We start from the raw sequence: 55,947 nt of genomic DNA on the forward strand, positions 1-55,947 counted from the left end.
TCTCCTGCATAGACTTGCGGCAGACCGGAAAGGCGCCGAGCGACAGGTTGCTGAAATCCTCGAGCGCGTGACGTTGCCGCAAGCCTGCCTCGATCGCAATCCGCATGAGCTTTCCGGCGGCCAGCGCCAACGCATCGGCATCGCGCGGGCGGCCTTGTTGAAGCCGGATTTCGTGCTTGCCGACGAGATCGTTTCCGGCCTCGACGTGTCGACACAGGCGCAGGTGCTCAATCTGCTGAAGGAACTTTCGCGCGACCTCGGCCTTTCCATGGCCTTCATCAGCCATGATCTCTCGGTCATCCGCGCCGTTTGCGACCGCGTCTACGTCATGCGCCTTGGCCGTGTCGAAGAAGAAGGCGATTGCGAGCGCGTCTTCACCGCACCCGCCTCCGCCTATACGCGCATGCTGCTGGACGCTATTCCCCTGCCGGAAATCGACCCGAAATGGCTTGGGCGCGATGCGGGACAGGAGCACGCAGCCTGAAAAGGCATTTCCGCTATTTGAGGCGGAAACGCTGTATCTTGCCCGATTCCGTCTTCGGCAAAGCCTCGACGAAGATGATGGAGCGCGGATATTTGTAGGGCGCGATCACGGCTTTGACGTGATCCTGCAGCGCCTTGACCAACAGCTCCGAGCCGGAAACGCCCGGCGCCAGCACCACGTGGGCCTGAACGATATGGCCCCGCTCTTCATCCGGCTTGCCGACGACGGCGCATTCCAGCACGTCGGCATGCGAGAGAAGCGCAGCTTCCACTTCCGGCCCGGCAATATTGTAACCGGCGGAAAGGATGATGTCGTCGGAGCGTGCGGCGAAATGAAAATAGCCTTCTGCATCCTGAATGAAGCTGTCGCCCGTCAGGTTCCAGCCGTCACGCACATAATCGGCCTGCCTGTGGTCTGCGAGATAACGGCAGCCGATCGGCCCGCGAACGACAAGCTTGCCGATCGTGCCGCGCGGAACCTCGTTCATCTCGTCATCGACGACGCGGGCCTCATAGCCCGTCAGCGGCTTGCCAGTGCTCTTCGGCTTGGCATCGGAGAGCCGGTTGGAGATAAAGATATGCAGCATCTCGGTCGAGCCGATGCCGTCGAGGATCGGCTTGCCGGTCTTGCGCGTCCACTCCTCGAATATCGGGCCGGGCAGCGTCTCGCCGGCGGAAACCGCAATGCGCAGGGACGAAAGATCCGCCCCCTCCTCCATCGCCGCCAGCATGGCGCGATAGGCCGTCGGCGCGGTGAAGCTGATCGTCGCGCCGTATTCCTGGATGATCTCGACCATGTTCTTCGGCGACGCATTTTCAAGCAGGGCCGTCGATGCGCCGAAGCGCAGGGGGAAGATAACCAGGCCGCCGAGGCCGAAGGTGAAGGCGATCGGCGGCGAGCCGATGAAGACATCATCGGGCGTCACCTGCAGCACTTCCTTGGCATAGGCATCGGCGATGATCAGGATATCACGATGGAAATGCATGGTGGCCTTGGGCACGCCCGTCGAGCCCGATGTGAAGCCGAGCAGCGCTACGTCATCCCGGCCGGTTTTGACCGCTTCGAAACGAACGGGCTTGTTGAGCGCGACGCGATCGAGTTCGGCATCGTGGTTGGCGGTGCCGTCGAAGCCGATGACCTGCTTGAGGAAGCGGCTGTCCTTGGCTGCCGTGACAAGCTCCTCCAGCAGCCGTGTATCGCAGAGCGCGAAGGAGATTTCCGCCTTGTCGATGACCTTGGAAAGTTCGCCTGCCCGCAGCATTGGCATGGTATTGACCGCCACGGCACCGGCCTTCGTCACTGCCAGCCAGCAAGCAATCATCGCCGGATTATTACCGGAGCGGATGAGAACGCGATTGCCGGGTTTAACGCCGAAGTCTTCGACAAGCGCATGGGCAATACGGTTGGTCCAGTCCGCCAGCTCCTTATAGGTGCGGCGACGGCCATTCCCGATCAGGGCCACATGGTCGCCGAAGCCCTTCTCGACCATTCGGTCGCTGAGCTCGAAGCCGGCATTCAGCCATTCCGGATAATCGAAACCATCCATCAACAGCTCGGGCCATTCACCCAAAGGCGGCAGATTGTCTCGTGTGAATGTATCGATGTGACCGGTCGGTCCCAGCATTGCCTCGCTCCCACATGCTTCTCGATCAATCGCCATCATCGCCGCCTCCCCAGGGCGGTATGTGTGACGTCGCTAAAAAGATCGCACCGCCGAATGAAATGTTCAAGCAAGAAATTTTAAGCCTAAAATATTTTTGCCTATCATTTGATTTAAAAGGACTTTTCGAAATTTTCGCGGTATCGTGCAAACGCTCGGCCCCAAGATTCCGGAACGAAATCTCTTGACGAATGCCAGCAGCGAGATATTTTAAACTTAAATGATTTTTCGGAACCAACCTCGGTTTCACAGGAGGGAAAAGCGATGCGCATCGTCTGTATCGGCGGCGGCCCCGCAGGGCTCTACTTCTCGCTTCTGATGAAGAAGCTCCATCCCGAGCATTCGATCCGCGTCGTCGAGCGCAACCGCCCTTATGATACCTTCGGCTGGGGCGTCGTCTTCTCCGATGCCACCATGGTTTCGATGCGCGAATGGGATCCGGAAAGTGCTGCCGAAATCGAGGACGCGTTCAACCATTGGGACGATATCGAAGTCCTATTCAAGGGCACGCGCCAGCGCACATCGGGCCACGGCTTCGTCGGCATCGGCCGCAAGAAGCTTTTGAATATCCTGCAGAAGCGTTGCGAAGAGCTCGACGTCGAGCTGATCTTCGAAACGGACGTCAATTCCGATCTCGATTACCCCGACGCAGATCTGGTCATCGGGTCGGACGGCCTCAATTCCAGGGTCCGCAATCATTATCCGGAAATTTTCCAGCCTGATATGATCACCCGGCCGAACCGCTATATCTGGCTCGGCACGAACAAGCTTTTCGACGCCTTCACCTTCGATTTCCGCCGCACCGACCACGGCTGGTTCCAGTCGCATATCTACAAGTTCGACGACAAGACCTCGACCTTCATTGTCGAGACGACGGAAGAAGCCTATCTGGCCCACGGCCTCGACAAGATGGACCAGGACGGCTCCATCGCCTTCTGCGAAAACCTGTTTTCCGAAGTGCTCGACGGCGCTTCGTTGATGACCAATGCCCACCATATCCGTGGCTCGGCCTGGCTGAACTTCAACCGCCTGATCTGCGGCAAGTGGAGCCATTTCAACGGCAATTCCCATGTCGTGCTGATGGGCGATGCCGCTCACACCGCGCATTTCGCCATCGGTTCCGGCACCAAGCTTGCCATCGATGACGCCATCGAGCTAACCCGCCAGTTCCAGATCCACGGGCACGAGAAAGACAAGATTCCGGCCGTTCTGGAGACCTACGAGGAAATCCGCCGCGTCGACGTCGCCCGCATCCAGAATGCCGCCCGCAATGCGATGGAATGGTTCGAAGTCGTCGGCCGCCGCTATGCCGACACGCTCGAGCCGCCGCAGTTCATGTATTCGATGCTGACGCGCTCGCAGCGCATCAGCCACGAAAATCTAAGGCTCCGCGACAAGACCTGGCTTGAAGGCTATGAGCGCTGGTTTGCCGAGAAATCCGGCCTCACCGTCGGCAACGATCGGTGCCTGCCACCGATGTTCACACCCTACCGGCTGCGCGATGTCCAGCTCGTCAACCGCATCGTCATGTCGCCGATGGCGATGTATTCGGCTCAGGATGGCGTGATGAATGATTTCCACATCATCCATCTCGGCTCGCGCGCTCTTGGCGGCGCCGGACTGATCTTCGCGGAGATGACCTGCGTGACCCCGGACGCGCGCATCACCCCTGGCTGCCTCGGCCTCTGGAACGAGGAGCAGGCTGCGCAGTGGAGGCGGCTCGTCGACTTCGTTCATGCGAGCAGCGCCGCCAAGGTTGGTATCCAGATCGGCCATGCCGGACGCAAGGGTGCGACGAAACTCGCCTGGGAAGGGATCGACCAGCCGCTTATCGAAGGCGACTGGCCGCTGATCTCGGCATCATCAGTCCCCTACCTCAAACACAGCCAGGTGCCGAAGGCCATGGATCGCGCCGACATGGACCGCGTCAATGCCGATTTCATCCGCTCGACCAAGCTAGCAATCGAGACAGGTGCCGACTGGCTGGAATTGCACTGCGCCCACGGCTATCTGCTGTCGAGCTTCCTGTCGCCGCTGACCAATCTGCGCGACGACGAGTATGGCGGCAGCCACGAAAACCGCGCCCGGTATCCTCTTGAGGTCTTCAAGGCGATACGGGCGATCTGGCCGGCAGACAAGCCGATCTCGATCCGCCTCTCCTGCCATGACTGGACCGATGGCGGTAACACGCCGGAAGATGCCGCGATCTTCGCCGCCATGTTCAAGGAAGCCGGCGCCGACCTGATCGATTGCTCTTCGGGCCAGGTCTCCAAGCAGGAAAAGCCAGTTTACGGCCGCCTGTTCCAGACGCCTTTCTCCGACAAGATCCGCAACGAAATCGGCATTCCCACGATCGCCGTCGGTGCGATCTCGGAGGCCGACCACGCCAATTCGATTATTGCCGCCGGGCGAGCCGATCTCTGCGCCGTCGCCCGCCCGCATCTGGCGGATCCAGCCTGGGCGCTGCATGAAGCCGCCAAGATTGGGCTGACTTCTATTCCCTGGCCGAAGCAATATCTCTCGGGCAAGATCCAGTACGAAACCAACCTCGCCCGCGCGGCCACCGCCGCACCGGCGAAATGAGGATGAAATGACGACTTCGGGCAAACTCGCTGGCCGTCACGCCCTCGTCACCGGCGCCGGCAGCGGCATCGGTGCCGCGATCGCCAGGGCGCTCGTCGTCGAAGGAGCGCATGTCAGCCTGGCCGGCCGCCGCAAAGAGCCGCTTGAAGCGGTTGCCGCCGAAATCGGTGCGCATGCGTTCGTGGTCGATGGTTTCGATGTCACGAGCCCCGACGCCGTAGCCCGGGGCCTCGCTAACGCGCGCGAAAAATTCGGCCCGGTCGATATCCTCGTCAACAATGCTGGCGAAGCGCCGAGTGCTCCCTTCGAGAAGACAAGCCTGGAAGCCTGGAACCATGTCCTCTCGGTCGACCTGACGGGCGTTTTCGTGGTGACGCAGGCAGCCCTTCCCGACCTGAAAGCTCGTGGTCCCGGCGCGCGCATCATCAATATCGCCTCGACAGCCGGCTTGAAGGGATACGGCTACGTCTCGGCTTACGTCGCCGCCAAGCACGGCGTCGTCGGCCTGACCCGCTCGTTGGCGCTCGAACTTGCCAAGACCGGCATCACGGTCAATGCCGTCTGCCCAGGCTTTACCGATACGCCGATCATCCAGCGGTCGATCGAGACGATCGTCGCCAAGACCGGGCGCACGCCCGAACAGGCGCTTGGCGAGTTCACGAAATCCAATCCGCAGGGACGGCTGATCAAGCCGGAAGAGGTTGCCGACACCGTGCTATGGCTGGCATCGCCTGCAGCGGCATCGATCAATGGACAGGCAATTGCGGTTGCCGGTGGGGAGATTTAAGGGCGATGAGCGATCGGGACATGACGATGAAGGGACACCTGAAGCCCTTCAAGGATTACAGGCCGCAGCATTTCCTCTGGGATGTCAGCGAAGACGGACGCGTCGCAACCATCCGCCTGAACCGCCCGGAACGTAAGAATCCGCTGACCTTCGACAGCTATGCCGAGCTGCGCGATCTCTTCCGCGATCTCGCCTATGCATCCGATATCCGCGCCATCGTGCTGACAGGCGCCGGCGGCAATTTCTCCTCCGGCGGCGACGTCTTCGAGATCATCGAACCGCTGACCCGCATGGCGATGCCCGAGCTCCTGGCTTTCACGCGCATGACCGGCGATCTCGTCAAGGCGATGCGCAAATGCCCGCAGCCCATCATCACGGCGGTCGACGGCATCTGCGCCGGTGCCGGCGCCATCCTTGCCATGGCCTCCGATCTGAGGCTCGCGACGCCCGAAGCCAAGACGGCATTCCTCTTTACCCGCGTCGGCCTTGCCGGTGCCGATATGGGCGCATGCGGTATCCTGCCCCGCATCATCGGCCAGGGCCGCGCCGCAGAACTTCTCTATACCGGCCGCTCGATGACGGCGGCGGAAGGACACGCGTGGGGCTTCTACAACGGCCTGCACAACAATGCCGATCTGGAAAGCGAAGCGGTCAAACTCGCTCGTTCGCTGGCAGATGGCCCCTGGTTCGCCCACGGCATGACCAAGACCATGCTGAATCAGGAATGGGCGATGGGTATCGAGGAAATGATCGAATCCGAAGCGCAGGCGCAGGCGATCTGCATGGCGACGCAGGATTTCCGCCGCGCCTTCGAAGCCTTCGCGGCCAAGCGCCGGCCGGAATTCCAGGGGGATTGAGCTGATGTCCACGGCACGCAGCCTCCCCGGCCCGACACGCGATCACCTGGATTGGCCCTTCTTCGAGGAGCGTCATCACCGCTACACCGCGGAGCTCGACGCCTTCGGCAAATCCGCCGCCATGGCCTCGATCGACCATGCCGATGTCGATGGTGCTTGCCGCAAGCTGGTCAAGTCGCTCGGCGACGCCGGGCTTCTGGCCGCTGCGACGGGCACATCCCATGACGATCCCCTGATCGATTCCCGTATGGTCTGCCTCGCTCGCGAAACGCTGGCCTGGCATGACGGCCTAGCCGATTTCGCCTTTGCCATGCAGGGGCTCGGCACCGGGGCCATCGGCCTTTCCGGTTCGCCGGCATTGCGCACCGCTGTGTTGCCCAAGGTACGCTCCGGCGACTGGCTTGCCGCCTTTGCGCTTTCCGAAAAAGACGCTGGCTCCGACGTGGCTGCCATGAGCTGCGCCGCCCGTCTCGAAGGCGATCACTATGTTCTCGACGGCGAGAAGACCTGGATTTCGAACGGCGGCATTGCCGACGTCTACACCGTGTTCGCACGCACGGGCGAAGCACCGGGGACCCGCGGCATCTCCGCATTCGTCATCTTTGCCGATGACCCCGGCTTCTCGATCGCCGAACGCATCGAGGTGATCGCGCCGCATCCCTTGGCAACGATCCGCTTCGAGAATTGCCGCATTCCCGCGTCGCGCCGCCTCGGCGCACCGGGCGAAGGCTTCAAGATCGCCATGCGCACACTCGACATCTTCCGCGCCTCGGTCGCAGCAGCAAGCCTTGGCTTTGCCCGCCGCGCGCTGGATGAATCGCTCGCCCACGTTCGCGCACGCCCCATGTTCGGCGCCACGCTCGGCGACCTTCAACTGACGCAAGCTGCCCTCGGCGACATGGCGACCGGCATCGACGCGGCAGCATTGCTGACCTATCGCGCCGCCTGGCGTCGCGACGTGCAGCGCCTACCGACAACGCGTGAAGCGGCCATGGCCAAGATGACGGCGACAGAAACCGCGCAGAGCGTCATCGACCGCGCCGTCCAGCTCTTTGGCGGGCGCGGCGTGAGGTCGGGCGAGATAACGGAAAGACTTTATCGGGAGATCCGCGCGCTTCGCATCTATGAAGGTGCGACGGAAGTTCAAAAACTCATCGTTGCGCGCGAACTTCTGAAGACCTAGAGCAGTTCCAGGAGAATTGCATAGCAATTTTCCATCCGGAATTGCGTGAACAAGGAAATTGAGCGGTTCAGGGCTTACGAAAACGCCGAACCGCACCAATGGGAGATAAGAGCATGAGCCGCGAGATTTTCGACTGGGCCGACCCGTTCCGGCTTACGGAGCAGCTGAACGACGACGAACGTATGGTGCTTGAAACAGCGCATTCCTATGCGCAGGAGAAGCTTAGCCCCCGCGTCCTCGAAGCCTTCCGCAATGAAAAGACCGATCCGGCGATCTTCCGCGAAATGGGCGAACTCGGCCTGCTCGGCCCGACGATTGCGCCGGAGTACGGCGGCGCCGGCCTCAGCTATGTCGCCTATGGCTTGATTGCCCGCGAAGTCGAACGCGTCGACAGCGGCTATCGCTCGATGATGAGCGTTCAGTCCTCGCTCGTCATGGTGCCGATCGATGCTTTCGGCTCGGAAGCGCAGAAGCAGAAGTATCTGCCGAAGCTCGCAACCGGCGAGTGGATCGGCTGCTTTGGTCTCACGGAGCCGAACCATGGCTCCGACCCGGGCTCGATGGTCACACGCGCAAAGAAGGTCGACGGCGGCTACAGCCTGACGGGCGCCAAGACCTGGATCTCCAATGCGCCGATCGCCAATGTCTTCGTCGTCTGGGCCAAGACCGAAGATGGCCTCATCCGCGGCTTCATCCTCGAAAAGGGCTGGAAGGGTCTGTCGGCACCGGCTATCCACGGCAAGGTGGGTCTGCGCGCCTCTATCACCGGCGAAGTCGTGATGGAGAATGTCTTCGTACCCGAGGAAAATTTCCTGCCGAACGTTTCCGGCCTCAAGGGTCCCTTCACCTGCCTCAACTCGGCGCGCTTCGGCATTGCCTGGGGTGCGCTCGGTGCGGCCGAGGATTGCTATGCCAAGGCGCGGCAATATGTGCTCGACCGCAAGCAGTTCGGCCGGCCGCTCGCCGCCAACCAGCTCATCCAGAAGAAGCTCGCCGACATGGTGACCGAAATTACGCTCGGCCTGCAGGGCTGCCTGCGTCTCGGCCGCATGAAGGAAGAGGGACATCCGCCGGTCGAGCTGACCTCCATCCTCAAGCGCAACAGCTGCGGCAAGGCGCTGGATATCGCCCGCGCCGCCCGCGACATGCTGGGCGGCAACGGCATTTCGGACGAATTCGGCATCGCACGCCATCTCGTCAACCTCGAAGTGGTCAACACCTATGAGGGCACGCACGATATCCACGCCCTCATTCTCGGCCGCGCCATCACCGGCATCGCCGCCTTTTCGAACTGAGGCCCGCCTTGGCGTTTAAAACCACCAGACCCCTGCGTTTCGGAGATTGCGACCCCTCTGGGATCGCATATTTCCCCTCCTATCTGAACATCCTCGTGGGGGTGCTGGAAGACTACTTTGCCTCGCTCGGCTTCCCCTGGAGGCGATTGATCGATGACCGCCGTATCGGTGTGCCCACCGTGCGGCTCGATCTGACCTTCATGAAGCCGGGCCTGCAGGGCGACGATCTCGAATTCGTGCTTGTCGTCCGCGGTATCGGCCGCTCCTCGCTCGATCTGGAACATCAGGTCTCGGCGAACGGCCATGTGCTGTGGACGGCCAAACACCGCGTCGTCGCCACCTCGCTCGATAACAATCAATCGCACGCATGGCCGGATGATATCCGCGCCGCGCTGACCTCTCATCTGGAGAAGACCGATGCACACCATCCTGCAACCTGAAGGCTGGGCCAAGCCGATCGGCTATGCCAATGGCATGGCGGCAACAGGCCGTATGGTGTTTGTCGGTGGCCAGGTCGGCTGGAATGCCGCCTGCGAATTCGAAAGCGACGATTTCGTCGAGCAGGTGCGCCAGACGTTGAAGAACGTCGTCGCCATCCTCGCCGAGGGCGGTGCCGAACCGAAGCACATCACCTCCATGACCTGGTATTTCACCGACAAGGCTGAATATCTCAGCAACCTCAAGGGCATCGGCCAGGCCTATCGCGAAACCATCGGCCGCCATTTCCCAGCCATGGCCGCCGTGCAAGTCGTCGCTCTCGTTGAGGATCGCGCCAAGATCGAGATCCAGGCAACCGCGATCATCCCCGAATAATATCGCACAGGCGGTCAGGATCATGTCGGCATTGCGCTTTTCGGACACCATCTCGGCGGCGCTCGCCGATGGCGTCCTCGTCGTCACCATAGACAACGCGCCCGTCAACGCGCTCTCAGCCGATGTGAGAGCCGGCCTGATGGCCGCGCTCAACCATGCAGAGAAAGACGGCGCGGTTGCGGGCGTCGTCCTCACCGGCGCAGGCAGTACCTTCATCGGCGGCGCCGACATCAAGGAATTTGGCAAGCCGCCGGTCGAGCCGCTGCTGCCCGATGTCATCTCACGCCTCGAAGCCTTTGCAAAACCCATTGCCGCAGCAATCAATGGCGCGGCGCTCGGCGGCGGCCTGGAAGTAGCTCTTGCCTGCCACCGCCGCCACGCTGCTCCATCAGCCAAGCTCGGACTGCCGGAAGTCAAACTCGGCATCGTTCCCGGCGCCGGCGGCACGCAACGCCTGCCCCGCCTGACCGGCATCGCCGCCGCCATCGACCTCATCGCCAGCGGGCGCATGATCCCTGCCGCTGAAGCCCTCAAGCTCGGCATTGTCGATAGCCTATCCAGCGGTGCTCCGGTCACGGATGCCGTTGCGGACATCAAGGCAACCGACATCTCCGCCCTTCGCCGCACCGGCCTGCTACCCGTCCCTTCGGAAGCAGCAGACACCATCGACAAAGCGGCAGCCGATGCATTGCGCAAGGCGCGCGGTCAACGCGCCCCGTCCGAAGCCGTCCGCCTCGTCCACCTGACAGCAACCTCCTCTCTCTCAGAGGGACTGGCGGAAGAACGCCGCACCTTCGTCGAGCTGCGTGACAGCGAAGAGGCAGCCGCCTTGCGTCATGTTTTCTTCGCGGAACGGTCCGCCGGCAAGGTCGAGGGGCTGGAGGCAGTCGCTCCACGCAAGATCGAAACGGTCGGCATCGTCGGCACGGGCCTGATGGGCTCGGGCATTGCCGTCTCGGCCCTCAACGGTGGCTACCGCATCATCGGCGTCGAGCAGAACGCTGAAGCGGCGGAGAAAGGCCGCGAACGTATCATCGGCCTGCTCGACAAGGCAGTGCAATCCGGCCGCCTCGATGCGGCTGGCCGTGAGGACCGCGTTGACCGGTTGGCGGTAACGGCCGACATGCAGCAGCTGACGCAGGCCGACATCGTCATCGAAGCCGTCTTCGACGATCTCACCGTTAAGACGGACCTGTTCCAGCGCCTCGATACGATCGTCCGGGCCGAGACAATTCTCGCGACCAATACGAGCTATCTCGACCCGGACGTTATCGCCGCCGCCACAGCATGGCCAGAGCGCGTCGTCGGGCTGCATTTCTTCTCGCCGGCGCATATCATGCGACTGCTTGAAGTGGTGAACTGCAAGCAGACGGCACCCGACGTGCTGGCATCAGCCCTTGCCCTGGCAAAGCGGCTGGGTAAACTGCCCATCGTCTCCGGCGTCACCGAAGGCTTCATCGGCAACAGCATCTTTTCCGCCTACCGCCGCGAAGCCGAATACATGCTCGAGGATGGCGCCTCGCCGCAGGAAATCGACGCAGCTCTGGAAGCCTTTGGCTTTCCGATGGGCCCGTTTGCCGTCTTCGACATGGCAGGCCTGGAAATTGCCTGGGCACGCCGCAAGCGGCAGGCCGCGACACGCGATCCTTCGGAACGCTATGTCGTCATCCCTGACCGGCTCTGCGAAGCCGGACGCTTCGGCCAGAAGACCGGGCGCGGCTGGTACGCCTATCCCGACGGCAAGAAGACGATCGATCCCGACGTAGCGGCCATGATCGACGCCGCCCGCGCCGAAAAAGGCATCGTGCCGAAAAAGTTCACCGCAGAAGAGATCGTCGCCCGGCTGCTTAAGGCCATGACCGACGAAGGCAACGCCCTGCTTTCGCGGGGAATCGCCGCCCGCGCCAGCGACATCGATCTCGTGATGATCAACGGATACGGGTTCCCGTCGAGCAAGGGCGGGCCGATGTTCGCCGCCGGCCGCCGCTAAACCGGTTCCGAATAGTCAGGCGGCCGAAGATAGCAGCGTGAATAGTTCCTGCGGCCGGTTGACGCCACGCAGCGCATAACGGCCGACGGAGACAAGATCGTTGCCCCGATTGGTCGACAGCGCCTCGACGAAATTCGACGACATCAGAATGTTGCGATCGGCCGAACGGCACATCGAGGCGATACGGCTGACCTCGTTGACGGCCGGCCCGATGACTGTGAAGTCCAGCCGGTCCATACTGCCGATATTGCCGTAGAAGACATCGCCGATATGCAGGCCGAGATAGACCTCCGTTACAGGCCTTCCTTCGATCTGCCGCTGCGAGTTGAGGTCGCGCAGTCGCTGGCGCAGCAGCGATTCCGCCATCAGCGCGGCAGCACAGGCATCTGCGGAATTCCTGGCCTTGAAAATCGCCAGCGTGCCGTCCCCGATCAGCTTCAGCACATTGCCGCCCGCCTCGTGGATCGAGGAGATGACCGCATCGGCATAGGCATTCAGCATCGGGATGATTTCGTCCGGCTCGGCGGTATCCGAGATGCGCGTGTAATTCGCGAGATCGGAGAACCAGAGCGCCGCCGAAATCCGCTCCGTCTTACCGCGGGTGATCTTGCCTTCAAGGACATGCCGCGCGGCATCCTCGCCGAGATAGACCTCGGCAATGGTGCGGGCGATGCGGCTCATGCCGGTGCACTTGACTGCGAGCGCAAGCGCCGGCGTCAGCTTGCGCAGCACGCGCAAATCCTCTTCCGGAAAACCCACTTCGGCTGCTGTAGCAAAGTTGGAATAGAAGCAGTCCATTTCGCCGATCGTGCCGCCTTCTTCGAAGCGGTGCACCATAGCGATGTAATCGGTATGACCATCGGCCAATAGCGTATCAAGCCCGAAGAAATCGGCAGGCTCGCCAAAACCGATGCGCCGGCGCACCTCGTCCCCGCCCGTCGCCAACAAGTGATAAAAGGCGGAACGCTGCCAATTCTCGGAGGCGATCCCCTGATGCGACGGGCCATATTCGAATTCGCGCTCGATCACCTGGTTGCCATCCCAGCGGAAGGCGCGGCCTTCATATACTGGATGCAACGTATCCATCAGCGCCATGGCCCGATCGAGGTTGAGGCCATGCTGACGGCACTGCTCGCAAAAGCCAGAGAGGATATCGACTTCCGTCATACCCTTGAGACCAGCCTGCATGAGCCAGCTGGCAATTTCGCCGATGTCCTTCGCGTCCATGGATATCTCCCGACCCTCTGAAGGATTCGCTTTAGTACGAAAATCCAAGGCTTGGAATGCCGTACTGCACAAAATAGTTTCGACGAACGTAAGTCATCGCCGCTCCTGTGGCACAGAAGCGGCGATTTGACAGGCTGGAAGGGCGGCGGCGAAGCCTTAGCCCCGGATATGAGGCTTCAGCAGATCTTCCAGACCGATGCGCCGGAAGAGCTCTGCGCGCACCCGATCAGCAACACCATTGACGATTTCCGCACCATCCTCAGAGGGATCTATGTGGGTACGGAAGGGCCGCGTTCCAAACGGCATATCGACGACATCGACGATTGCAGTCGCCACCGAAGCAGCATCGGCGTCCGCGGGCTCCAGCGAAGCAAGCCCCTTCAACGCCTGATCGGGAACGCCGGCATAGGGGCCATTGTCATATTCGGCGGCACGGGCTTTGTCTGCCGGCGAACCGGAATGGGCAAAATGATTGGTGCCTTTGGTGAAGGCGCCGGGCACGATAATGGCGGTCTCGATACCCCAGCGAGTTAGCTCCGAAGCGTAGGAGACGGCAAGCGAATCCATCGCCGCCTTGGCTGCAAAATAGGGAGAAAGATAGGGCGGCGTGCCACCGCGGGTGCTGGACGAGGATACCCAGACGACGAGCCCTTTCCCCTCTTTACGCATGTGCGGCAGCATGGCGCGATTGACGCGCTGGGTGCTGAGCACGTTGATGTCGTAAAGCTCCGCAAACTGCTTGGGCGTGAAAGCCTCAGCCGGACCGAAAGACATGTGGCCGGCATTGTGGATGATGGTGTCGATGTGGCCCTGCTCGGCGATGACAGCCGCAATGCCGGCTTCGACGGAGGCATCCGAAGCGACATCAAGTTCGACGCTTCTGAGATCGACGCCATTCTCCTTGGCAAATGCTTCAGCGGCAGCGACCTGCGCCGCATTGCGCCCTTGGGTTTCGCGGATGCCGGCATAGACCGTGTGGCCTGCCTTCGCGAGAGCCCGCGCCGTTAGAGCGCCGAAGCCGCTCGATGCGCCAGTGATAACGATGACTTGCTTGCTCATGGTCCTGTTCCTTTACTGGATTGGCTGTCGTTGACGATTGATGGGGGAAGATCGGCGGCGGGCATTATCCTGCCGCCTGGTTGGCTCAGATCATGCCGCCATTGGCGCGCAGCGTCTGGCCGTTGACCCAGCCGCCGTCCAGGCCGACGAGGAAGGAAACGGCAGCGGCAATGTCCTGCGGCGTACCCAAGCGCTCCAGCGGGTTCATCTTGGCCATGCGGTCGATGAGTTCATCGCTCTTGCCGTTGAGGAAGAGGTCCGTCGCCGTCGGGCCGGGAGCGACGGCATTGACGGTGATCGACCGGCCGCGCAGTTCCTTCGCCATGATGCCGGTCAGCAGCTCGACGCCGGCCTTCGTCGCGGCATAGACGCCGTAGGTTTCCAGCTTGAGGCCAACGATACTGGTCGAGAAGTTGACGATACGGCCGCCGTCGCGCAGGCGCTTGCCGGCTTCACGCAGCGTATTGAACGTACCCTTGAGGTTGATGGCGATATGGCGGTCGAAATGCGCATCGTCAGCATCGGCGATCTTGGCGAGCTGCATAATGCCGGCATTGTTGATCAGAACATCGACACCGCCGAAGGCAGCCTCGGCTGCATCGAACATGCGGCGCACGGCCTCGACATCGGAAACATCGGCTTTCGCGGTCAGCGCCTTGCCGCCCTTTTCTTCGATCTTGCGAGCGAGTTCCTCGGCGGCGGCCTCGCTGCCGGAATAGTTGACGACGACGGTGAAGCCATCCTCGGCCAAACGCTCCGCAATGGCGGCGCCGATACCCCTGGATGCGCCGGTGACGATCGCTACCTTGTTGGAATTATTGCTCATTTTCCTCATCCTTCATTGTTTTGCGCTGTAGCGCGTTTCGATGAGGAGAAAATGCCTCTTTTCAGAAGGCGGATAATCAGCCATTAATTGGCATCACTATCCGAAATTAGCGAACAGATAGATGGACAGATTCGATGCCATGCGGGTGTTTTGTCGGGTCGTGGAACGGCGCAGCTTCACGCTTGCCGCCGAAGACACCGGCCTGCCCCGCTCGACGGTGACGGACGCAATCAAGCAGGTCGAGGCACGCCTCGGCGTGCGCCTGCTACAGCGGACGACCCGGCACGTGAGCCCGACCCTCGACGGCGAGGCCTATTACCAGCGCTGCCTGCGCATCCTCTCCGACATCGAGGATGCGGAAGGCGCCTTTGCCGGCGCCAAGCCGAAGGGCGTGCTGCGTGTCGACGTGCACGGAACGCTTGCCCGGCACTTCGTCCTACCGAACCTGCCCTCCTTCCTCGAAACCTATCCCGATATCGAATTGCAGATCACCGAGGGCGACCGGTTCGTCGATCTGATCCGCGAGGGGATCGACTGCGTGCTGCGCGTCGGCACGCTGCAGGATAGCGACATGATCGGTCGTCGCGTCGCGATGCTGGAAGAAGTGACGCTAGCGGCACCCGCCTATGTCGAACGGTTCGGCATGCCCTCCCATCCGGATAGGCTTGACGGCCACCGCATGATCGGCTTCCGCTCCTCCGCAACGGGCGGCCTGCTGCCGCTGGAATTCCAAATCGACGGCGCGGTCCGCGAGATCACCCTGCCGGCGACCATCTCCGTCAATGCGGCAGAGAGCTACTTCGCCGCGGCCAAGCTCGGCCTCGGCCTGATTCAGGTTCCGCGCTACCACGCCGAGGAAGCGTTACGATCTGGCGAGCTGCTGCATGTCCTTCAGGACTATCCACCGACACAAACGCCTGTTTCGATGCTCTATCCGCGCAGCCGGCAGCTTTCGCCGCGCGTGCGCGTCTTCATAGACTGGCTGGTCAAGGTTTTCGCCGGACAGAACGGCGTCGAAACCGAGGCCGGATGAATATTCCGCGAAAGCGATCAAATAAATGAAATCGGCTCTTTGAATGCGCGAGGAGCACGCCTACGTCGTAGGGCATCATTCCGCTCGCGATGCCGTTTCGACGTCGTGACAGCCTGACGATTTTCGAGAGGGAGCCGATGACCGAACAGAAGCAATTGAAGCTCGGGGCCTTCATGCGTCCCGTCAGCCTGCACACCGGTGCCTGGCGTTACCCCGGCGCCTATCCGGACGCCAACTTCAATTTCCAGCACATCAAGAGCTTCGCACAGGAGCTGGAAAAGGCGAAATTCGACGCCTTCTTCATGGCTGACCATTTGGCGGTCCTCAACATGCCGATCGAGGCCCTGAAGCGCAGCCAGACGGTTACCTCTTTCGAGCCTTTCACCCTGCTTTCGGCGCTGGCAGCCGTCACCGACCGGATCGGCCTCGTCGCCACCGCCTCCACCACATTCGACCTACCCTATCACATCGCCCGCCGTTTCGCCTCGCTTGATCACATCAGCGGCGGCCGCGCCGGCTGGAATATCGTGACGACATCCAATCCCGATGCGGCGCTTAACTTCGGCATGGAAGAGCATATGGAACATGGTGAGCGCTATCATCGCGCCCGCGAATTCTACGATGTCGTCACCGGCCTCTGGGACAGCTTCGCCGATGACGCCTTCATCCGCGATCCAGAAAGCGGCATCTTCTTCGATCCAGAGCGGATGCATGTGCTTGGGCACAAGGGCGAGGAGCTTAGCGTTCGCGGCCCGCTCAACATCGCCCGCCCGCCGCAGGGCTGGCCCGTCATCGTGCAGGCCGGGCAATCCGACGCCGGCCGGCAGCTTGCTGCCGAAACGGCGGAGGCGGTCTTTGCCGCTCCCCGCAATCTTGCCGACGGCAAGGCGATCTTTGCCGACATCAAGGGACGCATGAGGGCGATTGGCCGCAATCCGGACCATCTGAAGATCCTGCCCGCCGCCTTCATCGTCGTCGGCGACACGATCCAGGAGGCAAAGGCCAAGCGCGCGAAGCTCGATAGCCTCGTCCATTACGACAGCGCCATCGCATCCCTCTCGATTGCCCTTGGGCACGATGCCTCCAAATTCGATCCGGACGGCCCGCTGCCGGAGATTCCGGAGACCAATGCCAGCAAGAGCGGCCGCGAACGCGTCATCGCCCTTGCCGAAGCCGAAAAACTCACCGTGCGCCAGCTTGCCCAGCGCCTCGGCGGCTATGCCGGCCTCGCCTTCGTCGGCACGCCGCAAAGCATCTCCGACGAAATGGAGCAATGGTTGCACGAGGAAGGCTCGGACGGTTTCAACGTCGTCTTCCCATTCCTTCCGCAGGGCCTGCTTGACGTAACGACCCGTGTTGTTCCAGAGCTTCAACGTCGCGGCATCTTCCGCCACGACTACGAAGGCACGACACTGCGCGAGCACCTCGGCTTGCCGCGCCCGGAAAACCGCTTCTTCAAGGCAACGGCTGCAGCTGCGCAGTAAGAGAGAATGACATGAGCCATATCACGCCGATCGACTACGAAACCGCTTCGGAGGCCGTGCGCGCCGAGCACGATCGCGAGGTACAGCTGCGCGGCCGCATGACGAACATGAAGCGCACTCTGCTGCATTCGCCGGTGGCGCATCGCATCTATGCGGAATGGTTTCCCTTGCGCGAAGAGCTGCGCCCGGCGCTGGACGATCGCGCCGTCTGGCTGCTTTGCCATGCCATCGCGCTGGAATGCCGTTCGATCATCCCCGTCGGCTTTTTCCGGCGCGCGCTGATCAATGCCGGCCTGACGCCGGAGACAATCGTGCCGACCGAGGATGAGGCACTGCTGATCGAGTTCGGCAAGACCATCGTCAGGGATTCGAACGCCATTCCTGAAGACGTCTGGGCACGGCTGAAGGCGCGCTACGACGAACCGACCCTTGCTAATCTCGTGGCTTTCGCGGGGATCATGATCGCGACGGCAATCTACAATAACGCGGTGAAGATCGATATCGATCCGGAGCTTGGGCCTTATCTTGAAGGGGTTGAGTTTCCGGCGAAATAGCGAAAGGCCCCTCACCCCAGCCCTCTCCCCGTTTTGACGGGGAGAGGGAGCGATCTCGCCTAGACCTCTTCTGACCGCGCGCAGAAGGAGGAAGAATGCGCACCCTCGCCAACTCAGCGCTGAAAGAGGGAACGGTGATGGCGCCGCTATCCCCTTCTCCCCGTCAAAACGGGGAGAAGGTGCCCGACAGGGCGGATGAGGGGCTCTCGCCACCTACTCCAAAGTTACCCCGAAATCGTCGTTGAAAACTGCGGATTGCCCCGGATCGTGTTGCTCACGGTGCAGATCTCATCTTCGGCGGCATGGGCAATCGCGTTGCGGACCTCGTCGCTAAAATCGCCCTTGATGGTGAAGGCGATGTTGAACTTCTCGACGCGGGAAAGGCCTTCGGTCGCCTTTTCGCCTGTTACGACGGCGGTGACTTCGGTGAGCCTGTCGAGCACGCCGAGGCTGCTGGCCGCCATGCGGGCGCTCAGAACGAGGCAAGCGGACAGCGACGAATAGAGCAGATCGAGCGGGTTGAAACCGGGCTGCGACGGCGAGGTGACGATGTCGATCTCGCCGCCGGTCACGGACGTCACATGCGGAAAACCGGTACGGCCGACCGTAGCGGTGGCGCCCGTCTGCCTCGTCTTCACTTTCAGTTCGGCCATTTCGAAAATCCTTGAAATAAAAGCGTGAAACCCTTTTCCTCTACATAGGGATTCATCGTGCCGGACACAATTGCAGTTCCAACCCCTTGCGTCTTCGAACCAGTTAAGCCACCAAGTGGTTACACGCTCATCGCAAGACAGGCAGCTAGACATGACCGTTTCCGATCCTCGCGCCTTCCTGACCTCGCTGTTTGATGCAGCCGTTCGCGCCGCCGATCCGCTGACCGGTATCCGCGCCAATCTGCCAGCAAAGCCGAAGGGCCGGACGATCGTCATCGGCGCCGGCAAGGGCTCCGCCCAGATGGCGGCCGCGCTGGAGCAATGCTGGGATGGCCCGCTGGAAGGTCTGGTGGTGACGCGTTACGGTTTCTCCGCCCCCTGCCGCCAGATCGAGATCATCGAAGCCGCCCATCCCGTACCCGACGAGGCCGGCCTCGTCGCCTCCCGCCGACTTCTGAAGCTCGTTGAGGGCTTGACGGAGGACGATCTGGTGATCGCCCTGATATCAGGCGGCGGCTCGGCCCTGCTGCCCTCGCCGGCCGGCACGCTGAGCCTCGACGACGAGATCGCCGTCAACAAGGCGCTGCTCGCATCCGGCGCACCGATTTCGACGATGAATGTCATTCGCAAGCATCTGTCGACCATCAAGGGAGGCCGGCTCGCAGCCGCGGCCTATCCGGCTAGGCTCGTCTCTCTCGTCGTCTCGGACATCCCCGGCGACGATCCGGCGCTGGTGGCATCCGGCCCGACCGTGCCCGGCGCGGGCACGCGCACTGAGGCGCTCGACCTCATCCGCCTCTACCGCATAGAGCTGCCGCCGGCCGTTCTCGCCCATATCGAGAAAGCCGAAGCGGATGCGCCGCGCCCGAACGACCCGCGCTTTGCTGGCAATGAAGTGCATCTCATCGCATCTGCCGGCGTCTCGCTGGAGGCTGCTGCCGAAGTGGCTCGCGCTACGGGTATCGAAGTGGCCATACTCTCCGACGCCATCGAGGGCGAGGCTCGCGAAGCCGCCCATGTCCATGCCGCAATCGCCCGCGAGGTGCTGCATCGCAATCGCCCCTTCACCAAGCCCGTCTTGCTGCTCTCCAGCGGCGAAACGACGGTGACCCTGAAAGGCAAAGGCAAGGGTGGCCGAAACTCGGAGTTCCTGTTGTCGCTGGCAATCGATATCGACGGCCACACCGGCATTCACGCCATGGCTGCCGACACGGACGGCATCGACGGCAGCGAAGACAATGCCGGCGCCTTTGCCGATGCCGGCACCGTGGCGCGATTGCGCAAGGCTGGACTGGTTCCCGCCGAGCTGCTGGCAAACAACGATGCCTGGACGGCTTTCAATGCGATCGGCGATCTATTCGTGCCCGGCCCGACGGGAACGAACGTCAACGACTTCCGCGCTATCCTGATTGTGTAGGCTCGCGTAGCAGGCTGGCGTCGCTGCAATCGTCGCAGCGCCAATAGGCAGCAGCCATCGATGACCATCGGAAGAAGTGCCGCCTGCAATGGCCGCACTCGATTTCAACGACATGCGTCTTTTCAGAAACGACGAGTGGCTTGACCTGCGTCTTGCGCTCGCTTTTCCACCGTTCAAGCCTCGTCACGGTCATCAACACCCCCAACGCAATACAACTATCTTGCCCGAAGACGCCCTAAAATAGATTCAACTAATAAAAGAAATATTACAGATGCCGGGTCGTCAACTGCTCTTGCGCCTCGGGAAGAATGGAATTGATCCAACGCTCGCATCTGCTCGATTTGACGCGCTTCCGCAGCGCATTCGACATCGGCAGCACCAGGCCCCGTGAGAGCCTGCACATCTGTTACCGGCTCTCATCGCAACGGCGCCCTCGAAAATTTGCAACTGAGGATATCGCCATTTCCGCCGGGGACGCCATTTCAAGGATGGGCTACGTTCCCAAGCCAATAATGTGAGGCATTATCATGCGCCATTTCCGCCATCGAGCGATTTCGTCGGTGACCCTGCTCACCTTTGCCCTCTTCTCCGTAACAGCCAGAGCCGCCGCGCCGCCGCCAGTCGAGGCCGAACATGGCATGGTCGTCACGGCGCAGCATCTCGCCACCGATGTCGGCGTCGAAGTGCTGAAAAACGGCGGCAATGCCGTCGATGCGGCCGTTGCCGTCGGCTATGCACTGGCGGTGGTCTATCCGACCGCCGGCAATATCGGCGGCGGCGGCTTCATGACCGTCCGCATGCGGGATGGCAAGACGGACTTCCTCGATTTCCGCGAGCGCGCACCGCTGGCAGCCAAGAAAGACATGTATCTCGACGACAAGGGCAATATCGTCAAAGGCGCAAGCACCGATGGCTATCTCGCCGTCGGCGTGCCGGGCTCGGTCATGGGCCTCGAAACGGCCCGCGAGAAATACGGGACGAAATCCCGTCAGGATCTCATCGCGCCGGCCATTCGCTACGCCAAGGAAGGCTTCACGCTGAACCAAGCCGATGCCGCAGAACTGAACGAAAACAAGGATTGGCTTTCCCGCGATCCGGCCGCCGCCGCGATCTTCACCAGGGCGGACGGAAAGCCCTTCGCGACAGGTGACAGGCTGATCCAACCGGATCTCGGCAACGCTCTCTCCGGCATTTCAGATCAAGGACCGGATGGTTTCTACAAGGGGCCGGTCGCCAACGCCATCGTCAAGGCAAGCCAGGACAAGGGTGGCATTCTCGCGAACCAGGATTTCGAGCAGTACAAGGTCCGCGAACTCGAGCCGGTTAAGTGCGACTATCGCGGCTACCAGATCATCTCCTCGCCGCCACCTTCTTCTGGCGGCGTCATCATCTGCGAAATCCTCAATGTATTGGAAGGCTACCCGCTGTCCTATACCGGCTACGGCTCGGCCGACACCGTGCACCTCATGGTCGAAGCCATGCGCCATGCCTACGTCGACCGCAATTCCACGCTCGGCGATCCCGATTTCGTCGACAATCCCGTCAGCAAGCTGTTGGACAAGGATTATGCCAAAAAGATCCGCGACAGCATAGATCCCTACAAGGCCGGCGTCTCCAAGGATCTGATGCCGAAAGGCCTCGGCGAAAGCCATGAGACCACGCATTATTCCATCGTCGACAATGACGGCAACGCAGTCGCCGTCACCTACACGCTGAACGGTTCCTTCGGCGCCGGCGTTGTCGCGCCCGGCACGGGGATCCTCTTGAACAACGAGATGGACGACTTCACCTCCAAACCCGGCGTGCCCAATCTCTACGGCCTGGTGCAGGGCGAGGCCAATGCCATCGAACCGAAGAAGACGCCGCTGTCTTCCATGAGCCCGACGATCATCGCCAAGGATGGCAAGCCCTTCATGGTGATCGGCAGCCCGGGCGGTTCGCGTATCATCACCATCACGCTCGAGGCGATCATCAACGTCATCGATTTCGGCATGAACATTCAGGAAGCCATCGACGCGCCGCGCATCCATCATCAATGGCTGCCGGATAAGGTCTACATGGAGCCGCATGCGCTTTCGCCCGATACGATCAAGCTGCTGGCCGGCATGGGCTATACGGTTCAGGTCGATAAGGATTGGCCGATCTGGGGCCAATCGGCCGGCATCCTCGTCGGCGGCAAGAGCCTCAGCGATATCGCCAAGGGCGGTGGTGCCCGCTACAACGGCGCCATGGACAGCCGTGCCGGCTCCGGACTAGCGGCTGGTTACTGATAGCGGCGCGCCTGTCGACTCAATGAATCAGGCCGGTGCCGCACACGGCGGCGCCGGTCTTTTGACATCCAAATGCCTGCCGAAACGAGCACATTATCTTACGCCGCAAAACCAACCGTGAGCATTTCAGCGCCATATTGCGCTATTCATTCACTTCGCGTTCATTTGCCGCTGCGTTCACGCTTATGTGAGCCATTTTTTCCATTCCGATCAATAGGATTTGCGATTTCTGATATGGCATTCGCGTCCGAGCGGGAGTATACAAGCGGCCGTTCAAATAGGCCTTCGCGCCGTGACCAGACTTGCGGTTCTGTCTTAGGACCCCACCGCACCATCGAGAGCGATCCCCGACAATGTCGGATCAGATATTCCAGGCCGCCCCCACCCGGCGGGCCGCACCGAATTTTCGTGTAGTAGCACTTATCGTAGCAAGTGCGATGTTCATGGAACAGCTTGACGCGACCGTGCTCGCAACAGCCCTTCCGACCATGGCAAGAGACTTCGGCGTCAGCGCGCCGGCCATGAGTATCTCGCTGACGTCATACCTTCTCAGCCTCGCAATCTTCATTCCCGCAAGCGGCGCCATCGCCGACCGCTTCGGGTCGCGTACCGTCTTCCGATCCGCCATCGCGGTTTTCGTTCTCGGCTCGCTTCTGTGCGCGCAGGCGCCAAACCTGTTCTTCCTCGTCCTTGCACGACTGCTGCAGGGTCTCGGCGGCGCGATGATGCTGCCGATCGGCCGTCTCGTGCTGATGCGTAGCGTCGCCCGCAAGGACATGGTCAATGCCATGTCCTGGCTGCTGATCCCCGCGCTCATCGGCCCCATCCTCGGCCCGCCGGTCGGCGGCATGTTCGTGACCTATCTCGACTGGCGCTGGATCTTCTACATCAACGTGCCGATCGGCATCATCGGCTTTATCCTGGTGACGATGTTCATCGAGGAGGTGAAGGGGCCACGCATTGGCCGCTTCGATCTCTCGGGCTTCATCCTCTCGGGTATATCGCTGGGTTCGCTGCTCTTCGGCTTCGAAATGTCGAGCCGCGAGGGCGAAGGCTATCTCGCTATCTTCCTGATCTCGATCGGCCTTCTGTTTGGCATCGCCTATCTGCGCCATGCCCGCAAGCATCCTTCGCCGATCATGGATTTCTCGCTGATGAAGGTGCCAACCTTCCGCACCTCGGTTATCGCCGGTTCGCTGACGCGCATCAGCCAGGGCGCCCACCCCTTCCTGATCCCCTTGATGCTGCAGCTCGGCTTCGGCCTTTCGGCGGCCGCAGCCGGCCAGATCGCCATTGCGACCGCGCTAGGCTCCATGGCAATGAAACCCTTCCAGGTTCGCATCCTGCGCACCCTCGGCTTCCGTACTGCCCTCATCATCTTCGGCCTGATCGGCACGCTTGGCTATGGCCTATGCGCCATCTTCAAGCCGGATTGGCCGCTGCCGGTCATCTTCGTGATCCTGTTCTTCTGCGGCTTCTTCATGTCGTTCCAGTTCACGGCCTACAACACGATCGCCTATGACGAGATCGAGCGCGACCGCATGAGCATCGCGACCAGCTTTTACTCGACCTTCCAGCAGCTGATGCTTTCACTCGGCATTTGCGTCGCCGCCCTTGCTCTGCATGGCTCGACGCAGTTCCTTGGCCATGCGAAGCCCAAGATGGTCGACTTCTCAGTCGCCTTCATCGTCGTAACGGCCATTGCGCTTCTCGCGGTGATCTGGAACGCCAGCTTCTCGCGCACAGCCGGCTCCGAGATCAGCGGCCATCGCCGCAAGTCGCTGGAAGACACCCTCGGCGAGCATTGAACTGGCTCAAGCTGCCCCTGATGTAAAGTCAAGAAAAAGCGCCTATCATCTCTCAACGCTTCGATCTCGACGAACGGCTTTATCCGCCCTGCCGAAGCAGGGATGAGGACAAAACAAAAAGGCCGGGTCAACCCGGCCTCTTCCTTCATTGTCTCAACGATCTATGCCGGCACATCCGTGGACAAAGACCGGAAACAAATGGCTTACATGGCTTCCAGCTGATCAGCCGACATCTTGCCCGAACGCTTGTCCTTGACAAGCTCGTAAGAGATCTTCTGACCATCGCGCAGCGTGCTCATGCCGGCGCGCTCAACGGCTGAAATGTGCACGAAAACATCCGTCGCGCCATCATCGGGCTGAATGAAACCAAAACCCTTGGCTGCATTGAACCACTTTACAGTACCTGTGCTCATAACGATGACCTTTCAATCACTCATACTAAGATACCAATCCAGGTAACCTCCGGATGGCAGTCGACCGATTTTGGGAGGTAAGTTCGTCAATGTCGCACGGAGTGCATCGAGGCAAAGCTCATTCACAAATATCGATGGCTAATTTGTATCCGATAAGCACACCCTTCACAAGTAGGAACATCTAAAGTATCAGAAGGTTGGACGGCTCGCCTGAAAATGGCATAGGCGACGTCGACCGGTATCGCAATTTAAGATTGAATATCAACAGCCTTACCTTTGGGCCTCCTCTCCTCTTGCCGCGGACGACGACAGACTTCTATCGCTAATGCAGGGCGTCCACCGCCAAAGGATGAGATTAACGTCTTGTACATGTGGCCGATGAGCTTAGGCTTGAAGCCAATACCGATACCTATACGAGCCCAGGAGGCCAGTATGACGCCACCGAATAAAGACAGCCTGTTTGGCTCCAAAAAGCAGGCGCCGTCAGCGAAGGCCGATCACCTCGATTCCACGGTCAAGGAAATTCTTGCCAGCGAGCATTCGATCCGCGAGAGAAAAACAGCTCGCCTGCGTGAGCTTCGTCTTGAGAAGGAAGCGTCGCAGTCGCCGCCTGAGCCCAAGACAAAATCCAAGCGAAAGACTGCAAAAACATCCGGAATGGGCGAAACCGATTCTGGCAAGTAGCGTAACGCGACAAACGACGTTGCGCTTTTTGTGAACACTGCCTCCACGGACTGCGCATTGCATTGAACAATAGCCGCGGCCTAAATAGTGACCAGAATGAAATAACAGTCTGGAGCATCCCATGGTCGCCGGCATCCATCACATCACGCTGATCACCCGCAAGGTACAGGCGAATGTTGATTTCTACGTCGGCTTCCTTGGCCTGCGCCTCGTCAAGCGCACTGGCGGCTTCGAGGACGCTACGCAGCTTCATCTCCTTTACGGCGATGCCACCGGCTCGCCCGGCTCGCTGATCACTTTTCTCGTCTGGGAAGACGGCTCTCCCGGCCGCGCCGGCGTCGGCCAGGTCGGCGAAATCTCGCTCGCGATCAATCCGACGAGCATCGGCTTCTGGCTGACGCGCGCGCTGACGGCCGGCCTCAAGCCGGAAGGCCCTTCCGAGGAATTCGGCGAGCCGGTCCTGCGATTGAAAGATCCGGACGGCGTCATCGTCAAGCTCGTGGGAACCACGACCTTGCAGGCGGCGGCTCCGTGGACGGTCGACACCATTCCGCAGGAACACGCCATTGCCCGCATCCGTGGCGCAACGCTGTTCAGCGAAACGCCCGAGGAAACACAGGCGATCCTGATCGATCACTTCGACTACCGGCCGCTGGCTACCACCGGAGCGGTCAGCCGGCTCGTCTCGGCACCGGGCGACATCCTCGATATCCGGGATGCGCGCGGCTTCTGGGCAAGCGCGCCGGGCACTGGCACGGTCGATCATGTCGCCTTTCGTGCTACCGATGATGCCGAGTTGCAGTCGGTTCGCACCGCGCTGCAGGCGATCAATTCCTGGCCGACGGCGATGCATGACCGCAAATATTTCCGCTCGCTCTACGTCCGCGAGCCCGGCGGCATCCTGTTCGAACTCGCCACGGACGCACCGGGCATGCTAATCGATGAGGACGAGGCGACGCTTGGCACGCGCCTCTTTGCCCCAAGCGACAGTCCGGCACTTCTGGCCGAGTTGAACGTGGTGTTGCCGCAGTTCTCCATGCCCGGCGAACCGCGCGTCATCTATCGCGATCTGCCCTTTATCCATCGCTTCTTCACACCCGAGCAGCCGAACGGCAATATCTTCATTCTGCTGCACGGCTCCGGCGCCAACGAAACGACGATGCTGCCGGTCGCCCACAAGATCGACGCCGGCGCAACATTGCTCACGGTGCGCGGCCGTGCACTCGAGGAAGGTGCGCCACGTTGGTTCCGTCGCAACGGGCCGATGTCCTTCGATCAGGCCGATATCGCCAGCGAGGCCGAAGTCTTCGCCGCCTTCATCGATGGCGCGATCCATGCCTACGGGCTCGATCCGGACCGCATCGTCTATATCGGCTATTCGAACGGCGCCAACCTGCTGAACGCCATGCTTTCGCTGCACCCGCACGTCATCCGCCGCGCCGTGCTGCTGCGCTCCATGACCGCTCTCGAAAATCCGCCGGCGGCTGATATGTCAGACGCGGAAGTACTCGTTGTTGCTGGCGAGAAGGATCTATATGGCCCTTACGCTCAGCCGTTGGCCGAGCGCTTGCGTGAAGGCGGCGCCAAGGTCGAGCTTGCGACGGCGCCTGCCGGTCATGAGTTTGACGATGCCGACGTGCCTGTCATCCAGGCATGGTTGAACAAGTCTGCCTGAGGCGGATCTTCTGAGCATGAACGACAAAAGCCCGCCGGATGGCGGGCTTTTGCTTTGATCGACACGGCTGGGCTCAGCCCTTGAACGTATATTCGGCGATCGATTCCGGCTTCATCTCGATCGAGAAGCCCGGCAGGCTCGGCGGCATATAGGCGGCATCGTGAATGATGCAGGGATCGATGAAATGCTCGTGCAGATGGTCGACATACTCGATGACGCGGCCGTCCTTAGTGCCTGACACGGCGATATAGTCGATCATCGACAGATGCTGCACATATTCGCAGAGACCAACGCCGCCGGCATGCGGCCAGACCGGCAATCCATACTTGGCGGCAATCAGTAGCACCGCCAGCACTTCGTTGAGGCCACCCATGCGGCAGGAATCGATCTGCACAATGTCGATCGCGCCCTCGGCGATGAACTGCTTGAACATGATGCGGTTCTGGCACATTTCGCCCGTGGCGACCTTCACCGGGCCGATAGCCTCGCGGATCTTGCGGTGTCCGGCGACATCGTCCGGGCTGGTCGGCTCTTCGATGAAGAAGGGCTTGGCGAAGGCAAGCTTGCGCACCCAGTCAATCGCCTGATTGACTTCCCAGACCTGATTGGCGTCGATCATCAGATAGCGGTCGGGACCAATCACCTTGCGGGCAATGGTGAGGCGGCGGATATCATCCTCGAGATCGCGGCCAACCTTCATCTTCACATGATTGAAGCCGGCGTCGATCGCCTCCTGGCACAGGCGGCGCAGCTTTGCATCGTCATAGCCGAGCCAGCCGGCCGATGTCGTATAGCAGGCATATCCCTCGCGCTCGAGCGTGGCGATACGGTCAGCCTTGCCGGCCTCCGCCTTCCTGAGGATCGCGACGGCCTCGTCGCGAGTGAGCACATCAGTCAGATAACGATAGTCGACAATATCGGCGATCTGCTCCGCATCCATCTCCGAAACGAGGCGCCAGACGGGCTTGCCGGCCTCCTTGGCCAGCAGATCCCAAACGGCGTTGACGACCGCGCCGGTCGCCAGATGCATCGCGCCCTTCTCCGGGCCGATCCAGCGCAACTGGCTGTCGCTGGTCAGATGTCGCCAGTATTTGCCGGGGTTTTCCAATACCGTTGCGAGCTCCGTGCCGACGACCAGATGCCGCATCGCCTTGATCGCCATGCAGCAGATGTCGTTGCCGCGGCCGATGGTGAAGGTCAGGCCATGGCCGGCAAGGCCCGGCTTGTCGGTATCGAGGATGACATAAGCAGCCGAATAGTCCGGATCCGGATTCATCGCATCCGAACCGTCGAGGCTCTGCGAAGTCGGAAAGCGCAAATCGAAAACGCGAAGATTGGTGATGCGCGTCATTGGAAAACTCCTTCTATATCCATCGGCGACCTCGCGACCCCTCAACCGAGGTCGAACTCCTCCCAGAGCGCCGCATTATGCTCGCCAACGTGCGGGGCCGCACGCTCGAATTTCGGCCGCTGCCCATCGATGCGGATGGGTGAGCGGGTGGTATGCAGGCTGACGCCATCATCGCGCCCAACCGTCTGCAACATGTCGAGAACGCGAAAGCCTTCGCTGCCCAGAAGCTCCGGCCAGTTCAGCACCCTTGCACACCAGATATCGGCAGGTTCGAGGATCGCGAGCCAGTCGTCGAGGTTTCGGGTAGCAATGCGCGCCGCGATCAGCGCCTTGATGTCATCGCGCGACGTGAACCAGCTCTTCGGGTCGTCACGATAGGGCGCCAGTTCCTCCATGCCGAGCAGATCGGCAAGCTTGGAAATCGGCGTCATGGCAATGGCGAGATAGCCGTCGGCGGCAGGGTAGACGCCATAGGGCGCCGAGAGATAGGCGTGAGCGCTGCGAACATGCGAACGCTCAGGCAGCTTGTGGCCGCCATTCATATGGACACTCAGCACTTCGACCTGAAGATCGACCAGCGCCTCGAGCAGGCTGGTTTCCACCAGTCCGCCCTCGCCCGTCACGCCGCGCCGCACCAGCGCCGCAAGAATGCCCTGAGCAGCAGCCGCACCCGCCAGCATATCGCCGATCGCGAGGCCGAAAGGCACCGGCCCCTGCCCCTCGTCGCCGTTCAGCCACATGACGCCGGAGCGCGATTGGGCCAGTAAATCCTGCCCCGGCCGCGAAACCCACGGCCCCTCTTCGCCGTAACCGCTGATCGAGCAATAGACGAGGCGCGGATTGAGCTTGCGCGCGGCTTCATAATCCAACCCCAGCCGCTCGATCACGCCCGGGCGAAAGTTTTGCACGAGAACGTCGGCCTTGGAGATGAGCTTGCGCAGCGCACTCATGTCGCGCTCGTTCTTCAGGTCGATCGCTAGGCTTTCCTTGGAGCGATTGATCGCGTGGAAGATCGTTGAATCGCCGTTCTCGTGGTCGCTGAGATAGAGCCCGCGCGAGAGATCGCCGCCAGTTGGGCGCTCGATCTTGATAACTCTTGCGCCAAGATCCATCAACCGCAGGGTGCAATAGGGACCTGACAGGAACTGGCTCATGTCGACAACGACCAGCCCGGCCAGCGGCAAGTCCTTCTTCAACGCCATTAATATTCCCGCTCCCCTGACATTACCCCGGCAAACGCGCTTCTCCGCCCCGGCGGTCACTCTCGCTGCCGAAGTTCACGTCGGCCTCAATCTTCTTATGTGAATAGTATTTTCACATATGGATGGAATTTGCAAATGAAAAGAGGGAGGATATTCGTCGGCCTCTTCGCCTACGCCCGAGGAAAATGCGCTATGCTTCCGCAAGATCAGCTTGTTTAACGGAGGCGGAAGATGGCGACGGTCAAATTGCTCGACGATGCGGAGGCGGAAGCGATCCCGGCGGTCAAGGCGGTGTTCGACGATATTCGTGCGGTCCGGAAATCAGATTTCGTCAATAATTTCTGGCGTGGCCTCGCCAACGATCCAGCTCTGCTCAAGCGCACCTGGGAGGGCTTGAAGGCGGTCATGATGGCGGAAGGTCCGCTCGATCCGCTGGTGCGTGAAATGATCTACATCGCAGTCTCGACCGCCAATGGCTGCACCTATTGCATCCACTCCCACACCGCCGCCGCAAAAGCAAAGGGCATGACGGATGCGCAGCATGCGGACCTGCTTGCCGTCATCGGCCTTGCCGGCCAGACGAACCATCTTGTTACGTCAATGCAAATTCCAGTCGATCCCGAATTCGAAGTCGGCCACCGCAGATAAAGCAAAAGGCCCGCAGGCGGGTGCCGGCGGGCCTTCGATCATCGACCGCCTGTCTTAGCGATCAGTCTTTTCCGTAGCCCCGGCATCTGCGGCCATGGCGGCGACATTGAGGCCGTTGTTCACGGCGAGCAACCTCTTGCGAACCAGCACGCCCATGACGCGCGCCGCGGTCGAAAATGTCATCGTATCCAGCGGACCTTCGCCCTCCCAGGGCTTGGTCAGCCGCTCGGTCACGGCCGAGACGATATTGTTGGGCACGATGTCGGTGCATTCGCGCATGGCTTCGAAAACGACGCTGATGGGCACGATGCGCCCTTCGAACGTCACGATCGGTTCGGTGACTTCGTTGTCCCATTCCTCAAAGGCATAGAGCGCCTCACGGAATAGCTGCTGCAGAGTGATGGGGGCATGACCCTCATGAAGGGGCGGCAAGGCATTCGACATGTCTGTCTCCTTTCAATTGGAAGTCCGGCGCATGTATGAAACTCGATGGTCTCCGCGGAGACCCAGGCGCTGCTTCTTCAGTTTGGCGCGCCCCGAACGCAATCAATTGGGGTCAAGCGGCGCGGCAAACCATCTTCTGACCGGCGCAACGCGGGAGACACACAAAATGTTCCCACCGGTCATTTAACTTGATCAAGTCTATAGATTAATCTCGACTTGAAAAGCCTAATTAATAATTTCTAAATTTATCTTTATCTTTGAATGGCTTCACGTAGACTAAAATAGCGTCTGATGGCCGGAGGGCATACGAATCCCTTCCAGAATGGTGAAAGGAAGATCATGTGCGGCGATCATGAACATGGGCATGAACACAGCCACGATCACCGACCGATCGATTGGCGCGAACATGGCGTCAAGATCATCCCCGGCAACGCACTCGATCCGAACACGGCCCAGACTCCGGGCATGAACCGGGCGACCGCGATCAACCACGCCCGCGCCGGCGCGGAGAAGATTTGGGCCGGCACTGTGACGATCCATGCTAATGCCAAGACTGGCGCTCACCACCACGGCGATCTGGAAAGCATCATCTATGTCGTCAAAGGCAAAGCGCGGATGCGCTGGGGCGACAATCTGGAATTCGTCGCCGAAGCAGGCCCTGGAGATTTCATCTTCGTGCCGCCATTCGTGCCGCATCAGGAAATCAATGCCAGCCGCGACGAAACGCTGGAATGCGTATTGGTGCGCTCCGGACAAGAGCCTGTCGTGGTCAATCTCGATATCGAGCCGGTGGAAAAGCCAGAAGAGGTCCTCTGGAAAGACCCCATCCATCGCTAGTCTGCACAATCTTTAGGCAACAACCTCATTTGCCGCATAGATAATCCACAATATTTGTGGAAAATTAATTTCCGCTTGCACATCGAACTGAAAGAGTTTTTCAGAAGTGCAGTGCACAACGCATGATCCTGCTTCGCAGCATGAACACGCGTCTGAGATGATCTGGCCGTCAACGAGAGAATAATCTCGATCATCAGGAACAGGATTTCCCATGACTGAAAAGCTCTTCAAAGGTTTGGACGCGCTGCGCCTTTCCCGTCGCGCCGGCCTTGCAGCCATCCTTGCATCCGCTGTCGCCGTTTTCGGCTGGACGGCCACCGCCACCCCATCTTTCGCTGCGGACAAGACGATCAAGGTCGGCATCATGAGCGGCGAGGATGAAGACGTCTGGCGCGCGGTGGCCGCCGAAGCCGCCAAGAAGGGTCTGAAGGTCGAAACCGTCGTCTTCAACGACTATACCCAGCCGAACGAAGCTCTGGAGCGCGGCGAAGTCGACGCGAATGCGTTTCAGCACAAGCCCTACCTCGACAACCAGATCAAGCAGCACGGCTATCACATCGTGATTGCCGGCTATACCGGCATCTGGCCAATCGGCCTCTACACGAAGAAGTACAAGACCGTGGCAGAGCTTCCGAAGGGTGCCGCCATCGGCGTGCCGAACGACCCGTCCAACGAAGGCCGTGCGCTTCTCGTTCTGCAGCATGAAGGCGTGATCAAGCTTAAGGACGGCACCGGCATTCTCGCCACGACCGCCGATATCGCGGAAAATCCGAAGAACGTCGAAATCAAGGAACTGGATGCCGGCATTCTCGGTCGTTCGATCGACGATCTCGATGCCGCAGTCGTCAACACCGACTGGGCGCTGAAGAGCGGCCTGACGCCGAAAGAGCGCATCGCGCAGGAGCAGATCGACGGCAACCCATACCGCAACTTCATCGCCGTCAAGCAGAGCGACGAGAACGCTCCCTGGGTGAAGACCTTGGTAGCGGCCTACCAGAATGATATTGTGAAGGCCGAGTTCGACAAGGTCTACAAGGGTACGGGCCAGAGCGCCTATTGATAACCGGACAGCGCTAGATGGCGCTGAGCGGCAAGGCGGCCGGGGTTATTGCCCAGGCCGCCTTTGGTGTTTACAGCGCAGCCTCAACTCGCGCCGCACCCAAAAGAAGATCGGGAAGCAGACATGAATTCCTTCACTCCAGCCACGTCTATCGATGGACAGGCGCCGCCTGAACGATCATCAGGCGATGAGATCGTCCGTCTGGTCGATGTCCGCCGCCGGTTTGGAGCGACGCCCGCGCTCGACGGCATTTCGCTGACGGCGCGCCGCGGCGAGATCGTGGGCATCATCGGCCGCAGCGGCGCCGGCAAGTCGACGCTCATCCGCTGCCTGAACGGGCTGGAACGTGCCGACAGCGGCGAAATCCACATCGAAGGCCGCGATATCGCACGTCTGTCGGAGAAGGAACTGCAGCCGCTGCGCCGCCGCATCGGCATGGTCTTCCAGCACTTCAATCTGCTTTCCTCGAGGACGGTCGAAGAAAACATCGCGCTGCCGCTGAAGATCGAGGGCGTCGGCAAGGCCGAACGATTGCAGCGCGCCCGCGAACTACTGGAACTCGTCGGCCTCGCCGACAAGGCGAAGGCCTATCCTTCTGCCCTGTCCGGCGGCCAGAAGCAGCGCGTCGGCATCGCCCGCGCTCTTGCGGCTCGGCCTGCCATTCTTCTGTCGGACGAAGCGACGTCGGCCCTCGACCCGGAAACCACCCGGTCCATCCTGGCTCTTCTGAAGGATATCAACCGCAAGCTCGGCCTGACGATCCTGCTCATTACCCATGAGATGGAAGTGATCCGCTCGATCGCCGATCGCGTCGCGGTCATCGACGCCGGTAGGATCGTCGAAGAGGGTTCGGTATGGACTGTTTTCGCCAATCCGGAAACAGAGATTGCGGCAAGCCTGCTCAGCGGCGCCCGTCCGCAGCTTCCCGAGCATATCGCCGCCCGCCTTTCCCCGTCATCGGGCACCGAAGCCATCCTCAGCGTCGATCTTGCCGGCCCTGCTGCCCAAGGCGCGCTCTTTGCCGAGCTTTCGGCCGCGCTTCCCCGGTCTTTCCGGCTGGTCCACGGCGGCATCGACCATATCCAGAACCAGCCCGTTGCCCGCTTCTTCGTCGCGGTGCCGACGCGCGACGCAACCTTGCCGGCGCAGGTCAGTGATTTTCTGAAAGCCCGTTCCGCCCGGGTGGAGGTTCTAGGCTATGACAACTGATGTAATCCTCGGCCTGCTCTGGCGCTCCTTCTGGCAAACGGTCTGGATGACGGGCGCATCCGGCTTTCTCTCGCTGGTCATTGGCCTGCCACTCGGCCTCGCTCTCGTCGTCACCAGCCGTGGCGGCATCGCCGAACAGGGTTCAATCAGCCGCGTTCTGGGCGTCTTGGTCGACGGCTTCCGCGCCGTGCCTTTCGTGATCCTGCTCATCGCCTTGATTCCGCTGACGCGTTGGATCGTCGGCACTGCACTCGGCACAACGGCCGCGATCGTGCCGCTGACCATCGCCGCCATCCCCTATTACGCACGCGTCGCCGAGGTCTCGCTGCGCGATGTCGATCGCGGCCTGATCGATGCCGTACGTGCCATGGGCGGCAATCGCTGGACCATCGTCCGCGAGGTGCTGATACCGGAAGCTATGCCCGGCATCGTCGCCGGCTTCACCGTAACCATGGTGACGCTGATCGGCGCTTCCGCCATGGCCGGCACGATCGGCGGCGGCGGCCTCGGCGACCTCGCCATCCGCTATGGCTACCAACGCTACGAAACGAACGTCATGATCGCCGTCGTCATTATCCTGATCATTCTGGTCTGGGGTATGCAATGGCTGGGCGATCGCCTCGCCACCCGGCTCGATCGCCGCTAGTCCTGTTGATGCAAATCCATTCCCTGCGCAGAGAGACGCTGCGCCGGGAACGGAGAGCTTTGATCAGTTGCGCGTCACCGGCTTCGACCGCATGCGCGACACCGTCTCCCGCTCCGCGCGCTTGCAGCGCATCGGCGGCAGGCCGCGATCCATCAGATCCATATCCTCCAGCACCATATCGCCCATCTTCTTGAAGGCGCTGTCGAGCGCGCCGGCGCGATGGGCCGAGCGGAGGAAGCCCTTGAGCTTGCGCACCGGATGATCCTTGCCGAGCGGCTCCTCGGGATAGACATCGCTCGCCGCCACGATATGGCCCGAGGCGACTGCGGCCATCAGCGCATCGAAATCGACGACGTCTGCACGGCTGAGGAGAATGAAGGCCGCTCCCTTGCGCATCCCCGCGAAAGCTTCGGCACCGAGAAAACCCTTGTTCTCACTGGTGACGGAGGCAACCACGAAAATGAAATCGCTGCCGGACAAGACTTCGTCCAGCCCGGCGGGCTGCACGCCATGCTCCCTGAGGATCGACGGCGGCATCCACGGATCGAACACCCTGATATTGGCGCGGAAGCCGGAAAGCACCCGGTTCAACGCCTTGCCGAGATCGCCGAAACCGACAATGCCGATGTCGCTGCCCGAAATCAGCCGGGCGCTTGCATTGCCGTCACCGCCCCAAAGCTCTCTGCCCTCACGAAAATCCAGATCGGCATCAGCGATGCCGCGCGCCAGGCTCAGCGCAAATCCAAGCCCGATCTCGGCGACCGGCTCGGCAAAGACCAGGCCCGTGGTGACGACATGAATGCCGCGCTCGAAAAGCACCTCGTAAGGCATGTTGTTGATGAGGTTGCTCTCGACGTTCAGGATGCAGCGCAGTTGCGGCATGCGATCCAGCGTTTCCTTCGACAAAGGCGGCTGGCCGATGATGTAACGCGCCTCGCCGAGCACCGCGTCGCCAAGTCCGGCGATATTTTCCGGGTCCGCCTCGACAAGGCGGTACTTCGAATGAAGGAGCGACAATGCGTCCCTGGTGAAGATAAGCTCAAGCGAGCGCGGTTCCGGCGCGCTGATGGCCAAGTGTCTGCTGTCGGTCGTCATTCCGTTCCTCCCTGTCTTGGGGCGAGATCCAATATCATTCGATAGACGAGATCAATCAGGCCTCGTCCTCTTCTCCCGGCATCCCAACGGAGAAGGCACAGATGCGCGAGAGATGGGTGAGCGGCAGGCCCGTCTCCGCATGCCAGGCATTGAACTGATCCTGTATCAACCGCAGATCCTTCTTGGTCGGCTTGCTTTCGGAGATCGGCACGCCGGAAAGCCGCAGGCAGACGAGAACGTCATGGCTCATGACGAAGCTATCGCGGCCGATTGCCCGCAGCAGATATTGCCCGGTCATGCCGCCAAGCCGGTTGGCCTGTTTGTCCAGGACGGCAAGCAGGCCGATCTGATCTTCCAGCGGCCAATCGGCAAAGAAGCGGCCGGCACTGCCGTGCTCGTCTGCAACCCGGCGGACGAACTGCGCGTTGGCGCGCACCGACATGATCTTGGCGCCGTTGCGGATAACGCGCGTATCCGAGGTCAAATCATGCCAATAATCATCCGGCGCGAGATTGAGAAAGGCGGGATCGAAGCCGGAAAAGGCAGCTTCGAAACCCGGCCATTTGGCATCGATGACGTTGCGCACGAAGCCCGCGTAGAAGATATAGCGCGTCATCTCCGACAGAATCCGATCGTCAGGCAGGGTCCGCAGCGCGTCATGGCTGGGCGCCTTCGGCATCAATGCCTTCAGCCCGCCCGCGCCGCCCTTGCGCTTCTCCGCCCGCTCCTTGATCTCCGCAAAGCTTCCCATGCGTTTCTCCCTTCGACTGCGCTGTGCACCAAGTCTTTTACGATCCGGCGCCTATGCGCAAGGGGTCGGCAAGCGCGCATGTGCCTAGCGAAAACACGGCATGAAAATCAACGATTCCAAAGTTGATCGGACCGCCGCTTGAAATGGCCTGACGGCGATTGAAACAACCCCGGACTGCACCAGATACTTTCATGAAATTAACTTGAGATTTCACACATCGTGGCGTTAATTCGGCGGCATCGGATCGGAGCCTCGTACCATGAACAACAAAGACTGGAACTACCCCATCATGGTTATCTGCAAGCGTACCGGAAAGGTCTATACGGTCGCGAGCACGAAGGAAGCGCTGGACATGCTGCTCAACGCGTGGCCTGTGGCGGAAGGCAAGGCATTTCTAATGGCCCTGCAGGTCTGCGCCGACGTCGAAAGCGGCCATGGACAGTCGCTGGAAGCCCGCAACAGCTTCCTGGCGGCTGCGATGGAAGCCAGCGTTCCGGTCGAAATCCCGGCGATCCAGTAGAAATTCTTCCCGAGCCAGACCGTGCTCCAGACAACTCCATAGGACCATGGCCGAAGTCACCGCGGGCGCGACGCGTTCGATGATTGGAGCGGAGCAATCGCCCCATAATCGTCGCACGCATCGCTCCGCCGTCAGCCCACTTGAAGCTTGCGGCAGGGTTCAATCCGATCAGTGCCCGTTTAATTTTCCGAAAAATTTCGAAACCTTTTCCAGCGGCGGGAGTTTGGGTAGCGATGTCGGAGCACTATAAAAAATGAATATGACTGTTAGAGCCAGCTATGTCCGCTGGTCCGAGCCCGTTTATCTGCGCATCGGCTATGGGATGCCCGAAACGATAAGAAGTCCGAAAGAAGCTCTCAACCACCTCCTTTTCCGTTGGCCAACGATCCGGGGCGAGAAATACCAATCAGCAGCGAATCTCTGCAGTGCTGCAAACGGAAATCCGTTTCTATGCGAGCAGGCCAGGAAGATATTCGTTGAAGCCTGCGTCGAAGCAGACGTGCTGGATTAGGTCCGCCTGCAAAAACTCGGGCAAGCCTGAACAGATTAGGCGCTGTTTGCATTGGGCCGCGCTGCATGATGCTGACGGCTAGCCCTGCTTCGCTCGCAAGCCGGCGCCTCAAGCGAGCAATAGCCATCCATAGCGCATAGCCGCCAACGAAATCCGGAGCCGGCGAGCACAACTATGTGTATAGTTGCAGGAAACGGCTGACCATTCCGCCGTCATCGGCGTGCAACCGAAAACAGCCGTACCAACGCCGGGCGAGATCGCGTGCCATTCGGAACGCTTCTTGCAGGCTTACCGGAGCATTTACGTTTCGGAGGTAACGCGTTTTGAAACGAAACACTTTACGGCCATTTCCGGCTGTCACGCTTGTGCTGGGAGAGAACGGCAATTATCGCCGCGTCAATTCGGTACACCAGGTTGCGGAATTGCTGCTGCAACATTGGCCGGTCGAAAGCGGCGAAGAATATGTTGCCGCAGTACGCGTGTGCCTTGAGGCCATGCTGGGTGCCGCCCCACCTGAAGCGGCAAGGGAGGCCTTGATCCGGGCTGCCGCCGAGGCAGGTATATCCGTGATGCAGTGAAATCGCCGCGCCGCGCCGCAAGCAATTGGAATCTAACAAGAAGCAATTCACCTTTTGTGAACCACTGCCAGCGATTGTGCCAACAAAGGCAAGGCGATTCGCCTCGCCAATGACGGAGAGATTATGTCGCTTTTAGCATTCCCGGCCGACAGACGTACCAGCGACATCAGACGCTGCGCCAAGGCCCTGCAGCAACTCAACGGCGAGGAAGCCAATCGTTTCTGGCGCTCGGAAATGGCAAGCTTCGCCGCGACATTGACGGAGCAAGGAATGGACGCCGACGAGATTTCGCGTCAAGCAGCACTCTTCATGCATGCGGTTCAGATGGAACTGCAGCTCGCCTTTGCGATTGACGAACTCAACGCCTCCGCCTGAGGCCGCTATTTCGGCAGCCGGCAGAATGCGATCGACTTGTCGCCGCTCGTCGGCGACTTGATCTGCACAGTCCATTCCCCGCCGGGAAAATGATATCCCTTGGACGCGGCGACGCCTGCGATCTGCATGCAGGCTTTCCGAGCATCGGCGGTCGGCAAGTCGATCGTCGCCGTAAGCGCGTATTTCCGGCTGGAAACCTGGCACGGCGCCGTGAACAAGCCGGTATTGTCTATCATCTTGCAGACCCGGAACGCATTGCTCACGGGATCATCGGCAGCCATTGCAGAACTGGCGACCACCAAAACAGTGGCCACCGCCAAAAGTCGTTTCATTGAAAACCCCGTTCCCCAGTGCAGCACGCTGCCAGAGCGTGTTTCGTCTTGCAAGACGTGCCGCGCGGATTTGCGGTGGCTGTTTGAAAATACAACGCAAATATAGGCAACTTGTTCTCATAAAAGACACTTCCGGGGGGCTTCCGGGGATGTCAGCTTGAAGAAAGCGGTGGTTCAGCGAGCGGCTTCGCGAGAGGCACTGATCATCCCCCTCCGCGGATCTGGCACCAATCACTCCCGTCGCTGCCGCTCTCCTTCCGGCCTGTGAAAATCGCTTTTCCGGCAGCACCATATTAACTTTCCTGATATTAGAACACTCGGAATTAGCGAAACTGCTATCCGGAACCAAAGCGATGACCGAACCCTCGCAAGAAAGCAGAACGTCGGGACGCAAGCGGACACTTCTCGGCGCCAAGATCATCTTCAACGGCGGACACTCGGTCTTCGATTGCGTCGTAAGAAACCTGTCGGAGACCGGTGCGATGATCCAGATCGAAAACCCGCTCTCAACTCCGGACAGCTTTGATCTTCAGCTATCGGACAACAGGCTGTTGGCCTGCGAAGTTCGCTGGCGGAAGATCAACAGCATGGGCGTTCAATTCGTGTAAGAGTGCCTTCGCGAGCCGGTCTGCGACGAATAGGGGCACCGCCCGTCGTCTGCGGGGACTCGACGACCCCGCCCGCTCAAGCCTGGCGCAAGCTGACAAACCTAGCCTCCCCCATGAAAGCTAGGGATCAGTAGCTCGTTCGGACAAGGCAGCCATTCAGCCAGAAACGAGACGGCATCCATGGCCTGTATCGACCCCAAAGATTGCACCTGAAATTGCATGCTTTGGGTTCAGGCACAAGCGCGGCAGCGTTGGGGAACACGACGTGAATACAGCTCCGAACTCCAATCAATTCAATTCGTATCTCATCGGCGCACCAAATGCCCAACCCGGCCCGGCTCAGACTTTTCCGACACCGGCCGCCACCCGGGAGACGCGTCCGCTTCCGTCCGTCAGGACATTCGACGTCTTCGACACGCTGATCGCACGTCGCTGCGTCGAGCCCGCCCATGTCTTCGAGATCGTGGGCAAGCGTGCGGGTCTTTCATCTTTCGCGGTGGCGCGCAAGCAGGCCGAGGCAAAGGTCGCCCAGCACCCCTACAATCTCGATATGATCTACGACGAACTGGCGGTCGCGCTGCAGCTCGACTCGCTGCAGACCTCCGCGCTGAAGGCGCTGGAGATCGATGTAGAACTGGAGCAGGTCATTCCAATTGCGGAAAACATGGCCCGCCTTCGCCACGGCGACGTGCTGATCTCCGACATGTATCTCGGCCCCGACATTATCCGCCGGTTGCTCGACAAGGCAGGCCTCGACAAGAAGGTGAGCCTGATCGTGACCTCCGACGGCAAGCGGTCCGGTGCGATCTGGCCGCAGGCACAGGCGAACCTGGCGATCGAAGAGCATCTTGGCGACAATGCCCACTCCGATGTGGAAATGCCGCGCCGCTTCAATATTCCCAATCGCCACACAACCATTTTCGGTCTCAACCCGGTCGAGAGCGTTCTGATGCAGATCGGTCTCCGGCAGCTTGCGGAACTCTGCCGCGAGACCAGGCTTTCGACCTGGGCGACTGACCCGCGGAGCCGAACCGTCCAGGTGATCCAGGCGAGCCTGAACTTTCCGATCATGCTGCTTGCAAGCGTCGCTCTAGCGAGGCTTGCTGCACGCCTCGACAAGCGCTCGATCCTCTTCTCCAGCCGGGACTGCGATTCCTGGATGCCGCTGTTCGAGAAGGTGTCACAACGGCTCGGATTTACCTGTCAGGCAACCTATTTCTATACGAGCCGCCTCGCCAAGATGCAGCCCTCGGCCAGCTACGCGGCCTATGCGAAGCGCCTGTTCTCCGATGATGCGGTGATCGTCGATCTCTGCGGCACCGGATGGTCGCTTGCCAATTTCGCCGCCACGCTCGGCCTGCGCAACCTGCCGGTATTTTTCCTTCATAAGCTGCCGACCGCGCCAGCCTATGAAGCGATGGCCGCGACCCCGCAGACCTGTCAGTTCCACACGGTCATCTCGCCATCGGAAACAGGCATCGAGAATACCGTGCTTGAAATGAGCAACTATGCCACGCATGGCATGGTCGAGGATGTCCGCATGCTGCAGGACTTCGCCATTCCGGTCTTTGCGAGCGACAGCCGCTCGGCCGAGACCCTGGCGATCGTGCAGGCGCAGCAAGATTGCTTCGCAACGGCCGTCGAGCTCATGGAGAAATATGATCTGCATGAAGTCTTCGCCTTGGACGATGCATCGCTCGTTGCGGTGTCGACAGCACTCTACGGCATGCTGACACAGCAGACGGAATTACGCTCGATCTACGGCAGCAGCCACACAGCGGAAGAGACCGACGTTCGCCGCGCGCTCGGCTGCGCCTGACGCCAGCTTTCTTTTGGAAGGACCTCCATGCCTGAACTCGTAGAGCTTGCCGATTACTACCGGACCGACAAGGGAACGCAGATTGGCCACGCCCATAATTACGCGGCCCTGTACTCGTTTCTCTTCGAACAGTTTCGCGACCAGGCCTTTTCGATGCTGGAAATCGGCCTCGAGCGAGGCGGCGTCGAAGCGGGAGCCTCTGTCGACCGCGTGGGCAGCGACGTGCCGTCGATCCGCATGTGGCTCAACTACTTTCCTCGCGCGAAGCTCTATGGTTTCGATCTCTCCGACTTCTCGCACATCCGGCTGGACCGCTTTGAGTTTCACCGCGGCGATCTCGGCAGCATACCCGATCTCGATCGCCTGAGTGCCGCCCTCCCGACGCTGAAGCTTCTCATCGACGACGGCTCGCATGCCTCGTTCCATCAGCAGCTTGCCTTCCTGAAGCTCTTCGACAAGGTCGAGCCCGGCGGGTTCTATGTCATTGAGGATTTTCACTGGCAGCCGCCCTTCGAAAGCTCTTTGCCGCCTTGCAAGAAGAGCGCGGAGGTTTTCGAAACCTTCCTGAAGACCGGCAAGCTCGATATTCCCTTCGCCCATCCGGATTATCTGAGCATGGTCGCCTCGCAGATCCAGAACGTCTATGTCCACCGCAACAACCGCGGCGGCATCAACGACTGGCACTTCAAGATGGTTGCGCTGCAGAAGCGGCTTTGAAAGCAGAGCGAAAGACGACAACATGTCCTACAGCATCGTGACCGGCTGGTACGCAGACAACGACGCCCGTAACTACAAAGTCCTCGGCGACGATTTCGTTCGCTCGGCGGAGTGCTTCGATATCTGGTATCACTGTGTCCGCTCCTTCACCTCGCCGAGCAACATTCTGATCGTCGATTCGGCCTCGCCGGTGCGCCCCAGGATGCCGGATGATCCCCGCATCAGCTGGGTCAATCTGAAACGCAACTACGGACACGCCGTTCAGGGCTATAGCGCGCTCTGCGGCTGGTCGCGAGCGCTGCTGCTTGGCCTGAGCTACGGCTTCAACAACGGCGACCTCTACACGGTGCTCGTCGAACAGGGCACGCTCTTCTACGGCAAGGACATCATCGAGCGCCAGATCGCTGCTCATCCCGACGCCGACATCATCGCACCCAGTGGCTCGGGAACGCCGCAGCCGCTGCAGACGGGCATCCTGATCTTCCGCAGCGCGATCATCCCGAAATTCATCGAGAACTACACGCGCATTGCCGCGGCCGATGATGCCCTGAGCCCGGAAAAGAAAGTGGCGCTTGCCGGCAACGGCATGCGGATCGCCTTCTCCAACCTACCCTTCGGCCGCCGCCGGCCGATCGACGTTTCGGCAGACCACTTCTTCCTGCGCCACTGCAACGTCGCCGAATTGCACGCCTTCACCGCACGCCTAGGCTTCGGCAAAGAACTCCTGCCGCCTCTTCAGCACCAAGTCGCCTGATTGAGGATTTCGAATTAGTTTTGATTGAGAGATGGTAGCGGAGGAGGGATTTGAACCCCCGACACAAGGATTATGATTCCTCTGCTCTGACCTACTGAGCTACTCCGCCACGTCGACGCATGATCTTTCGGGATCACACGCAAAGGTCAAACGAACCGCCGCTCGAAGCCGCCAGCTCGTTGGTGAGCGGCTTATAAGGTGCGGTTCGGCTTGGTGTCAAGCGGATGATTTGGAAAAATCAGTGCTTTCTCTTGAGCCGGCTCTTTCACCCTTCAGGCCGCGACCGGGCTTGCCAGCAGCGCCTTCAGGGAAGCTTCCGCCATCGGCTCTCTTTCCGAACGCTCGATGAAGCCGCCGCCGTAGACGCGGGCGTCGTCGCCCGGTGCGGAATAGAGCGCGCAGGCCTGGCCGGGAGCCACGCCAGCCTCGCCGATCGAAAGATCGACATAGATGCCGCTGGCATCGGCATGCAGCACAGCCGGAGCCGGGGCGCGGGTGGAGCGGACTTTGGCGAAGCAGGCAAAGCCCTCGCCGGAAGCCGCCTGCAACAGCGGCTCGTCGCCCAGCCAGTTAACATCGCGCAGATAGACGCGATGCGTTTCGAGCGCTTCCTTGGGGCCGACGATGACGCGGCGCGAGCGAGCATCGAGATAGACGACATAGAGCGGCTCGCCGGTGGCGATGCCGATGCCACGGCGCTGGCCGATCGTATAGTGCAGGATGCCTTCGTGATGGCCGAGCACGCGGCCGTCGAGATGGACGATCTCGCCGGCAAGCGCCGCATTCGGCTTCAGCTTGGCGATCACATCGGAATACTTGCCCTGCGGCACGAAACAAATGTCCTGGCTGTCAGCCTTCTTGGCGACGACGAGGCCCATTTCCTCGGCAAGCGCACGCGTTTCCGATTTTGGCATGCCGCCGAGCGGAAAGCGCAGATAGTCGATCTGCTCCTGCGTCGTTGCGAAGAGAAAATAGCTCTGGTCACGATCGGCATCAGCGGGACGATAGAGCGCGCGGCGACGCGGGTGCTCCGGGGACGGGTTCGGGCGCGAACGGATATAGTGGCCGGTCGCCAGTGCATCGGCGCCAAGCTCCTTGGCCGTCGCCAGCAGATCGGCAAACTTGACGGTCTGGTTGCAGGCAACGCAGGGGATCGGCGTTTCGCCGGCCACATAGCTCTCAGCGAAAGGATTGATCACCGTCTCGCGGAAGCGCTTTTCGTAATCGAGCACATAATGCGGGATGCCGAGCGTTTCGCAGACGCGGCGCGCATCGTCGATATCCTGGCCGGCACAACAGGAGCCAGCGCGATGCACGGCAGCACCATGGTCATAGAGCTGCAGCGTGATGCCGAGCACATCATAGCCCTGTCGCTTCAAAATGCCGGTGACGACGGAGCTGTCGACACCGCCTGACATGGCGACGACGACGCGGGTATCTTCCGGCCTCTTGTCAAAATCCAGTGTATTCACGGTCGTTGCCGCCAGTCTTGAACGATCTTCGATGCTGTCCAGAGCGGGATGGCCTTTCTTCGAAAAGCCGCCACGCCCTCATTGTTTGATATCGCATGATCTTATCCAAAACCGCTGCACACTTTTCGGGATCATGCTTCTTGCCGCCGGATGCCATGCAAAAACGGCGAATTTTCATCATGCAGGGCCATCGGCCGCTCTTTGCGGCCAGCCTCAATTGTGGACGGATATAGAAAGGATTGCCATCCCATGCAAGGGGTGGGCGAAATCGCGAATCACCTCTTGGCCTTCAAATGCCGGATCAGATTGCCTCCGCGCCGCAATACGGTCACCGCCGACCCGATGGCGACGATCCAGAGCGCGATCGTCAAAATCCAGCTGCCGCCGCTCCACAGGGCCTCGATGATGGAGAGAAGTGCCGCGCCCGTGATCACGGCCATGCGATGCTGCTTGGCCATCGGGCCGCCGAAATCGCTTGGATTGCCTGTGGCACGTCCGAGCTCACGGACATAGGCGGTCAGCACAGCAAAGACCGCCGCAGCCCAACCAAGCCCCGGCGATGCGATACCATATCCAATCCCGGCGAAGATGAGGATGTCGGCGACGCGATCCGGAAATTCGTTCCAGAACGGTCCGTCGGCCTCGCCCTTTCCGCCCTCGACGGCGACCATGCCGTCAAGCAGATTGCAGAGCAGACGCAGCTGGCAGAACAAGGCAGCCAGGATCAGCAATGTCACGCGCATTCCGGTACTGCCGGCTGCACCGGAGAACCAGAAGGAGGCTCCCGCCAGCGCCGCCATGACCATGCTTGCCTGCGATATCTGGTTCGGCGTCACCGAAAGCGCGGTCATGCGCCGCGCCAGCGTCTGAGCCCATCGCGTGTTGCGGCTGGCCAGCGGCCGCCTGTCGCCCGTTCCGTCACCTGTCATGGCCCCTCACCTGTCATGGCTTCGCTGCCTCCCGCCGGATATCGAGTAATTGTAGATCGCCGCATAGCTGGAGGAGACCAGCAGCGGCACGGCGATGGTCTTCAGGATCTCCGGCGTGCCGCTCAGCGCATGGATGGCAACCAGAATGGTTGCCGAGCCCAGGCAGGCGATCAGCGGCGGCGCCCAAAGTGCAGCAAGGCCGCGGAAGCGTCTCGCCAGAGCTTCGACCGCAGACTTCAAAAACAGCGTCAAGCAGCCCGAAAGCACGCCTTGCACGAAGCCGGCAATCAAAGGGCGCGGCATCGGATGCATGCGATTGGCAAAAACGGCCCAGCCGCCCATGGCAAGGAAGGCAAAAAGCACATGCACGATGCTGCTGCCGGCAAGCGCTTTAAGCTTTCCGCTCATGACAGCGACCACCAGTAGCGCACGAGATGGAAGAAGATCGGCGCGGAGAAGACGACCGAATCCAGCCGGTCAATCAGCCCGCCATGCCCCTCGATGAGATGACCCCAATCCTTGACGCCGCGATCCCGCTTGATCGCCGACATCACAAGCCCGCCGAAAAATCCCATGAGCGTGATGACAAAGGCGAGCAAGCCGGCCTCCAGCGGCGTGAACGGCGTCACCCACCAGAGAGCCGCCCCGATCAAAGACGCGCTGATGACGCCGCCGACAAACCCCTCGACCGTTTTCGATGGAGACAGGCGTGGCGCGATCTTCGTTTTCCCGAAAAGCTTGCCCCAGACATATTGCAGCACGTCGCTGAGCTGGACGACGATCACCAGGAAGGCGATCAGCAGCACGTTGCGGCCTTCATAGCCGGGAATATGCAGGGTCAACAGCGCCGGCACATGCGAAGCGCAAAAGACACAGATCATGAGCGCCCATTGCACCTCGGCGATGCGCACCAGAAACCGCTCGGTATCGCCGCGCAGCACTGCGATGATCGGCATGAACAGGAAGGCGTACACGGGTATGAAGATCGAGTATATGCCGTATTGTTCGGCCCAGAGCAGGTAATATTGTACCGGCACGGCCACGAAGAAGGCTGCGGCAAGCGCCCAATGATCCGCCCGCTTCGTGTTGATCAGCGTCACGAACTCGCGCAGCGCCGCAAAGGAACAGAAGGCGAAGAGCAGGATGACGCCGGCACGCCCGGCGACGAAGGCGATGCCGATCAGCACCACCATCACCCACCAGGCCTTGATGCGGGCATTCAGGTTTTCGATCGCGGCATTCGATCCGTCAGGAGACAGGCGCCGTTCCAGCACATAGCCGATGATGGAGGCGACGATCAGGACGCCGAAAATGCCGAGGACAAGATGGATCAGATCGGCGCTTGCCGCATTCATGCTCAGTCTCCCGCCCGTTTGGGCGCAAGCGCCAGCAGCGCCGCTTCGGCTCTCGCCAGGAAATCCGCCTTCTCCTCGATCTCGCCAATATGCAGCGCCTCGCCGAAGGTGACGGTACAGATCAGCGGAATAGGCACGAACTCGCCCTTGGGCATGACGCGATTGAGGTTGTCGATCCAGACGGGAACGAGATCGATATCCGGGCGCACTTGCGCGAGATGGAAGAGCCCGCTCTTGAAAGGCTGCAGCGGCGCCTCGGTCAGGTTGCGGGTGCCTTCCGGAAACAGGATCAGGGAAGAGCCGGCGTCGAGCGCCCGCGTCATTTGCGTGACCGGATCCTCCTTGCGCGCCTCGCGATCCCGCTCGATCAGCACGGCGTTGAAGACGTCCCTCCCGATGAAGCTGTTCAGCGGCGACTTCAGCCAATAGTCGGCGCCGGCCACCGGGCGAACGCGGCGGCGCAGCCGCGGCGGCAGGACAGTCCAGATCAGGATAAAGTCACCATGGCTGGAATGGTTGGCGAAATAGACGCAATGACGGGCGCGGGCGCCGCTCTCGGGCCAGATGGCTCTCACTGCGGTAATGGCCCGCGCAAACAGCACGATCGCCACGGAAACGGGCTTGGCCAGCCATTCGATCGGCGTGCCCATCCCTTCCCCGAGAATGTTCTTCCGCAAAGCCTCCATGACACAAGAAATAGGCGTGTTTGGCCGCCTCCGATAGTCTGCGAGCCGAGCTTATCCACAACCCTCACAACCACGAAGAAAGCCCGGCGCAACTCGCGTCGCACCGGGCTTTCGGATTGGCTCTTGGGAGGAGCGCACTCTGCGGCTGCCGCCCTTCGAAGGCAGGCCAGCCTAGTCGACTGCGAACACCAGCGGCTTTGCTTGACGAATAGCCTGATGCGCGGTCAGCTTGGCAAGCACATCGTCGCTGAGCGGGCCGTCGACATAGAGCAATGCGATGGCATCGCCGCCCTGCTTGTCGCGACCGAGCTGGAAGTTCGCGATGTTGACGCCGGCGGAGCCGAGCGTCGTACCGATGAAGCCGATCATGCCGGGAACGTCGGTATTGGCGATATAGATCATGTGGTTGCCCACGTCGGCGTCGAGGTTGATGCCCTTGATCTGGATGAAGCGCGGCTTGCCGTCCGAGAAGACGGTACCGGCAACCGAGCGCGTCATGCTGTCGGTGGTGACAGTCAGCTTGATGTAGCCGTCATAGACACCGGTCTTGTCGCGCTTGACTTCCGCAAGCACGATGCCCTTTTCCTTGATCATGATCGGCGCCGAAACCATGTTGACGTCGGCGACCTGATTGCGGATCAGGCCGGCGAGCAATGCGCTTGTCAGAGCCTTCGTGTTCATGCCGGCCGTCACGCCATCATAGAGAATCTCGATTTCCTTGATCGGATCTTCCGTGACCTGGCCGACGAAGGCGCCGAGAACATCTGCGAGCTTGATGAACGGCTTCAGAATCGGCGCTTCTTCGGCGGTGATCGAGGGCATGTTGATGGCGTTGGAAACCGCACCCTTGACGAGATAATCCGCCATCTGTTCGGCGACCTGCAGAGCGACGTTTTCCTGCGCTTCCGTTGTGGAGGCGCCGAGATGCGGCGTGCAGACGACGTTCGGCAGGCCGAACAGCGGGCTTTCCTTGGCAGGCTCGACTTCGAAGACGTCGAATGCGGCACCAGCGACATGGCCCGACTTGATGGCGGCAGCAAGGGCCGCCTCATCGACCAGTCCACCACGGGCGCAGTTGATGATGCGAACGCCTTGCCTCATCTTCGCAATGGCAGTGGCGTCGATGATGTTGCGGGTCTTGTCGGTCAGCGGCACGTGCAGCGTGATGAAGTCGGCGCGGGCGAAGAGCTCGTCGAGCTCGACTTTGGTGACGCCCATTTCCTCGGCGCGCTCCTTGGACAGGAACGGGTCATAGGCAACGACATGCATCTTCAGGCCGATGGCGCGGGCAATCACGATCGAGCCGATGTTGCCGGCACCGATGACGCCGAGCGTCTTGCCGGTGATTTCGACACCCATGAACTTCGACTTTTCCCACTTGCCAGCCTGGGTCGAGGCATCGGCAGACGGAAGCTGACGAGCAACGGCAAACATCAGCGCGATGGCGTGTTCAGCCGTCGTGATCGAATTGCCGAACGGCGTGTTCATGACGATGATGCCGCGGCGCGAAGCGGCCGGGATGTCGACATTGTCGACACCGATACCGGCACGGCCAACGACCTTGAGGTTCTTGGCCGCTTCGATGATCTTCTCGGTCACCTTGGTGGCTGAACGGATGGCGAGACCATCGTAATTGCCGATGATTTCGAACAGCTTGTCCTTGTCCTTGCCAAGCTGCGGCTGGAAATCGACTTCGACGCCGCGATCGCGGAAGATCTGGACGGCGGTTTCCGACAGTTCGTCGGATACGAGAACGCGAGGTGCCATGGAGGCCTCCTGAAAAAGGTCAGCTAAGACGAGCAATTCCAGGAAAATGCGAAACGGTTTTCCGGTCGGAATTGCATGAAAACAACGAGAATTTCGAGATGCTGGGCTCCGCCTCTCCGGCGGAGCCATGACGCTTCAAGCCTTAGGCAGCAGCCTGGGAGAGCGTTGCCTTCTGCGTTTCGAACGCCCAGGCGAGCCAGGGCATCAGCTTCTGCATATCGGCAGCTTCGATCGTTGCACCTGCCCAGATGCGCAGGCCCGACGGTGCGTCGCGATAGTGGCCGACGTCATAGGCGACGCCTTCCTTTTCGAGGAGCGCGACCAGACCCTTGGCGAAATTCGCCTGACCGTCTTCGTCGAGAGCGGCAACATCCTTGTCGACGATCTTCAGGCAGACGGAGGTGTTGGATTCCGTCTCGGCCTTGACGGCGAGATTGGCGATCCAGTCGTTGGCAGCAACGAAGTCATGGATGACCTTGGCGTTGGCATCGGCACGGCCGATCAGCGCCGTCAGGCCGCCGAGGTCCTTCGCCCAAAGCAAAGCATCGATGTAGTCTTCAACGCAGAGCATCGAAGGCGTGTTGATCGTCTCACCGGTAAAGATGCCTTCGATCAGCTTGCCGCCGCTTGTCATGCGGAAGATCTTCGGCAGCGGCCAGGCCGGCTGATAGGTGGTCAGGCGCTCGACGGCGCGCGGCGACAGGATGATGACGCCATGTGCGCCCTCGCCGCCCAGAACCTTCTGCCAGGAGAAGGTGACGACGTCGAGCTTGGCAAAATCGAGGTTCTGAGCGAAAGCCGCCGAGGTGGCGTCGCAGATCGTCAGGCCCTTGCGGTCGGCAGGGATGAAATCGCCGTTCGGAACGCGAACGCCGGAGGTGGTGCCGTTCCAGGTGAAGACCACGTCACGATCAAAATCGATCGTGGAAAGATCAGGGAGCTCGCCGTAACCGGCTTCGAGCTTGCGGACGTCCTTGAGCTTCAGCTGCTTGACGACGTCGGTGACCCAGCCGGCACCGAAGCTTTCCCAGGCGACCATATCGACGCCGCGTTCGCCGAGCAGCGACCACAGCGCCATTTCGACGGCGCCGGTGTCGGAAGCCGGAACGATGCCGATGCGGTAATCCGCCGGCACTTCAAGAATTTCGCGAGTAAGATCAATGGCCTGCTTCAGCTTGGCTTTGCCGACCTTCGCGCGGTGCGAACGGCCAAGAGCCGCATCGGAAAGAGCGTCGAGCGTCCAACCGGGGCGCTTCGAGCAGGGGCCAGAAGAGAAATGGGTATTGTTCGGACGGATGTCCGGCTTGGCGAGCTTAGTCATGATGCTATCCTCTCAGATAGAAAGCCCTTCGTTGGGGAAGGGTGTCCCGCCGCCGGGTATATGGGAAGCCGCTCGTAAGCGCAATAGCAAAATGCAACCGGTGCCACCACTTCACCAATTCGCGGAGAAAGCTTGATGGTGGCAACCTACACGCAATGCAATCAAATTAAGTTTAGCCGCACAAAGCTGGTTTCCGTGGCGACCCGTACTCATATCAGGTCGGCGCCGACTGATTGGCGCCACCGGAAGATAACAAGTGTGCTCGATGTCCGTAACTGCGCTCGCCAAAGCCCCTCTTCAGCCCGCCCAGCCTATACCAATCTATCTGATCAACATCGACCGCGCGGCGGATAGGCTGGCGGAAATCCAGCGGCAGAGCAGTGAATTCGGTTTCCGGTTCGAGCGCATCAATGGCGTTGACGGCGCGCTCATCCCCCGCGCGCAATGGATCGACGTCGACCATGCACGCTTTCAACGACGGCATGGCAGAACCATCCTGCCCGGTGAATACGGCTGCTACCGAAGCCACATGATGGCGTTGCGCCAATTTCTGGCCAGCAGCGACGAAATAGCCGTCATCATTGAAGATGACGTCGCTCTGGGTGGGGATTTCCTTGATCGCGCCATGGCAGCCAAAGAGGCAGCACCCGCGGCCGATCTGATCAAATTCGTCAATCATCGTTGGCACGGCTTTCGCGAGATGGCGAGCAGTCAAAAGGGAGACGTTATCGGCCGTTGCCTTTTCGGTCCCCAGGGTTCGACGGCATGCTATCTCGTCACGCGCAACGGCGCCGAGAGAATCGTGAAATCGCTGACCGTCATGTCCCTCCCCTGGGATGTCGCCATCGAACGCGGCTGGGACACGCGGATCTCCATATTCACCACCCGCACCAATATCGTCGGCTTTAGCCAATTGAAGGGGATCACGATGGTCGGCTGGCGCCGCGACTATCGTGCCGCCAAATCTTCAGCGTTGCGGCGGATACCCGCGCACCTGTTTCGTGTTTCGGATTTCTTCCGGCGCATGGCCTATGTTCTGACGAAGCGGTAGCTACTCGGTCTACCAGGTGGTGATCCGGAGACCTATCCTTATTTCATGACGCGACAGCGCGCCATCGCGACCCATCGTGCCGGCGCCCGCCGCCGAATCAGCAGCGGAAGCGCCGAACATGTCGCCGCCCGCGATATGGGAGAAACGATAGCCAAGATCGACCTTTACGTTCGGCGCAACCTCGTAGGCAACGCCAGCCATCAAGGCATAGGTCATGCGCCAATCGCTGTCCCCGGCATAGCGCGTACTGACAGAGGCCGCGCCGCCGCAACCCGAAATGCCGTCGACGCATGAACCGATCGCATTGACGCTGCTCCAGGAAACCCGCGTCGCGCCGAGACCGGCGCCGACATAGGGTGTGAGACCGGCCACGGTTCCAAGATCGACATAGCCGTTCACCATCAGGCTGCCCGCCCTGAAGGAAGAGCGCGCCTTCGTGGAGCAACTGGTACCTCCCGCTCCGCCGGAGCAGGGCATATCGCTCGAGATACGGCCATTGAAATCGTCGCTGAAGAAGTCGCCGGTGACGTCTGCACGGAACAAGTCGTTGAACTGATAGCCGACACCCAGCCCGCCGGAAAAGTCGCCGCCGAAGCGGTTGGAATCGAAGCGACCCGAACTATAGCTGCCGCCGGCCGGATCGTAGGTGCGCAATGTCGTGGCGCTGCGGCTGGCATTGACGGCGTAACCGAGATCGCCGCGCACGTACCACCCCTTCGCATCCTTGACGCTCACTTCGGCCATCTTGATCTCGGGCGGCGCTTCGCCGGCAAGGGCAGCACCGGCCGATGCGCCTGCCATCGCTGCGGCCAGCGCCAAAGCGTCAAAACGGATCATTACCCCTCGCCTTCCATCCAAGTGCGGATGCCCGCCTATCGAATTGCAGGCCTTTGTTGCCTGGCAAGAGCTCGAAAGTGAGCTCATGACCGGGAGGCCGCCATTCTCATTTCATTAACCATAGGGAATTCATGGTTAATGAAGGTTTAAAGCAGGGGAAATTTGCTTAACGGAGAGATAGAAAAGCAAAGGCCGCCCGGAGGGAAACCGGGCGGCTTTTCAATATCTTATGCGAAAGGCGCTTACTTGTAGACCGGCTGGACCGGGATATCGGCCGGCGGCATGTAGCTTGCAGTCTGGCAACCGCCGAAGGTGTAGCGGGCACCGATGCGGGCTTCGTGCAGGTTGATGCCCTTGTCGTAGCCAGGACCGCCATTTTCCGCATAGCCGAACATGTCGCCGCCCTGGATATGGCGGTAACGATAGCCAACGTCAGCCTTGAGGTTGCAGCTCAGGTCGATCGACGTACCGGCCATCAACGCATAGGTGAAGCGCCAGCTGCCGCGGCCATTATGGTTGACGGATCCGTCGCACGAGTCCGGATTGGCATCCGAGCAAGACGTGTTGTTCAGCTTGTCCCATTTGACATAGGTGCCGCCGATACCTGCGCCGACATAGGGCGTAAATACGCTGTAGGTGCCGAGATCGACATAGGCGTTGGCGAGCAAGCTGTAAGCCGTCATCGAGGCAAGGTCGCGAGAGGTCGCAGGCACAGCCGTGAAATCCGGGCCGCAGGCGCCGCAATCGCCCTTCGTCGAGCCCTTGAAGTCGGACTTGAAGAGATAGTCCAGCGTCACATCAGTCCGGAGATAATTGTTGATCTGATAACCGACACCGCCGCCGAGTGTGAAGTTGCCATCGAGCTTCGCGCTGTCGAAATCCACCAGGCTGGCATTGGACCCTTGGAAGTAGTTCGCGCCGCGTAGGTTCGCAAAGGCGTAGCCGACGTCGCCGCGCAGATACCAACCGCTGGACTGGGCGACAACCACCTCCGGCTGCGGCTGCGGCTCTGGCGTATAAAGATCTGCAGAAAAGGCTGACGTGCCGACAAGCAAACTGGCAAGTGCGCCGATCACGGTTTTCATCATGGCTTTGGCTCCAAATTTCTTGTCATTGGCGCAGCAAATGCTTGCCAACCGAAAAGACCTGGCCGGAATAATGAAGAAAAGGAGTTAAAACCTGATTAACTACGAATATTTACCCTGTTTTACTGAAGGCTTATACTCTGTCCTTTATATTAGATAATATTAAATCACCAACAAAGAGAAAGAGATACGGGCGCCCCCTCTCGCCTCACACGGCGCAAAGCATAGATTTGGGCGGGCGGTCATACAGAAATCTCTAAACCAATTGGCAAGAATCCGACCGTTACAGTGCAGCCGCCGGGAGTCAACTCAGGAGGAAGTTACTGACGTATCAACGGAAAATATGCGCCAGCCTGTGCCTGATCTTCGCCTTCCTGGGCTTCGTCGCTGTGGCTTATGCGATGCCGGTACAGCCCGTCGCCGCCACGGCATGGAACAAGGGGCGCGAAACGGGATTGCCGATCCCTCGCTTCGTTTCAGTAAAGGCCCATAAGGCGCGCATGCGGGTCGGCCCATCGACGATCTATGCGACGAAATGGATCTACATGAAGCCTGGCCTTCCGATGGAAGTCATCGACGAATATGGCCATTGGCGGCAGGTTCGCGACTATACCGGCGCAACCGGATGGATGCACAGCGCCCTCCTCTCCGGAGCACGCATGGCCATCGTGGCGCCTTGGCTGACGAAGAATGCCGTGCTGCGCGCCGATCCGGAACCGACCGACACGCCGGTTGCCCAGTTGCAACCGCGCGTACTGCTTTCACTGCACTCCTGTACCGGGACCTGGTGCCGCGTTTCCGTCAGGGAGCATTCGGCGCGAGGCTATATCAGACAGGACAAGCTCTGGGGCGCCTATCCCGGCGAAATGTTCCAATAGGCAGACAATCCGCAACCAGCGCCGGAAAGCAGCGCGGCCGCCTTCGATAGAGGCGGCCGTCGATCTGATATTGACGATGATGTCCGATCTGCCGCTCAGGCGGCAGTGCGCACGCTCGAGATGACGTCGATCAGCCCGCCGACGATACGTTCGATCTGGCTGCGATCGTCGCCCTCCGCCATAACGCGGATCAACGGCTCTGTGCCGGACGGGCGGATCACCAGGCGGCCATTGCGGGCAAGTTCGCTTTCGGCATCGGCAATCGCTTTGCGCACCTGACTGTCTTCCAGCGGCCTGCCACCGGAAATACGTACGTTGCGCAGCAATTGCGGCACCGGCTCGAAACGGCGGCAGACTTCGCTGACGGGTTTGCCGGTGCGCTTCACCGCGGCAAGGATCTGCAGGGCGGCGACGAGGCCGTCGCCGGTCGTCCCATAATCGGAAAGTACGATATGGCCGGATTGCTCGCCGCCGACATTGAAATTGTTCTGGCGCATGTGCTCGACGACATAGCGGTCGCCGACGGCCGTGCGGGCGAGCGACAGGCCGCGCTCGTCCAGGAAGCGTTCCAGACCAAGGTTGGACATGACGGTCGCCACGATGCCATTGCCACGCAACAGCTGGCTCTCGGCCCAGCTTTCGGCGATAACGGCCATCAGTTGATCGCCATCGATGATCGTGCCGGCTTCGTCGACGATGATGACGCGGTCGGCGTCGCCATCCAGCGCGATGCCGATGTCGGCACGCACTTCGTCCACCTTCTTCTGCAACGCCACCGGGCTGGTGGAGCCGCAATTCAGATTGATATTCGTGCCGTTCGGCTCGTTACCGATCGTCACGACCTCGGCACCAAGCTCCCAAAGGGCGGCCGGGGCAACCTTGTAGGCGGCACCATTGGCGCAATCGATGGCGATGCGCAGCCCTTGCAGCGTGACGTCGCGGGGCAGCGTTCGCTTGACGTGTTCGATATAGCGGTCGTGGACGCCGTCGACACGCTTTGCGCGGCCAATATTCTCGGCCTTGGCAAGATGCTCCGAAATATCTCTATCGAGCATGTCCTCGATCTTCATTTCAAGATCGTCGGACAGCTTGTAGCCATCGGGGCCGAAAAGCTTGATGCCGTTGTCTTCGTACGGATTGTGAGAGGCGGAAATCATGACACCGATATCGGCGCGCAGCGAACGCGTCAGCATCGCGACGGCAGGCGTCGGAATAGGCCCGAGAACGAAGGCATCAACGCCGGCGGCCGTGAAGCCCGCGACCATCGCGTTCTCCAGCATATATCCGGAAAGACGCGTGTCCTTGCCGATGACCACTCGGTGACGGTGACTGCCTCGCTGGAAGATCGTGCCTGCAGCGATACCCACGCGCATGGCAAGATCCGGCGTCATCGGATAGGTATTGGATTGACCGCGAATTCCGTCGGTTCCGAAATAGCGACGTTTCATATGCACTCCCGTGATTGCAGCGTCCCTCTGTGGGACTGCGGCATCCCGTTCACCTCCACTGAATTCAGTAGGCGGCGCGAACATCGATGCTTGAGGCTCATGCCATAGATTGCAAAACTCGGCACGTAAATTACCAAGAAAGCGTATTACAACGCGTTACCATTAATAAGCACTAAAAAAGGCTGATCCCCAATGAAACGGAACCAGCCTCCTAGTCTATCGGTGTAAATGCGGTGACCGTTGGTATGGCAGCAGTTGAAAACCTGTACTACCCTCGCACATCCTTAACGGCGTTGCCCTTCCTGCGCCTGGACCGGCGGGCAAGGAACGGTTCCGTATGAACAGAACACACAACAGTCGCCGGGCTTCGGCCGAAGGATGGCGCCGCAGCCCTTGCAATCATAGAAATGCTGGCAGGCGTCTGTCGGCATGATTTCGGTCGCCGTAAAGCGGCAGGTCGGGCAGGTAATCGTTGAACTGAGGATCACCGATACTTTACGCACAGAGATATCCGATCTTCAGTAAGGCAGCGTCGGCTTACGGAGTGCAGCACTCTGGTCATTTTCGATGTTCGGTCTACCATCGGCTGCAACCTCAGCTCCAGTTCGTTACCCTCATTCATCAAAAAGAGGCCAGGTCCCTATTCAAAGGAGAACTGGCCTCTTCGTTTGCATATTCAATCGGCTCCGTGCGTCAGCGTGGCTGAGGTTCAAAACCGCCTTCAGCTTCATCGCCCTTGGTGCCGAGCGGGCCATCCTTCTTCGCGCCGGTCTTCGGCACTGCCGAACCCCGGCTCGGTGGCGTGTCGTCACCGAGATCGCGCGCCGGCTTTTCACCGCGGATCAGCGCCTTGATCTCTTCGCCGGTCAGCGTCTCGTATTCGAGGAGGCCTTCGGCGATCGCCAC

Annotated in this window: 56 protein-coding genes and 1 tRNA gene (2 of these 57 running past the window's edge); 32 read left to right on the plus strand and 25 right to left on the minus strand. The window is 60.5% G+C overall.

Features of this window, described 5'->3' with window-relative positions; all coding sequences use genetic code 11:
- A protein-coding gene (locus GA0061102_RS13885) for an ATP-binding cassette domain-containing protein (RefSeq protein ID WP_092848599.1) crosses the window boundary here: on the plus strand, positions 1 to 484 show its 3' portion. 365 nt of this gene lie to the left of the window's left edge; the window shows 484 of its 849 coding nt (coding positions 366-849); the start codon falls outside the window, past its left edge; the stop codon is at positions 482 to 484.
- 13 nt (positions 485 to 497) lie between these two features.
- On the opposite strand, the gene GA0061102_RS13890 is transcribed toward GA0061102_RS13885, so the two are convergent.
- On the minus strand, positions 498 to 2,108 hold the full coding sequence (locus GA0061102_RS13890; protein ID WP_092848609.1) for an AMP-binding protein: 1,611 nt from the start codon (positions 2,106 to 2,108) through the stop codon (positions 498 to 500).
- A 300-nt stretch (positions 2,109 to 2,408) separates the two neighbouring features.
- Between GA0061102_RS13890 and GA0061102_RS13895 the strand changes: the two genes are divergently transcribed.
- From GA0061102_RS13895 to GA0061102_RS13930, 8 genes are all read left to right on the plus strand, one after another.
- On the plus strand, positions 2,409 to 4,727 hold the full coding sequence (locus GA0061102_RS13895) for a bifunctional salicylyl-CoA 5-hydroxylase/oxidoreductase (protein WP_092848620.1): 2,319 nt from the start codon (positions 2,409 to 2,411) through the stop codon (positions 4,725 to 4,727).
- Between the two features lie 7 nt (positions 4,728 to 4,734).
- A complete protein-coding gene (locus GA0061102_RS13900) occupies positions 4,735 to 5,514 on the plus strand; it encodes an SDR family NAD(P)-dependent oxidoreductase (RefSeq protein ID WP_092848623.1) in 780 nt (259 codons plus the stop codon).
- A gap of 5 nt (positions 5,515 to 5,519) precedes the next feature.
- Positions 5,520 to 6,371: an enoyl-CoA hydratase family protein gene (locus GA0061102_RS13905; RefSeq protein ID WP_092848634.1), complete on the plus strand. Its 852-nt coding sequence runs from the start codon at positions 5,520 to 5,522 to the stop codon at positions 6,369 to 6,371.
- Positions 6,372 to 6,375: 4 nt separating this feature from the next.
- Positions 6,376 to 7,554: an acyl-CoA dehydrogenase family protein gene (locus tag GA0061102_RS13910; RefSeq protein ID WP_092848646.1), complete on the plus strand. Its 1,179-nt coding sequence runs from the start codon at positions 6,376 to 6,378 to the stop codon at positions 7,552 to 7,554.
- 113 nt (positions 7,555 to 7,667) lie between these two features.
- Complete coding sequence (locus GA0061102_RS13915) at positions 7,668 to 8,849, plus strand: acyl-CoA dehydrogenase (RefSeq protein WP_092848654.1); 1,182 nt, start codon at positions 7,668 to 7,670, stop codon at positions 8,847 to 8,849.
- 8 nt (positions 8,850 to 8,857) lie between these two features.
- Positions 8,858 to 9,289 (plus strand): acyl-CoA thioesterase, encoded by a 432-nt coding sequence (locus GA0061102_RS13920; RefSeq protein ID WP_092848657.1) that lies wholly within the window; start codon positions 8,858 to 8,860, stop codon positions 9,287 to 9,289.
- A complete protein-coding gene (locus tag GA0061102_RS13925; RefSeq protein ID WP_092848660.1) occupies positions 9,267 to 9,662 on the plus strand; it encodes a RidA family protein in 396 nt (131 codons plus the stop codon). The genes GA0061102_RS13920 and GA0061102_RS13925 overlap by 23 nt, the downstream gene beginning before the upstream one ends.
- Before the next feature lie 22 nt (positions 9,663 to 9,684).
- Entirely contained in the window at positions 9,685 to 11,652 is a 1,968-nt protein-coding gene (locus GA0061102_RS13930; protein ID WP_092848663.1) for a 3-hydroxyacyl-CoA dehydrogenase NAD-binding domain-containing protein, read from the plus strand.
- 15 nt (positions 11,653 to 11,667) lie between these two features.
- On the opposite strand, the gene GA0061102_RS13935 is transcribed toward GA0061102_RS13930, so the two are convergent.
- From GA0061102_RS13935 to GA0061102_RS13945, 3 genes are all read right to left on the minus strand, one after another.
- Positions 11,668 to 12,879: an adenylate/guanylate cyclase domain-containing protein gene (locus GA0061102_RS13935; protein ID WP_092848668.1), complete on the minus strand. Its 1,212-nt coding sequence runs from the start codon at positions 12,877 to 12,879 to the stop codon at positions 11,668 to 11,670.
- 156 nt (positions 12,880 to 13,035) lie between these two features.
- Positions 13,036 to 13,938, minus strand: coding sequence for an SDR family oxidoreductase (locus GA0061102_RS13940; protein ID WP_092848670.1), 903 nt, complete (start codon positions 13,936 to 13,938; stop codon positions 13,036 to 13,038).
- 85 nt (positions 13,939 to 14,023) lie between these two features.
- A complete protein-coding gene (locus tag GA0061102_RS13945; protein ID WP_092848672.1) occupies positions 14,024 to 14,764 on the minus strand; it encodes an SDR family oxidoreductase in 741 nt (246 codons plus the stop codon).
- A 121-nt stretch (positions 14,765 to 14,885) separates the two neighbouring features.
- Here GA0061102_RS13945 and GA0061102_RS13950 point away from each other — a divergent pair, with 121 nt between their 5' ends.
- The 3 genes from GA0061102_RS13950 to GA0061102_RS13960 all read left to right on the plus strand — a co-directional run bounded on the left by GA0061102_RS13950 (position 14,886) and on the right by GA0061102_RS13960 (position 17,835).
- Entirely contained in the window at positions 14,886 to 15,797 is a 912-nt protein-coding gene (locus GA0061102_RS13950) for a LysR family transcriptional regulator (RefSeq protein ID WP_092848679.1), read from the plus strand.
- 137 nt (positions 15,798 to 15,934) lie between these two features.
- Positions 15,935 to 17,281 (plus strand): LLM class flavin-dependent oxidoreductase, encoded by a 1,347-nt coding sequence (locus GA0061102_RS13955; RefSeq protein WP_092848888.1) that lies wholly within the window; start codon positions 15,935 to 15,937, stop codon positions 17,279 to 17,281.
- Positions 17,282 to 17,292: 11 nt separating this feature from the next.
- The gene (locus tag GA0061102_RS13960; protein WP_092848687.1) at positions 17,293 to 17,835 is read left to right on the plus strand and encodes a carboxymuconolactone decarboxylase family protein; all 543 of its coding nucleotides are present in this window, start codon (positions 17,293 to 17,295) and stop codon (positions 17,833 to 17,835) included.
- A 224-nt stretch (positions 17,836 to 18,059) separates the two neighbouring features.
- Here GA0061102_RS13960 and GA0061102_RS13965 read toward each other — a convergent pair whose 3' ends face one another.
- The gene (locus GA0061102_RS13965) at positions 18,060 to 18,488 is read right to left on the minus strand and encodes an OsmC family protein (protein WP_092848697.1); all 429 of its coding nucleotides are present in this window, start codon (positions 18,486 to 18,488) and stop codon (positions 18,060 to 18,062) included.
- A gap of 151 nt (positions 18,489 to 18,639) precedes the next feature.
- Here GA0061102_RS13965 and GA0061102_RS13970 point away from each other — a divergent pair, with 151 nt between their 5' ends.
- The 3 genes from GA0061102_RS13970 to GA0061102_RS13985 all read left to right on the plus strand — a co-directional run bounded on the left by GA0061102_RS13970 (position 18,640) and on the right by GA0061102_RS13985 (position 23,983).
- Complete coding sequence (locus tag GA0061102_RS13970; protein ID WP_092848703.1) at positions 18,640 to 19,905, plus strand: glycerate kinase type-2 family protein; 1,266 nt, start codon at positions 18,640 to 18,642, stop codon at positions 19,903 to 19,905.
- Positions 19,906 to 20,432: 527 nt separating this feature from the next.
- Complete coding sequence (gene ggt / locus GA0061102_RS13980) at positions 20,433 to 22,175, plus strand: gamma-glutamyltransferase (RefSeq protein WP_092848720.1); 1,743 nt, start codon at positions 20,433 to 20,435, stop codon at positions 22,173 to 22,175.
- A 353-nt stretch (positions 22,176 to 22,528) separates the two neighbouring features.
- The gene (locus GA0061102_RS13985; protein ID WP_092848723.1) at positions 22,529 to 23,983 is read left to right on the plus strand and encodes an MFS transporter; all 1,455 of its coding nucleotides are present in this window, start codon (positions 22,529 to 22,531) and stop codon (positions 23,981 to 23,983) included.
- 203 nt (positions 23,984 to 24,186) lie between these two features.
- Here the strand turns inward: GA0061102_RS13985 and GA0061102_RS13990 are convergent, their stop codons facing one another.
- A complete protein-coding gene (locus GA0061102_RS13990; protein WP_034503699.1) occupies positions 24,187 to 24,396 on the minus strand; it encodes a cold-shock protein in 210 nt (69 codons plus the stop codon).
- 390 nt (positions 24,397 to 24,786) lie between these two features.
- Here GA0061102_RS13990 and GA0061102_RS13995 point away from each other — a divergent pair, with 390 nt between their 5' ends.
- The gene (locus GA0061102_RS13995; RefSeq protein WP_245298009.1) at positions 24,787 to 25,080 is read left to right on the plus strand and encodes a hypothetical protein; all 294 of its coding nucleotides are present in this window, start codon (positions 24,787 to 24,789) and stop codon (positions 25,078 to 25,080) included.
- 121 nt (positions 25,081 to 25,201) lie between these two features.
- Positions 25,202 to 26,755 (plus strand): VOC family protein, encoded by a 1,554-nt coding sequence (locus tag GA0061102_RS14000; protein WP_092848733.1) that lies wholly within the window; start codon positions 25,202 to 25,204, stop codon positions 26,753 to 26,755.
- A gap of 73 nt (positions 26,756 to 26,828) precedes the next feature.
- Here GA0061102_RS14000 and GA0061102_RS14005 read toward each other — a convergent pair whose 3' ends face one another.
- Together GA0061102_RS14005 and GA0061102_RS14010 are read right to left on the minus strand one after the other, a co-directional pair.
- The gene (locus GA0061102_RS14005; RefSeq protein ID WP_092848736.1) at positions 26,829 to 28,106 is read right to left on the minus strand and encodes an L-fuconate dehydratase; all 1,278 of its coding nucleotides are present in this window, start codon (positions 28,104 to 28,106) and stop codon (positions 26,829 to 26,831) included.
- Between the two features lie 41 nt (positions 28,107 to 28,147).
- On the minus strand, positions 28,148 to 29,308 hold the full coding sequence (locus tag GA0061102_RS14010) for a CaiB/BaiF CoA transferase family protein (protein WP_092848739.1): 1,161 nt from the start codon (positions 29,306 to 29,308) through the stop codon (positions 28,148 to 28,150).
- A gap of 231 nt (positions 29,309 to 29,539) precedes the next feature.
- On the opposite strand from GA0061102_RS14010, the gene GA0061102_RS14015 reads away from it, so the two are divergent.
- Entirely contained in the window at positions 29,540 to 29,956 is a 417-nt protein-coding gene (locus tag GA0061102_RS14015; protein WP_092848745.1) for a carboxymuconolactone decarboxylase family protein, read from the plus strand.
- A gap of 54 nt (positions 29,957 to 30,010) precedes the next feature.
- Here the strand turns inward: GA0061102_RS14015 and GA0061102_RS14020 are convergent, their stop codons facing one another.
- Entirely contained in the window at positions 30,011 to 30,400 is a 390-nt protein-coding gene (locus GA0061102_RS14020; protein ID WP_092848756.1) for a BRA0787 family protein, read from the minus strand.
- Positions 30,401 to 30,739: 339 nt separating this feature from the next.
- On the opposite strand from GA0061102_RS14020, the gene GA0061102_RS14025 reads away from it, so the two are divergent.
- From GA0061102_RS14025 to GA0061102_RS14040, 4 genes are all read left to right on the plus strand, one after another.
- Positions 30,740 to 31,237, plus strand: coding sequence for a cupin domain-containing protein (locus GA0061102_RS14025; protein WP_092848891.1), 498 nt, complete (start codon positions 30,740 to 30,742; stop codon positions 31,235 to 31,237).
- Between the two features lie 211 nt (positions 31,238 to 31,448).
- On the plus strand, positions 31,449 to 32,297 hold the full coding sequence (locus GA0061102_RS14030; RefSeq protein ID WP_092848763.1) for a MetQ/NlpA family lipoprotein: 849 nt from the start codon (positions 31,449 to 31,451) through the stop codon (positions 32,295 to 32,297).
- Between the two features lie 123 nt (positions 32,298 to 32,420).
- Entirely contained in the window at positions 32,421 to 33,506 is a 1,086-nt protein-coding gene (locus GA0061102_RS14035) for a methionine ABC transporter ATP-binding protein (RefSeq protein WP_092848766.1), read from the plus strand.
- Positions 33,496 to 34,152 (plus strand): methionine ABC transporter permease, encoded by a 657-nt coding sequence (locus GA0061102_RS14040; protein WP_092848768.1) that lies wholly within the window; start codon positions 33,496 to 33,498, stop codon positions 34,150 to 34,152. The genes GA0061102_RS14035 and GA0061102_RS14040 overlap by 11 nt, the downstream gene beginning before the upstream one ends.
- A gap of 63 nt (positions 34,153 to 34,215) precedes the next feature.
- Here GA0061102_RS14040 and GA0061102_RS14045 read toward each other — a convergent pair whose 3' ends face one another.
- Together GA0061102_RS14045 and GA0061102_RS14050 are read right to left on the minus strand one after the other, a co-directional pair.
- Entirely contained in the window at positions 34,216 to 35,247 is a 1,032-nt protein-coding gene (locus GA0061102_RS14045; protein WP_092848771.1) for a hydroxyacid dehydrogenase, read from the minus strand.
- Between the two features lie 55 nt (positions 35,248 to 35,302).
- Complete coding sequence (locus tag GA0061102_RS14050; protein WP_092848773.1) at positions 35,303 to 35,998, minus strand: DNA-3-methyladenine glycosylase I; 696 nt, start codon at positions 35,996 to 35,998, stop codon at positions 35,303 to 35,305.
- Between the two features lie 259 nt (positions 35,999 to 36,257).
- On the opposite strand from GA0061102_RS14050, the gene GA0061102_RS14055 reads away from it, so the two are divergent.
- From GA0061102_RS14055 to GA0061102_RS14070, 4 genes are all read left to right on the plus strand, one after another.
- Positions 36,258 to 36,518, plus strand: a complete 261-nt coding sequence (locus tag GA0061102_RS14055) for a DUF982 domain-containing protein (protein WP_092848781.1) — start codon at positions 36,258 to 36,260, stop codon at positions 36,516 to 36,518.
- Positions 36,519 to 36,771: 253 nt separating this feature from the next.
- The gene (locus tag GA0061102_RS14060; RefSeq protein WP_092848784.1) at positions 36,772 to 37,029 is read left to right on the plus strand and encodes a DUF982 domain-containing protein; all 258 of its coding nucleotides are present in this window, start codon (positions 36,772 to 36,774) and stop codon (positions 37,027 to 37,029) included.
- A gap of 323 nt (positions 37,030 to 37,352) precedes the next feature.
- The gene (locus tag GA0061102_RS14065) at positions 37,353 to 37,607 is read left to right on the plus strand and encodes a DUF982 domain-containing protein (RefSeq protein WP_092848789.1); all 255 of its coding nucleotides are present in this window, start codon (positions 37,353 to 37,355) and stop codon (positions 37,605 to 37,607) included.
- 123 nt (positions 37,608 to 37,730) lie between these two features.
- Complete coding sequence (locus GA0061102_RS14070) at positions 37,731 to 37,982, plus strand: DUF6074 family protein (RefSeq protein WP_092848797.1); 252 nt, start codon at positions 37,731 to 37,733, stop codon at positions 37,980 to 37,982.
- A 5-nt stretch (positions 37,983 to 37,987) separates the two neighbouring features.
- On the opposite strand, the gene GA0061102_RS14075 is transcribed toward GA0061102_RS14070, so the two are convergent.
- Complete coding sequence (locus tag GA0061102_RS14075) at positions 37,988 to 38,314, minus strand: hypothetical protein (RefSeq protein WP_092848800.1); 327 nt, start codon at positions 38,312 to 38,314, stop codon at positions 37,988 to 37,990.
- Positions 38,315 to 38,667: 353 nt separating this feature from the next.
- On the opposite strand from GA0061102_RS14075, the gene GA0061102_RS14080 reads away from it, so the two are divergent.
- From GA0061102_RS14080 to GA0061102_RS14095, 4 genes are all read left to right on the plus strand, one after another.
- Positions 38,668 to 38,922, plus strand: coding sequence for a PilZ domain-containing protein (locus tag GA0061102_RS14080; RefSeq protein ID WP_092848801.1), 255 nt, complete (start codon positions 38,668 to 38,670; stop codon positions 38,920 to 38,922).
- A 265-nt stretch (positions 38,923 to 39,187) separates the two neighbouring features.
- A complete protein-coding gene (locus GA0061102_RS14085) occupies positions 39,188 to 40,741 on the plus strand; it encodes a hypothetical protein (RefSeq protein WP_092848803.1) in 1,554 nt (517 codons plus the stop codon).
- Positions 40,742 to 40,768: 27 nt separating this feature from the next.
- On the plus strand, positions 40,769 to 41,458 hold the full coding sequence (locus tag GA0061102_RS14090) for a class I SAM-dependent methyltransferase (protein ID WP_092848812.1): 690 nt from the start codon (positions 40,769 to 40,771) through the stop codon (positions 41,456 to 41,458).
- A 22-nt stretch (positions 41,459 to 41,480) separates the two neighbouring features.
- Positions 41,481 to 42,212: a hypothetical protein gene (locus tag GA0061102_RS14095; RefSeq protein ID WP_092848821.1), complete on the plus strand. Its 732-nt coding sequence runs from the start codon at positions 41,481 to 41,483 to the stop codon at positions 42,210 to 42,212.
- 32 nt (positions 42,213 to 42,244) lie between these two features.
- On the opposite strand, the gene GA0061102_RS14100 is transcribed toward GA0061102_RS14095, so the two are convergent.
- The 8 genes from GA0061102_RS14100 to GA0061102_RS14135 all read right to left on the minus strand — a co-directional run bounded on the left by GA0061102_RS14100 (position 42,245) and on the right by GA0061102_RS14135 (position 49,742).
- A tRNA-Met gene (locus GA0061102_RS14100) sits at positions 42,245 to 42,321 on the minus strand.
- Between the two features lie 163 nt (positions 42,322 to 42,484).
- Positions 42,485 to 43,684, minus strand: a complete 1,200-nt coding sequence (gene mnmA / locus GA0061102_RS14105; protein ID WP_092848824.1) for a tRNA 2-thiouridine(34) synthase MnmA — start codon at positions 43,682 to 43,684, stop codon at positions 42,485 to 42,487.
- 275 nt (positions 43,685 to 43,959) lie between these two features.
- Positions 43,960 to 44,613 (minus strand): CDP-alcohol phosphatidyltransferase family protein, encoded by a 654-nt coding sequence (locus GA0061102_RS14110; RefSeq protein WP_092848826.1) that lies wholly within the window; start codon positions 44,611 to 44,613, stop codon positions 43,960 to 43,962.
- A gap of 6 nt (positions 44,614 to 44,619) precedes the next feature.
- The gene (locus tag GA0061102_RS14115; RefSeq protein WP_092848893.1) at positions 44,620 to 45,021 is read right to left on the minus strand and encodes a hypothetical protein; all 402 of its coding nucleotides are present in this window, start codon (positions 45,019 to 45,021) and stop codon (positions 44,620 to 44,622) included.
- Positions 45,018 to 45,968 carry a phosphatidate cytidylyltransferase gene (locus tag GA0061102_RS14120; RefSeq protein WP_092848829.1) on the minus strand — a complete coding sequence of 317 codons (951 nt, stop codon included), beginning with the start codon at positions 45,966 to 45,968 and terminating at the stop codon, positions 45,018 to 45,020. Before GA0061102_RS14120 ends, GA0061102_RS14115 begins: the two co-directional genes overlap by 4 nt.
- A 2-nt stretch (positions 45,969 to 45,970) precedes the next feature.
- Positions 45,971 to 46,618 carry a lysophospholipid acyltransferase family protein gene (locus GA0061102_RS14125; RefSeq protein WP_092848895.1) on the minus strand — a complete coding sequence of 216 codons (648 nt, stop codon included), beginning with the start codon at positions 46,616 to 46,618 and terminating at the stop codon, positions 45,971 to 45,973.
- 207 nt (positions 46,619 to 46,825) lie between these two features.
- Entirely contained in the window at positions 46,826 to 48,421 is a 1,596-nt protein-coding gene (gene serA, locus GA0061102_RS14130; protein WP_092848832.1) for a phosphoglycerate dehydrogenase, read from the minus strand.
- Positions 48,422 to 48,563: 142 nt separating this feature from the next.
- Entirely contained in the window at positions 48,564 to 49,742 is a 1,179-nt protein-coding gene (locus GA0061102_RS14135; protein ID WP_092848835.1) for a phosphoserine transaminase, read from the minus strand.
- Between the two features lie 265 nt (positions 49,743 to 50,007).
- Here GA0061102_RS14135 and GA0061102_RS14140 point away from each other — a divergent pair, with 265 nt between their 5' ends.
- On the plus strand, positions 50,008 to 50,793 hold the full coding sequence (locus tag GA0061102_RS14140; protein WP_092848837.1) for a glycosyltransferase family 25 protein: 786 nt from the start codon (positions 50,008 to 50,010) through the stop codon (positions 50,791 to 50,793).
- Between the two features lie 9 nt (positions 50,794 to 50,802).
- Here GA0061102_RS14140 and GA0061102_RS14145 read toward each other — a convergent pair whose 3' ends face one another.
- Together GA0061102_RS14145 and GA0061102_RS14150 are read right to left on the minus strand one after the other, a co-directional pair.
- The gene (locus GA0061102_RS14145) at positions 50,803 to 51,630 is read right to left on the minus strand and encodes an outer membrane protein (protein WP_092848840.1); all 828 of its coding nucleotides are present in this window, start codon (positions 51,628 to 51,630) and stop codon (positions 50,803 to 50,805) included.
- A gap of 242 nt (positions 51,631 to 51,872) precedes the next feature.
- Entirely contained in the window at positions 51,873 to 52,718 is an 846-nt protein-coding gene (locus tag GA0061102_RS14150; RefSeq protein WP_092848847.1) for an outer membrane protein, read from the minus strand.
- Positions 52,719 to 53,116: 398 nt separating this feature from the next.
- Here GA0061102_RS14150 and GA0061102_RS14155 point away from each other — a divergent pair, with 398 nt between their 5' ends.
- Complete coding sequence (locus tag GA0061102_RS14155) at positions 53,117 to 53,593, plus strand: SH3 domain-containing protein (RefSeq protein ID WP_245298010.1); 477 nt, start codon at positions 53,117 to 53,119, stop codon at positions 53,591 to 53,593.
- A gap of 95 nt (positions 53,594 to 53,688) precedes the next feature.
- On the opposite strand, the gene glmM is transcribed toward GA0061102_RS14155, so the two are convergent.
- From glmM to ftsH, 3 genes are all read right to left on the minus strand, one after another.
- A complete protein-coding gene (gene glmM, locus GA0061102_RS14160) occupies positions 53,689 to 55,041 on the minus strand; it encodes a phosphoglucosamine mutase (protein WP_037151568.1) in 1,353 nt (450 codons plus the stop codon).
- A 284-nt stretch (positions 55,042 to 55,325) separates the two neighbouring features.
- Complete coding sequence (locus GA0061102_RS33530; protein ID WP_245298011.1) at positions 55,326 to 55,529, minus strand: GDCCVxC domain-containing (seleno)protein; 204 nt, start codon at positions 55,527 to 55,529, stop codon at positions 55,326 to 55,328.
- A gap of 205 nt (positions 55,530 to 55,734) precedes the next feature.
- Positions 55,735 to 55,947 carry the 3' end of an ATP-dependent zinc metalloprotease FtsH gene (ftsH, locus tag GA0061102_RS14170; RefSeq protein WP_092848857.1) on the minus strand. Its footprint extends 1,731 nt past the window's final position, so the window shows 213 of its 1,944 coding nt (coding positions 1,732-1,944); its start codon lies beyond the right edge, outside the window; the stop codon is at positions 55,735 to 55,737.

Source organism: Martinezella miluonensis, from assembly GCF_900094545.1.
Lineage (GTDB): Bacteria > Pseudomonadota > Alphaproteobacteria > Rhizobiales > Rhizobiaceae > Rhizobium > Rhizobium miluonense.

Coding starts and splice junctions, on each gene's coding strand:
- GA0061102_RS13890 (WP_092848609.1), bottom strand. CDS start 2,108: ATGCTGGGACCGACCGGTCACATCGATACATTCACACGAGACAATCTG.
- GA0061102_RS13895 (WP_092848620.1), top strand. CDS start 2,409: ATGCGCATCGTCTGTATCGGCGGCGGCCCCGCAGGGCTCTACTTCTCG.
- GA0061102_RS13900 (WP_092848623.1), top strand. CDS start 4,735: ATGACGACTTCGGGCAAACTCGCTGGCCGTCACGCCCTCGTCACCGGC.
- GA0061102_RS13905 (WP_092848634.1), top strand. CDS start 5,520: ATGAGCGATCGGGACATGACGATGAAGGGACACCTGAAGCCCTTCAAG.
- GA0061102_RS13910 (WP_092848646.1), top strand. CDS start 6,376: ATGTCCACGGCACGCAGCCTCCCCGGCCCGACACGCGATCACCTGGAT.
- GA0061102_RS13915 (WP_092848654.1), top strand. CDS start 7,668: ATGAGCCGCGAGATTTTCGACTGGGCCGACCCGTTCCGGCTTACGGAG.
- GA0061102_RS13925 (WP_092848660.1), top strand. CDS start 9,267: ATGCACACCATCCTGCAACCTGAAGGCTGGGCCAAGCCGATCGGCTAT.
- GA0061102_RS13930 (WP_092848663.1), top strand. CDS start 9,685: ATGTCGGCATTGCGCTTTTCGGACACCATCTCGGCGGCGCTCGCCGAT.
- GA0061102_RS13935 (WP_092848668.1), bottom strand. CDS start 12,879: ATGGACGCGAAGGACATCGGCGAAATTGCCAGCTGGCTCATGCAGGCT.
- GA0061102_RS13940 (WP_092848670.1), bottom strand. CDS start 13,938: ATGAGCAAGCAAGTCATCGTTATCACTGGCGCATCGAGCGGCTTCGGC.
- GA0061102_RS13945 (WP_092848672.1), bottom strand. CDS start 14,764: ATGAGCAATAATTCCAACAAGGTAGCGATCGTCACCGGCGCATCCAGG.
- GA0061102_RS13950 (WP_092848679.1), top strand. CDS start 14,886: ATGGACAGATTCGATGCCATGCGGGTGTTTTGTCGGGTCGTGGAACGG.
- GA0061102_RS13955 (WP_092848888.1), top strand. CDS start 15,935: ATGACCGAACAGAAGCAATTGAAGCTCGGGGCCTTCATGCGTCCCGTC.
- GA0061102_RS13960 (WP_092848687.1), top strand. CDS start 17,293: ATGAGCCATATCACGCCGATCGACTACGAAACCGCTTCGGAGGCCGTG.
- GA0061102_RS13965 (WP_092848697.1), bottom strand. CDS start 18,488: ATGGCCGAACTGAAAGTGAAGACGAGGCAGACGGGCGCCACCGCTACG.
- GA0061102_RS13970 (WP_092848703.1), top strand. CDS start 18,640: ATGACCGTTTCCGATCCTCGCGCCTTCCTGACCTCGCTGTTTGATGCA.
- ggt (WP_092848720.1), top strand. CDS start 20,433: ATGCGCCATTTCCGCCATCGAGCGATTTCGTCGGTGACCCTGCTCACC.
- GA0061102_RS13985 (WP_092848723.1), top strand. CDS start 22,529: ATGTCGGATCAGATATTCCAGGCCGCCCCCACCCGGCGGGCCGCACCG.
- GA0061102_RS13990 (WP_034503699.1), bottom strand. CDS start 24,396: ATGAGCACAGGTACTGTAAAGTGGTTCAATGCAGCCAAGGGTTTTGGT.
- GA0061102_RS14000 (WP_092848733.1), top strand. CDS start 25,202: ATGGTCGCCGGCATCCATCACATCACGCTGATCACCCGCAAGGTACAG.
- GA0061102_RS14005 (WP_092848736.1), bottom strand. CDS start 28,106: ATGACGCGCATCACCAATCTTCGCGTTTTCGATTTGCGCTTTCCGACT.
- GA0061102_RS14010 (WP_092848739.1), bottom strand. CDS start 29,308: ATGGCGTTGAAGAAGGACTTGCCGCTGGCCGGGCTGGTCGTTGTCGAC.
- GA0061102_RS14015 (WP_092848745.1), top strand. CDS start 29,540: ATGGCGACGGTCAAATTGCTCGACGATGCGGAGGCGGAAGCGATCCCG.
- GA0061102_RS14020 (WP_092848756.1), bottom strand. CDS start 30,400: ATGTCGAATGCCTTGCCGCCCCTTCATGAGGGTCATGCCCCCATCACT.
- GA0061102_RS14025 (WP_092848891.1), top strand. CDS start 30,740: ATGTGCGGCGATCATGAACATGGGCATGAACACAGCCACGATCACCGA.
- GA0061102_RS14030 (WP_092848763.1), top strand. CDS start 31,449: ATGACTGAAAAGCTCTTCAAAGGTTTGGACGCGCTGCGCCTTTCCCGT.
- GA0061102_RS14035 (WP_092848766.1), top strand. CDS start 32,421: ATGAATTCCTTCACTCCAGCCACGTCTATCGATGGACAGGCGCCGCCT.
- GA0061102_RS14040 (WP_092848768.1), top strand. CDS start 33,496: ATGACAACTGATGTAATCCTCGGCCTGCTCTGGCGCTCCTTCTGGCAA.
- GA0061102_RS14045 (WP_092848771.1), bottom strand. CDS start 35,247: ATGACGACCGACAGCAGACACTTGGCCATCAGCGCGCCGGAACCGCGC.
- GA0061102_RS14050 (WP_092848773.1), bottom strand. CDS start 35,998: ATGGGAAGCTTTGCGGAGATCAAGGAGCGGGCGGAGAAGCGCAAGGGC.
- GA0061102_RS14055 (WP_092848781.1), top strand. CDS start 36,258: ATGAACAACAAAGACTGGAACTACCCCATCATGGTTATCTGCAAGCGT.
- GA0061102_RS14060 (WP_092848784.1), top strand. CDS start 36,772: ATGAATATGACTGTTAGAGCCAGCTATGTCCGCTGGTCCGAGCCCGTT.
- GA0061102_RS14070 (WP_092848797.1), top strand. CDS start 37,731: ATGTCGCTTTTAGCATTCCCGGCCGACAGACGTACCAGCGACATCAGA.
- GA0061102_RS14075 (WP_092848800.1), bottom strand. CDS start 38,314: ATGAAACGACTTTTGGCGGTGGCCACTGTTTTGGTGGTCGCCAGTTCT.
- GA0061102_RS14080 (WP_092848801.1), top strand. CDS start 38,668: ATGACCGAACCCTCGCAAGAAAGCAGAACGTCGGGACGCAAGCGGACA.
- GA0061102_RS14090 (WP_092848812.1), top strand. CDS start 40,769: ATGCCTGAACTCGTAGAGCTTGCCGATTACTACCGGACCGACAAGGGA.
- GA0061102_RS14095 (WP_092848821.1), top strand. CDS start 41,481: ATGTCCTACAGCATCGTGACCGGCTGGTACGCAGACAACGACGCCCGT.
- GA0061102_RS14110 (WP_092848826.1), bottom strand. CDS start 44,613: ATGACAGGTGACGGAACGGGCGACAGGCGGCCGCTGGCCAGCCGCAAC.
- GA0061102_RS14115 (WP_092848893.1), bottom strand. CDS start 45,021: ATGAGCGGAAAGCTTAAAGCGCTTGCCGGCAGCAGCATCGTGCATGTG.
- GA0061102_RS14120 (WP_092848829.1), bottom strand. CDS start 45,968: ATGAATGCGGCAAGCGCCGATCTGATCCATCTTGTCCTCGGCATTTTC.
- GA0061102_RS14125 (WP_092848895.1), bottom strand. CDS start 46,618: ATGGGCACGCCGATCGAATGGCTGGCCAAGCCCGTTTCCGTGGCGATC.
- serA (WP_092848832.1), bottom strand. CDS start 48,421: ATGGCACCTCGCGTTCTCGTATCCGACGAACTGTCGGAAACCGCCGTC.
- GA0061102_RS14135 (WP_092848835.1), bottom strand. CDS start 49,742: ATGACTAAGCTCGCCAAGCCGGACATCCGTCCGAACAATACCCATTTC.
- GA0061102_RS14140 (WP_092848837.1), top strand. CDS start 50,008: ATGTCCGTAACTGCGCTCGCCAAAGCCCCTCTTCAGCCCGCCCAGCCT.
- GA0061102_RS14145 (WP_092848840.1), bottom strand. CDS start 51,630: ATGATCCGTTTTGACGCTTTGGCGCTGGCCGCAGCGATGGCAGGCGCA.
- GA0061102_RS14150 (WP_092848847.1), bottom strand. CDS start 52,718: ATGATGAAAACCGTGATCGGCGCACTTGCCAGTTTGCTTGTCGGCACG.
- GA0061102_RS14155 (WP_245298010.1), top strand. CDS start 53,117: ATGCCGGTACAGCCCGTCGCCGCCACGGCATGGAACAAGGGGCGCGAA.
- glmM (WP_037151568.1), bottom strand. CDS start 55,041: ATGAAACGTCGCTATTTCGGAACCGACGGAATTCGCGGTCAATCCAAT.